This is a genomic window from Sphingomonas hankookensis (assembly GCF_022664465.1).
In the GTDB taxonomy this organism is placed as follows: Bacteria; Pseudomonadota; Alphaproteobacteria; order Sphingomonadales; family Sphingomonadaceae; genus Sphingomonas; species Sphingomonas hankookensis.
The window spans coordinates 455,453-511,081 of sequence record NZ_JAKREV010000002.1; the positions used below are offsets into that span (position 1 = coordinate 455,453).

At 67.2% G+C, this 55,629-nt stretch carries 56 protein-coding genes, 1 tRNA gene and 1 pseudogene (2 of these 58 only partly in view); 22 read left to right on the plus strand and 36 right to left on the minus strand.

Annotated elements, in window-relative coordinates; translation table 11 throughout:
- The 21 genes from ftsA to MF610_RS07630 all read right to left on the minus strand — a co-directional run.
- Window positions 1-101: the beginning of a cell division protein FtsA gene (gene ftsA / locus MF610_RS07530; protein ID WP_242194478.1), read on the minus strand. 1,159 nt of this gene lie to the left of the window's left edge; only the first 101 of its 1,260 coding nucleotides appear in the window; its start codon is at window positions 99-101; its stop codon lies beyond the left edge, outside the window.
- 17 nt (window positions 102-118) lie between these two features.
- Window positions 119-1,051 (minus strand): cell division protein FtsQ/DivIB, encoded by a 933-nt coding sequence (locus MF610_RS07535; RefSeq protein WP_242194480.1) that lies wholly within the window; start codon window positions 1,049-1,051, stop codon window positions 119-121.
- Window positions 1,048-1,971, minus strand: a complete 924-nt coding sequence (locus MF610_RS07540) for a D-alanine--D-alanine ligase (RefSeq protein WP_339328515.1) — start codon at window positions 1,969-1,971, stop codon at window positions 1,048-1,050. Before MF610_RS07540 ends, MF610_RS07535 begins: the two co-directional genes overlap by 4 nt.
- A 172-nt stretch (window positions 1,972-2,143) precedes the next feature.
- Window positions 2,144-3,061, minus strand: a complete 918-nt coding sequence (gene murB / locus MF610_RS07545; RefSeq protein WP_242194482.1) for a UDP-N-acetylmuramate dehydrogenase — start codon at window positions 3,059-3,061, stop codon at window positions 2,144-2,146.
- Window positions 3,022-3,216 carry a hypothetical protein gene (locus MF610_RS07550; RefSeq protein WP_242194484.1) on the minus strand — a complete coding sequence of 65 codons (195 nt, stop codon included), beginning with the start codon at window positions 3,214-3,216 and terminating at the stop codon, window positions 3,022-3,024. Before MF610_RS07550 ends, murB begins: the two co-directional genes overlap by 40 nt.
- Window positions 3,213-4,619, minus strand: coding sequence for a UDP-N-acetylmuramate--L-alanine ligase (gene murC, locus MF610_RS07555; RefSeq protein ID WP_242194486.1), 1,407 nt, complete (start codon window positions 4,617-4,619; stop codon window positions 3,213-3,215). The genes MF610_RS07550 and murC overlap by 4 nt, the downstream gene beginning before the upstream one ends.
- Entirely contained in the window at window positions 4,616-5,761 is a 1,146-nt protein-coding gene (gene murG, locus MF610_RS07560) for an undecaprenyldiphospho-muramoylpentapeptide beta-N-acetylglucosaminyltransferase (RefSeq protein ID WP_242194488.1), read from the minus strand. Before murG ends, murC begins: the two co-directional genes overlap by 4 nt.
- Window positions 5,758-6,990 (minus strand): FtsW/RodA/SpoVE family cell cycle protein, encoded by a 1,233-nt coding sequence (locus MF610_RS07565; RefSeq protein WP_242194491.1) that lies wholly within the window; start codon window positions 6,988-6,990, stop codon window positions 5,758-5,760. Before MF610_RS07565 ends, murG begins: the two co-directional genes overlap by 4 nt.
- Window positions 6,987-8,399 carry a UDP-N-acetylmuramoyl-L-alanine--D-glutamate ligase gene (gene murD / locus MF610_RS07570; RefSeq protein ID WP_380870966.1) on the minus strand — a complete coding sequence of 471 codons (1,413 nt, stop codon included), beginning with the start codon at window positions 8,397-8,399 and terminating at the stop codon, window positions 6,987-6,989. Before murD ends, MF610_RS07565 begins: the two co-directional genes overlap by 4 nt.
- Complete coding sequence (mraY, locus tag MF610_RS07575; RefSeq protein WP_242194494.1) at window positions 8,396-9,466, minus strand: phospho-N-acetylmuramoyl-pentapeptide-transferase; 1,071 nt, start codon at window positions 9,464-9,466, stop codon at window positions 8,396-8,398. Before mraY ends, murD begins: the two co-directional genes overlap by 4 nt.
- Complete coding sequence (locus MF610_RS07580; protein ID WP_242194497.1) at window positions 9,466-10,854, minus strand: UDP-N-acetylmuramoyl-tripeptide--D-alanyl-D-alanine ligase; 1,389 nt, start codon at window positions 10,852-10,854, stop codon at window positions 9,466-9,468. The genes mraY and MF610_RS07580 overlap by 1 nt, the downstream gene beginning before the upstream one ends.
- Entirely contained in the window at window positions 10,838-12,253 is a 1,416-nt protein-coding gene (locus MF610_RS07585; RefSeq protein ID WP_242194500.1) for a UDP-N-acetylmuramoyl-L-alanyl-D-glutamate--2,6-diaminopimelate ligase, read from the minus strand. The genes MF610_RS07580 and MF610_RS07585 overlap by 17 nt, the downstream gene beginning before the upstream one ends.
- A complete protein-coding gene (locus MF610_RS07590; RefSeq protein ID WP_242194504.1) occupies window positions 12,250-13,965 on the minus strand; it encodes a peptidoglycan D,D-transpeptidase FtsI family protein in 1,716 nt (571 codons plus the stop codon). Before MF610_RS07590 ends, MF610_RS07585 begins: the two co-directional genes overlap by 4 nt.
- Window positions 13,962-14,546: a hypothetical protein gene (locus tag MF610_RS07595; protein ID WP_242194506.1), complete on the minus strand. Its 585-nt coding sequence runs from the start codon at window positions 14,544-14,546 to the stop codon at window positions 13,962-13,964. Before MF610_RS07595 ends, MF610_RS07590 begins: the two co-directional genes overlap by 4 nt.
- On the minus strand, window positions 14,546-15,496 hold the full coding sequence (rsmH, locus tag MF610_RS07600) for a 16S rRNA (cytosine(1402)-N(4))-methyltransferase RsmH (RefSeq protein WP_242194508.1): 951 nt from the start codon (window positions 15,494-15,496) through the stop codon (window positions 14,546-14,548). Before rsmH ends, MF610_RS07595 begins: the two co-directional genes overlap by 1 nt.
- The gene (locus tag MF610_RS19150) at window positions 15,493-15,963 is read right to left on the minus strand and encodes a division/cell wall cluster transcriptional repressor MraZ (protein ID WP_242194510.1); all 471 of its coding nucleotides are present in this window, start codon (window positions 15,961-15,963) and stop codon (window positions 15,493-15,495) included. Before MF610_RS19150 ends, rsmH begins: the two co-directional genes overlap by 4 nt.
- A gap of 501 nt (window positions 15,964-16,464) precedes the next feature.
- Window positions 16,465-16,746: a hypothetical protein gene (locus tag MF610_RS07610; protein WP_242194513.1), complete on the minus strand. Its 282-nt coding sequence runs from the start codon at window positions 16,744-16,746 to the stop codon at window positions 16,465-16,467.
- A gap of 11 nt (window positions 16,747-16,757) precedes the next feature.
- The gene (locus MF610_RS07615) at window positions 16,758-17,750 is read right to left on the minus strand and encodes a cysteine synthase A (RefSeq protein ID WP_242194516.1); all 993 of its coding nucleotides are present in this window, start codon (window positions 17,748-17,750) and stop codon (window positions 16,758-16,760) included.
- A gap of 85 nt (window positions 17,751-17,835) precedes the next feature.
- Window positions 17,836-18,627 (minus strand): LysR family transcriptional regulator, encoded by a 792-nt coding sequence (locus MF610_RS07620; protein WP_242194519.1) that lies wholly within the window; start codon window positions 18,625-18,627, stop codon window positions 17,836-17,838.
- Window positions 18,624-19,022 carry a Co2+/Mg2+ efflux protein ApaG gene (apaG, locus tag MF610_RS07625; RefSeq protein WP_242194521.1) on the minus strand — a complete coding sequence of 133 codons (399 nt, stop codon included), beginning with the start codon at window positions 19,020-19,022 and terminating at the stop codon, window positions 18,624-18,626. Before apaG ends, MF610_RS07620 begins: the two co-directional genes overlap by 4 nt.
- Entirely contained in the window at window positions 19,019-20,227 is a 1,209-nt protein-coding gene (locus tag MF610_RS07630; RefSeq protein WP_242194523.1) for a trans-sulfuration enzyme family protein, read from the minus strand. Before MF610_RS07630 ends, apaG begins: the two co-directional genes overlap by 4 nt.
- A 118-nt stretch (window positions 20,228-20,345) precedes the next feature.
- Between MF610_RS07630 and MF610_RS07635 the strand changes: the two genes are divergently transcribed.
- The 3 genes from MF610_RS07635 to MF610_RS07645 all read left to right on the plus strand — a co-directional run bounded on the left by MF610_RS07635 (window position 20,346) and on the right by MF610_RS07645 (window position 23,162).
- Entirely contained in the window at window positions 20,346-21,206 is an 861-nt protein-coding gene (locus MF610_RS07635; protein WP_242194525.1) for a hypothetical protein, read from the plus strand.
- 51 nt (window positions 21,207-21,257) lie between these two features.
- Window positions 21,258-23,021, plus strand: a complete 1,764-nt coding sequence (recJ, locus tag MF610_RS07640; RefSeq protein ID WP_242194528.1) for a single-stranded-DNA-specific exonuclease RecJ — start codon at window positions 21,258-21,260, stop codon at window positions 23,019-23,021.
- 66 nt (window positions 23,022-23,087) lie between these two features.
- A tRNA-Glu gene (locus MF610_RS07645) sits at window positions 23,088-23,162 on the plus strand.
- Between the two features lie 108 nt (window positions 23,163-23,270).
- On the opposite strand, the gene MF610_RS07650 is transcribed toward MF610_RS07645, so the two are convergent.
- On the minus strand, window positions 23,271-23,666 hold the full coding sequence (locus MF610_RS07650) for a hypothetical protein (RefSeq protein ID WP_242194529.1): 396 nt from the start codon (window positions 23,664-23,666) through the stop codon (window positions 23,271-23,273).
- Here MF610_RS07650 and MF610_RS07655 point away from each other — a divergent pair.
- From MF610_RS07655 to MF610_RS07665, 3 genes are read left to right on the plus strand one after another with little or no spacing between them, the layout of a single operon-like run.
- Window positions 23,650-24,150 carry a hypothetical protein gene (locus MF610_RS07655; RefSeq protein WP_242194531.1) on the plus strand — a complete coding sequence of 167 codons (501 nt, stop codon included), beginning with the start codon at window positions 23,650-23,652 and terminating at the stop codon, window positions 24,148-24,150. The genes MF610_RS07650 and MF610_RS07655 overlap by 17 nt on opposite strands.
- 9 nt (window positions 24,151-24,159) lie before the next feature.
- Complete coding sequence (locus tag MF610_RS07660) at window positions 24,160-24,552, plus strand: site-specific integrase (RefSeq protein WP_242194533.1); 393 nt, start codon at window positions 24,160-24,162, stop codon at window positions 24,550-24,552.
- Entirely contained in the window at window positions 24,549-24,878 is a 330-nt protein-coding gene (locus MF610_RS07665; protein ID WP_242194535.1) for a site-specific integrase, read from the plus strand. The genes MF610_RS07660 and MF610_RS07665 overlap by 4 nt, the downstream gene beginning before the upstream one ends.
- 434 nt (window positions 24,879-25,312) lie before the next feature.
- Here the strand turns inward: MF610_RS07665 and MF610_RS07670 are convergent, their stop codons facing one another.
- Window positions 25,313-27,721: a TonB-dependent receptor domain-containing protein gene (locus MF610_RS07670; protein ID WP_242194537.1), complete on the minus strand. Its 2,409-nt coding sequence runs from the start codon at window positions 27,719-27,721 to the stop codon at window positions 25,313-25,315.
- Between the two features lie 445 nt (window positions 27,722-28,166).
- Here MF610_RS07670 and MF610_RS07675 point away from each other — a divergent pair.
- Window positions 28,167-28,271 (plus strand): annotated as a pseudogene (locus MF610_RS07675) (GNAT family N-acetyltransferase); the annotation flags it as partial.
- On the opposite strand, the gene MF610_RS07680 reads toward MF610_RS07675, so the two are convergent.
- Together MF610_RS07680 and MF610_RS07685 are read right to left on the minus strand one after the other, a co-directional pair.
- Window positions 28,225-28,569, minus strand: coding sequence for a hypothetical protein (locus MF610_RS07680; RefSeq protein ID WP_242194539.1), 345 nt, complete (start codon window positions 28,567-28,569; stop codon window positions 28,225-28,227). The pseudogene MF610_RS07675 and the gene MF610_RS07680 overlap by 47 nt on opposite strands.
- The gene (locus MF610_RS07685; protein ID WP_242194541.1) at window positions 28,566-28,736 is read right to left on the minus strand and encodes a helix-turn-helix domain-containing protein; all 171 of its coding nucleotides are present in this window, start codon (window positions 28,734-28,736) and stop codon (window positions 28,566-28,568) included. The genes MF610_RS07680 and MF610_RS07685 overlap by 4 nt, the downstream gene beginning before the upstream one ends.
- 268 nt (window positions 28,737-29,004) lie before the next feature.
- On the opposite strand from MF610_RS07685, the gene MF610_RS07690 reads away from it, so the two are divergent.
- The 6 genes from MF610_RS07690 to MF610_RS07715 all read left to right on the plus strand — a co-directional run bounded on the left by MF610_RS07690 (window position 29,005) and on the right by MF610_RS07715 (window position 32,042).
- Complete coding sequence (locus MF610_RS07690; RefSeq protein ID WP_242194543.1) at window positions 29,005-29,205, plus strand: carboxymuconolactone decarboxylase family protein; 201 nt, start codon at window positions 29,005-29,007, stop codon at window positions 29,203-29,205.
- Complete coding sequence (locus MF610_RS07695; RefSeq protein WP_242194546.1) at window positions 29,198-30,391, plus strand: alpha/beta fold hydrolase; 1,194 nt, start codon at window positions 29,198-29,200, stop codon at window positions 30,389-30,391. The genes MF610_RS07690 and MF610_RS07695 overlap by 8 nt, the downstream gene beginning before the upstream one ends.
- On the plus strand, window positions 30,388-30,861 hold the full coding sequence (locus tag MF610_RS07700) for a TonB-dependent receptor domain-containing protein (RefSeq protein ID WP_242194547.1): 474 nt from the start codon (window positions 30,388-30,390) through the stop codon (window positions 30,859-30,861). Before MF610_RS07695 ends, MF610_RS07700 begins: the two co-directional genes overlap by 4 nt.
- Before the next feature lie 244 nt (window positions 30,862-31,105).
- The gene (locus MF610_RS07705; protein WP_242194549.1) at window positions 31,106-31,348 is read left to right on the plus strand and encodes a hypothetical protein; all 243 of its coding nucleotides are present in this window, start codon (window positions 31,106-31,108) and stop codon (window positions 31,346-31,348) included.
- A complete protein-coding gene (locus MF610_RS07710) occupies window positions 31,345-31,800 on the plus strand; it encodes a class I SAM-dependent methyltransferase (protein ID WP_242194551.1) in 456 nt (151 codons plus the stop codon). The genes MF610_RS07705 and MF610_RS07710 overlap by 4 nt, the downstream gene beginning before the upstream one ends.
- Window positions 31,797-32,042 carry a hypothetical protein gene (locus tag MF610_RS07715; protein ID WP_242194553.1) on the plus strand — a complete coding sequence of 82 codons (246 nt, stop codon included), beginning with the start codon at window positions 31,797-31,799 and terminating at the stop codon, window positions 32,040-32,042. The genes MF610_RS07710 and MF610_RS07715 overlap by 4 nt, the downstream gene beginning before the upstream one ends.
- Here the strand turns inward: MF610_RS07715 and purU are convergent.
- Window positions 32,032-32,889 (minus strand): formyltetrahydrofolate deformylase, encoded by an 858-nt coding sequence (purU, locus tag MF610_RS07720; RefSeq protein WP_242194555.1) that lies wholly within the window; start codon window positions 32,887-32,889, stop codon window positions 32,032-32,034. The two genes, MF610_RS07715 and purU, sit on opposite strands and share 11 nt — an antisense overlap.
- A gap of 140 nt (window positions 32,890-33,029) precedes the next feature.
- Here purU and MF610_RS07725 point away from each other — a divergent pair, with 140 nt between their 5' ends.
- Complete coding sequence (locus MF610_RS07725) at window positions 33,030-35,123, plus strand: TonB-dependent siderophore receptor (protein WP_242194557.1); 2,094 nt, start codon at window positions 33,030-33,032, stop codon at window positions 35,121-35,123.
- Window positions 35,124-35,139: 16 nt separating this feature from the next.
- On the opposite strand, the gene MF610_RS07730 is transcribed toward MF610_RS07725, so the two are convergent.
- From MF610_RS07730 to MF610_RS07740, 3 genes are read right to left on the minus strand one after another with little or no spacing between them, the layout of a single operon-like run.
- Window positions 35,140-35,532, minus strand: a complete 393-nt coding sequence (locus MF610_RS07730; RefSeq protein ID WP_242194560.1) for a response regulator — start codon at window positions 35,530-35,532, stop codon at window positions 35,140-35,142.
- On the minus strand, window positions 35,525-38,962 hold the full coding sequence (locus tag MF610_RS07735; protein WP_339328516.1) for a CheR family methyltransferase: 3,438 nt from the start codon (window positions 38,960-38,962) through the stop codon (window positions 35,525-35,527). Before MF610_RS07735 ends, MF610_RS07730 begins: the two co-directional genes overlap by 8 nt.
- A gap of 4 nt (window positions 38,963-38,966) precedes the next feature.
- Window positions 38,967-39,524: a PAS domain-containing protein gene (locus tag MF610_RS07740; protein ID WP_242194562.1), complete on the minus strand. Its 558-nt coding sequence runs from the start codon at window positions 39,522-39,524 to the stop codon at window positions 38,967-38,969.
- A 348-nt stretch (window positions 39,525-39,872) separates the two neighbouring features.
- On the opposite strand from MF610_RS07740, the gene MF610_RS07745 reads away from it, so the two are divergent.
- The gene (locus MF610_RS07745; protein WP_242194564.1) at window positions 39,873-42,431 is read left to right on the plus strand and encodes a GAF domain-containing hybrid sensor histidine kinase/response regulator; all 2,559 of its coding nucleotides are present in this window, start codon (window positions 39,873-39,875) and stop codon (window positions 42,429-42,431) included.
- Here MF610_RS07745 and MF610_RS07750 read toward each other — a convergent pair.
- Complete coding sequence (locus MF610_RS07750) at window positions 42,406-42,810, minus strand: YbaN family protein (RefSeq protein WP_242194566.1); 405 nt, start codon at window positions 42,808-42,810, stop codon at window positions 42,406-42,408. The two genes, MF610_RS07745 and MF610_RS07750, sit on opposite strands and share 26 nt — an antisense overlap.
- Window positions 42,811-42,930: 120 nt before the next feature.
- Entirely contained in the window at window positions 42,931-43,782 is an 852-nt protein-coding gene (gene bla, locus MF610_RS07755; protein WP_242194568.1) for a subclass B3 metallo-beta-lactamase, read from the minus strand.
- Between the two features lie 101 nt (window positions 43,783-43,883).
- Here bla and MF610_RS07760 point away from each other — a divergent pair, with 101 nt between their 5' ends.
- Window positions 43,884-44,771 carry a LysR family transcriptional regulator gene (locus MF610_RS07760; RefSeq protein ID WP_242194569.1) on the plus strand — a complete coding sequence of 296 codons (888 nt, stop codon included), beginning with the start codon at window positions 43,884-43,886 and terminating at the stop codon, window positions 44,769-44,771.
- A gap of 339 nt (window positions 44,772-45,110) precedes the next feature.
- Window positions 45,111-45,704 (plus strand): cell wall hydrolase, encoded by a 594-nt coding sequence (locus tag MF610_RS07765; protein ID WP_242194571.1) that lies wholly within the window; start codon window positions 45,111-45,113, stop codon window positions 45,702-45,704.
- Window positions 45,705-45,927: 223 nt separating this feature from the next.
- Here MF610_RS07765 and MF610_RS07770 read toward each other — a convergent pair whose 3' ends face one another.
- Genes MF610_RS07770 through MF610_RS07785 form a run of 4 tightly spaced genes read right to left on the minus strand, consistent with a single transcriptional unit; the run spans window position 45,928 to window position 49,872 of the window.
- Window positions 45,928-46,275, minus strand: a complete 348-nt coding sequence (locus tag MF610_RS07770) for a hypothetical protein (RefSeq protein WP_242194573.1) — start codon at window positions 46,273-46,275, stop codon at window positions 45,928-45,930.
- A gap of 13 nt (window positions 46,276-46,288) precedes the next feature.
- On the minus strand, window positions 46,289-47,695 hold the full coding sequence (locus MF610_RS07775) for an MBOAT family O-acyltransferase (RefSeq protein WP_242194575.1): 1,407 nt from the start codon (window positions 47,693-47,695) through the stop codon (window positions 46,289-46,291).
- Entirely contained in the window at window positions 47,696-48,949 is a 1,254-nt protein-coding gene (locus MF610_RS07780) for a GDSL-type esterase/lipase family protein (protein ID WP_242194578.1), read from the minus strand.
- Window positions 48,949-49,872 (minus strand): SGNH/GDSL hydrolase family protein, encoded by a 924-nt coding sequence (locus tag MF610_RS07785; protein ID WP_242194580.1) that lies wholly within the window; start codon window positions 49,870-49,872, stop codon window positions 48,949-48,951. Before MF610_RS07785 ends, MF610_RS07780 begins: the two co-directional genes overlap by 1 nt.
- A gap of 475 nt (window positions 49,873-50,347) precedes the next feature.
- On the opposite strand from MF610_RS07785, the gene MF610_RS07790 reads away from it, so the two are divergent.
- Both MF610_RS07790 and MF610_RS07795 read left to right on the plus strand, forming a co-directional pair.
- Window positions 50,348-50,755 carry a TadE/TadG family type IV pilus assembly protein gene (locus MF610_RS07790; protein ID WP_242194582.1) on the plus strand — a complete coding sequence of 136 codons (408 nt, stop codon included), beginning with the start codon at window positions 50,348-50,350 and terminating at the stop codon, window positions 50,753-50,755.
- A 3-nt stretch (window positions 50,756-50,758) separates the two neighbouring features.
- On the plus strand, window positions 50,759-52,399 hold the full coding sequence (locus MF610_RS07795; RefSeq protein ID WP_242194584.1) for a pilus assembly protein TadG-related protein: 1,641 nt from the start codon (window positions 50,759-50,761) through the stop codon (window positions 52,397-52,399).
- Window positions 52,400-52,404: 5 nt separating this feature from the next.
- On the opposite strand, the gene MF610_RS07800 is transcribed toward MF610_RS07795, so the two are convergent.
- Window positions 52,405-53,316 (minus strand): PAS domain-containing protein, encoded by a 912-nt coding sequence (locus tag MF610_RS07800; RefSeq protein WP_242194586.1) that lies wholly within the window; start codon window positions 53,314-53,316, stop codon window positions 52,405-52,407.
- A 253-nt stretch (window positions 53,317-53,569) separates the two neighbouring features.
- On the opposite strand from MF610_RS07800, the gene MF610_RS07805 reads away from it, so the two are divergent.
- The 3 genes from MF610_RS07805 to MF610_RS07815 all read left to right on the plus strand — a co-directional run.
- A complete protein-coding gene (locus MF610_RS07805; protein ID WP_242194588.1) occupies window positions 53,570-54,751 on the plus strand; it encodes an SGNH/GDSL hydrolase family protein in 1,182 nt (393 codons plus the stop codon).
- A 60-nt stretch (window positions 54,752-54,811) separates the two neighbouring features.
- Window positions 54,812-55,504, plus strand: coding sequence for a glutathione binding-like protein (locus MF610_RS07810; protein ID WP_242194591.1), 693 nt, complete (start codon window positions 54,812-54,814; stop codon window positions 55,502-55,504).
- Between the two features lie 114 nt (window positions 55,505-55,618).
- Window positions 55,619-55,629: the 5' portion of an EF-hand domain-containing protein gene (locus MF610_RS07815; protein ID WP_242194593.1), read on the plus strand. 454 nt of this gene lie beyond the right edge of the window; only the first 11 of its 465 coding nucleotides appear in the window; it begins with the start codon at window positions 55,619-55,621; its stop codon lies off the right edge, out of view.

A 55,629-nucleotide genomic window follows, 5' to 3' on the forward strand; every position in this document is an offset into this window, starting at 1 on the left:
GTCAGTTCGCCGCCCTCACCCGCCTGCGCGATCAGCGCCGACACCTTCGACGTGCCGATGTCGAGTGCGGTGATGATCCCTTCCGGTGCCGTTTTCGCCATGGTCCCCTGCCCCCTGTTCAGTCGCCTTCGACCGGTTTCGCGGTCGACGCGGCATTGCCCTGCTCGCTGCCGTCATCACCGTTATCCGGTGTCGCATGTTTCATCCGCACGACCAGCTTGGTCGGATCGCGCAGGTCGAACCGGTCATAGCCCTTGCCGAGCAGGCCGAGCGTGCCGTCGAGCTGCGCGAACTTGACCAGCGCGCGCGCCGATTCCTTGTCGCCTTCGGGCAGGACCAGCCGTTCGCCGGTCTGGAACAGGATGTCCCAGCGGCGATTGCCGACCCAGATCGCGGCCTTCACCACGGGTTTGAGCGCGGGTGCGGCGGCCATCAGCTTGCGATAGGCCGGTTCCTGCGCATTGGCACCGTCGCCGATGACCAGCGGCAGGCGCGGCATCTTGTTGGGCTGCACGCCGTCCAAGAGCACGCCGCCTTCGTCGATCAGCATCAGCTGGCCCTTGTTCTGCCAGACGGCCGCGGGGTCGCGTTCGACCACGTCGACGACCAGCGTGTCGGGCAGCCGGCGCGAGACGCGGGCATCGGCGATCCAGCCATAGTCGAGCAGCTTCTGCCGCGTGGCGTCGAGATCGACCAGCGGCATGGCGCGCGAACGCTGGTCGAGCGCGACGGCATAGACCGAGGTCGCGTCCATCCGCTTCAGGCCGGTTACCTCGATCTGTTCGACGCGGAAGCCCGCCGCGCCGACCGCTTCGGCCGCCGCCACGCCGACCATGCCGAACAGCCCGAACCAGTTGGCGAGCGCGAGGACGATCGCCCCGGCACCGGCGGTCAGGCTCCACCCGACGATGCGGCGCGCGGTCGCAGCACCGCCGGGCAATGCCGCGACGGCTTGGTCAAGGACCGAGACGCGGACCGGACGCTTGGCCTGGACGCGACGCTTGGGTTTTACGGTGCGGGTCTGGACGACGCGCTTGCCGGTCTGGGTCATCGCATCGCCTCTTCCACGATCCAGCCGACGAGCTGCTCGTAGCTCATGCCGACATGGCGTGCCTGTTCGGGGACGAGGCTTAACGGAGTCATGCCGGGCTGGGTATTGGTTTCGAGGACGAACAGGCCGTCGATGCCGCGGTCGTCGTCCCAGCGGAAATCGGTGCGCGACGCGCCCTTGCAGCCGAGTACGCGGTGGGCGGTGACGGCATAGGCCATGCACGCCTGGGTAATGTCGTCGGGGATGTCGGCGGGGCAGACATGTTCGGTCAGGCCGTCGGTATATTTGCTGTCGTAATCGTAGAAGCCGCTCTTGGGCTTCAGTTCGGTCACGCCCAGCGCGCGGTCGCCCAGCACCGCGGTGGTCAGTTCGCGGCCGCGGATGAAGGGTTCGGCGAGGAGTTCGTCGAACTCCTGCCACGGACCCTTCGAGCCCTGCGCGATCGGGTTGCCATAGTTGCTGTCGTCGGTGACGATCGCGACGCCGACCGACGAACCTTCGCTGACCGGCTTCAACACATAGGGGCGCGGGAGCGGGTCACGCTCGTACAGTTCGGCGGTCTTGACGATGCGGCCACCGGGCATGGGGACGCCGGCGGGGACGAGCGCGTGCTTGGTCAGCACCTTGTCGATCGCGATGACCGAGGTGGCGAGGCCGCTATGCGTATAGCGCAGCCCCATCAGGTCCATCATCCCCTGCACCGTGCCGTCTTCGCCGGGCGTCCCGTGCAGCGCGTTGAAGACGAGGTCGGGCTTCGCTTCGGTCAGGCGCGCGGCGATGTTGCGGTCCATGTCGATGCGGGTGACTTTATGACCGAGCGATTCGAGGGCGGTCGCGACGCCGGCACCCGACATGAGCGAGACTTCGCGTTCCGACGACCAGCCGCCCATGAGGACGACGATGTGCAGGGGGTCGGTCACGCGTTCGGTTCCTTCGTTATCACATTATACCCGTTTGCTTCGAGCGCAGGGTCGAGCTTGCCGAGACCCGAAGTCGAGAAGGAGTTGCCCCAAACGACCGCGTTCTCGACGGACGCTTCTCGACTTCGCTCGAAGCTGCTCGAACCGAACGGGTTGGTTGGGGGAAGTTTGGTCACGCCACCCCTACCCGCTGGATTTCCCATTCGAGCGTCACGCCCGACTGCGCCAGCACCTTCGCCCGCACGTCCTCGCCCAGCGCCTCGATATCGGCGCTGGTGGCGTTGCCAGTGTTGAGCAGGAAGTTGCAGTGCTTTTCCGACACTTGCGCATCGCCGCGTATCAGCCCGCGACAGCCGGCGGCGTCGACCAGCGCCCACGCCTTGTGGCCATCGGGGTTCTTGAAGGTCGAGCCACCGGTCTTCGACCGCAATGGCTGCGAGGCTTCGCGCGCGGCGGCGATGCGGTCCATTTCGGCTTGGATCGCCCGAGGCTCGCCCTGTTCGCCGCGGAAGGTGGCAGACACCACGATCGCGCCGTCGGGCAGGTCGCTGTGACGGTAGCGATAGTTAAGGTCGGCGAGTGTCAGCGTCACCGGCGAACCGTCGCGCGTCACGACCTGCGCCTCGACCAGCACGTCCGCCACCTCGCGGCCATAGGCGCCGCCGTTCATCCGCACGAAGCCGCCGACCGTGCCGGGGATCGAGCGGAGGAACTCTACGCCGGCAATGCCTGCGTCGCGCGCGGTCGAGGACACGAGGATACCGCTCGCCCCGCCGCCGCAGGTAAGCGTCAGACCATCGGCTGTGACCTTGGCGAAGGGTTTGCCGAGGCGGACGACGACACCCGGCACACCGCCGTCGCGGACGATCAGGTTGGAGCCGAGGCCCAGCCCCATTACCGGGACCGCCGGATCGAGCGCACCGAGGAAGTCGCACAAATCGTCCGTGTCGGCCGGTTCGAACAGCAACTCGGCTGCGCCACCCGCCTTGAACCAGACGAGCGGGGCCAGCGGTGCGTTCGCGGTCAGTTTGCCACGGACCGGCGGCAGGGTCATTTCCCGCTGCCCCAGAAACGCGCCCACGCGGTCCATGCCTCTGCCTGCGCATCGGCGATCTGCTTGCCGACTTGCGTCATGTCGCGCGTTTCGGCGGTGTCGAGCAGCTTTTTCGCCGCGTCGAGCTGCGCCTGTTGCGCGCGCAGGATTTCGCGCTGCATCTCGATCGCGGTGGAGAACCAGTCGCTCATGCCAGCTTGCTCGCGATCGCGGTGGGCAGGCCGGCGGCAATCTTCGTGATGTCACCCGCGCCGAGGCAGACGATCAGGTCACTGTCCTGTCCTTCGGCGGCCAACGCGGTGGCCAGCGAGTCCTTGTCCGCCGCGACCTGTGCCGAGCGGTGGCCGCGCAGGCGGATGCCGTCGACCAGTGCCTCGGCGCTGACGCCTTCGACCGGGGTTTCGCCGGCGGCGTAGACGGGGAGGACATGGACCGCATCGGCGTCGTTGAACGCCTGGGCGAACTCGTCCATCAGCGCACCCAGTCGCGAATAGCGGTGCGGCTGGACGACGGCGATCACCCGGCCACCGGTCGCTTCGCGCGCGGCAGAGAGGACCGCACGGATTTCGACCGGGTGGTGGCCGTAATCGTCGATCACGGTCATGCCGGCGACTTCACCGACGCGAGTGAAGCGGCGCTTCACGCCGCCGAACTTGGCGAAGCCCTGTGCGATGGTCGCGTCGTCGAGGCCGAGTTCGACGGCGACGGCGATCGCCGCCAGCGCGTTCTGGACATTGTGGCGACCGGCCATGGGCAGGTGAATGCCCGTGATGGTGCGGGTCTGGCCGTCGCGGTCGCGGACCACGCAGTCGAAACGGTTGCCGTCGCGGCCCGCCGTCACCTCGACACCGCGCACATCGGCCTGCGCGGCAAAGCCATAGGTGACGATGCGGCGGTCGCGGATGCGCGGGATCAGCGCCTGCACTTCGGGGTGGTCGAGGCACAGCACCGCCGCGCCGTAGAAGGGCACATTCTCGATGAACTCGACATAGGCGTCTTTCGCCCGGTCGAAGCTGCCATAATGGTCGAGATGTTCGGGGTCGATATTCGTCACGACCGCGATCGTGCCGTCGAGGCGCAGGAAGCTGCCGTCGCTTTCGTCCGCCTCGACCACCATCCAGTCCGATGCGCCGAGCCGGGCGTTCGAGCCGTAGGAGTTGATGATGCCGCCGTTGATGACGGTCGGATCGACGCCGCCGGCATCGAGCAGCGCGGCGATCAGCGAGGTCGTGGTCGTCTTGCCATGCGTCCCCGCGACCGCGACAGTCGATTTCAGGCGCATCAGTTCGGCCAGCATCTCCGCGCGGCGGACCACAGGGATACGCTTGGCAAGCGCATGGTCCCGTTCGGGGTTGCCGGGCTTGATCGCGGTCGAGGTGACGACCACCGCCACGCCCTCCACATTCTCCGCCCTGTGGCCGATATGCACGTCGATGCCGCGCCCGCGCAGGCCGTCGACGACATAGCCCTCGGCCACGTCCGACCCTTGCACCTTATAGCCGAGATTGTGCATCACTTCGGCAATGCCCGACATGCCGATGCCGCCGATGCCGACGAAATGGATCGTGCCGATGTCGGTAGCGACGCCCTTCACGCAAATGCTTCCTTCTGTCGTTTGGCGGGAGTGATCTTGCCCACTTTCGCCTTGGGTGCGTCGATGCTCTCGACCAGGTCGGCGAGGTCACGGACCGCGAACGGCCGGCCGCTGCTGCGCGCGCGGGCTGCGGCGTTGGCGAGCGCAGCGGGATCGAGGCCGAGCTTCTGGATCTGTTTCGCGAGTTCAGGCGCGGTGAACTGCGCCTGCTGGATCGAACGCCCGCCGCCCGCGGCCACGATCTCACGACAATTCGCCGTCTGGTGGTCGTCGGTCGCGCCGGGCAGCGGCACGAGGATCGCGGGACGGCCGGCGGCGGTCAGCTCGGCAATGGTCGAGGCGCCGGCGCGGGCGATGACGACATGGCTCCATGCCAGCCGGTCGGGCAGGTCGGGGAGATAGGTCGCGATCTCCGCCGGGATGCCGTGTTCGGCATATTTGGCACGCACCGCGTCGATATCTTCGATCCGCGCCTGATGCGTCACCTGCATCCGGCGGCGAAAGGCTACGGGCAACAGCGCGAGACCGTCGGGCACGACTTGGCTGAGGATGCTCGCCCCCTGGCTGCCGCCGGTCACCAGCACGCGGAAGATGCCTTCCTCGTCGAGTGCGGGATAGGGGCGTTCGCGGAGCGCCAGCACGCTTTCGCGCACCGGGTTGCCGACCAGATGGGTCTTGGGGACGTGCTTGTCCTTCAACCGGTCGACGCGTTCGTAGCTGGTGGCGATGGCATGGACGCTGCCCGCGACCAGCCGGTTGACCCGACCCAGCACGGCATTCTGTTCGTGGATGATCGTCGGCACCTTCTGCGCGAAGGCTGCGAGCAGCGCGGGGAGCGCGGGATAGCCGCCGAAGCCGATTACGGCCGAGGGGCGGAAGGTCTTGTACAGCTCGATCGCCATCGACCGGCCGGCCAGCATCTGCCGCCCGGCCTTGACCCAGCCGAGCGGACCGCCGCTCAGGCGCCCGGCGGGCAGGACATGGGTCTGGATACCGTCGAACAGGTCGGGAAAGCGCACGCCGCGTTCGTCGCTGACCAATGCGACGCGGTGGCCACGCCGGGTCAGTTCGGTCGCCAGCGCCGCTGCCGGGACCATATGTCCCCCGGTGCCCCCGGCGGCGAGGACATAGTGCTTGCTCATTTCGCTCCGCTCCAGCGCTGTGGGCCGTAAGGTGAGCGGCTCAGATACGGGTTCCGGCGGGTGAAAGCGAGCAGCAGTCCCATGCCGATCGACAGCGCGATCATCGACGACCCGCCGTACGAGATGAAGGGCAGCGTCATCCCCTTCGACGGAGCGATGCCGACATTGACCGCCATGTTGATGAGCGCCTGTGCGCCGAACTGTACGGCTAGGCCGGCGGCGGCGAGCAGCTTGAACGCGTCCTCCTCGTCCAGCAGGCGGACGAACACGCGCACGACGATGGCGAGGAAAATGATGGCGATGATGGCGCAGGCGATCAGGCCGAATTCTTCGCCGACCACCGCAAAGATATAGTCGGTATGCGCTTCGGGGAGCTTGAACTTGACGCGCCCGCCGCCGGGGCCGGTGCCGACCACCCCGCCCGCCGTCAGCACGGCGTGCGCCATATCGACCTGATAGCTGTCGGTGGCGGCGCTTGCGGGATCGGGGAACAGGAAGCCATCGATACGGACGCGCGCGGTGCCGTAGAAGGTGTAGGCGGCGGCGATCAGCCCGACGCCCGCCGCGCCGAGCAGCGCCATGGTGCGCACCGGGATGCCCGCGATCACCAGCAGCGCCGCCCAGACGCCGCAGAAAATCACGGTCTGGCCGAAATCGGGCTGGAGCATCAGGCAGCCGGCGATAACCGCGGTCAGCGCGCCGGTGACCCACAGCATCGGCAGTTGCGGGTCCTTCGCGCGCAGCGACAACAGCCACGCCGTCGTGACGATGAACATGGGTTTGAGGAACTCGGACGGCTGGAACTGGCCGACGCCGAGGTTGATCCAGCGCCGCGCGCCGTTCGCCTCCACGCCGACGAACGGCGTGACCATCAGCGCGAGGACCAGCACCGCGGCGCCCAGCAGGCACAGCCGCCGCGCGAGCGTGACCGGCAGCATCGACACGACGATCATCACCGGAAAGGACAGCGCGATCCACCCCGCCTGTCGCCAGAAATACATCATCGGCGGCACGGTGACGTCGCCACCGGAATAGCGCACCGCCGAAGCGGGCGACGCCGCGGCGACCGCGACGAGGCCGATCGCGATCAACACCATCGCGATCAGCAGCAGGACGCGGTCGACTTCGCGAAACCACGCGCCGATCGGCGAGCGCGCGCTGCGCCCCTGCAACGTCTCGACCCGTTGCCGCAGCGCCCGGACGTCGCGTCCGCGTACCGTATCGGTCATTGCAATGCCCCCACCGCCGCCGCGAAGGCGCGTCCCCGCGCTTCGAAATCACTGAATTGGTCGAACGACGCGCACGCCGGCGACAAAAGTACGGTATCGCCCGGCTGCGCGACTGTCGCGGCCAATTTTACCGCCTCGTCCAATGTGTTGGCGATGGTTACCGGCAGGTCGGGCGCAAGGAGCTCGGCGAAGCGCTGTGCGGCGGTGCCGATGGTGTAGGCGTGGACGATATTGCCGAAACCGGGGCGGCAGGCGTCGAGGTCGTCGGACTTGGCGAGGCCGCCGACGATCCAGTGGATGCGGGCGAACGCATTGAGCGCCGGCGCGGTCGAATCCGGGTTCGTGGCCTTGCTGTCGTCGACATAGGCGACGCCGCCTACGTCCGCGACATGTGCCATCCGGTGCGGGAGCGCACGGTAACTTTGGAGACCAGCGCGGATGGTGTCGGCGGCGAGGCCGAGCGCTTCGCAGACGGCGATGGCGGTCAGCGCGTTCTGGGCATTGTGGGGGCCAGCGAGTGCGGGGCCATAGGCAGGTGCATCGGCGGGTACGCTGATGCGGGTGGCGCGCGGCAGCGTGTCGGCGATAGCGGCCGAGGTCGCGTCGCCGGTGCCGATGATCGCGGCATGGCCTGCCGACTGCATCGCGAACAGGCGCGCCTTTGACGCTGCATAGGCTTCGAAGCCGGCATAGCGGTCGAGATGGTCGGGGGTGATGTTGAGCAGCACGGCGACGTCGCAGTCGAGGCTGTAGGTCAAGTCGATCTGGTAGCTCGACAATTCGAGGACATAGACCCCGCCCTCCGGCAGCGGGTCCTGCGCGAGGATCGGCAGGCCGATATTGCCGCCCATCCTCGTGGGGATGCCGGCCTGGTCGAGGATGTGGTGGATCAGGGCGGTGGTGGTCGACTTGCCGTTGGTGCCGGTGATGCCGACGGCCTTGTGCGGCGGCAGGTCAGCGCGGGCCTGGGCGAAGAGTTCGATGTCGCCGATGATGGGGGTGTCGCCGGCGTGGGTGACGATCGGGTGGCGGTTGAGGGGCACGCCGGGCGACACGACGACGCCGTCGAAGCCGGTGAGGTCGATCGTCAGCGGGTCGGCAAACACCAAAGCCCTCTCCCCCATGGGGGAGTTCCGGGTCGGTTGTGCCCCCGGCACAACCTCAACAGCGCGGGGCGCTGTTGACCCGGAACTGGTTGGGAGAGGGGGTGTCGCGGGCGCTGTCGCAGAAGAAGGCCCCTCTCCCCGCGAGCGGGGAGAGGGAGAAAGGGCGTTGCGCTTTGCCGCATCGCCGTCCCACGCGACAACCTCCGCCCCACCGGTCAGCAGCGCTCGTACCGTCGCCGCGCCGGAGCGCGCCAGCCCCAGCACCGCGAACTTCTTGCCCACCCAGGCGGCAGCGACAATCACCGCAGCTTCAGCGTCGACAGGCCGGCCAGCGCCAGCACGAACGCCACGATCCAAAAGCGGATCACGACCGTCGCCTCGGCCCAGCCGAGCTGTTCGAAATGATGGTGGATCGGCGCCATGCGGAAGATGCGCTTGCCGGTGCGCTTGTACCAGAAAACCTGGATGATGACCGACAGCGCCTCGACGACGAACAGCCCGCCGATGATCGCCAGCACGATTTCATGATGCGACGACACCGCGATCGCACCCAGCGCGCCGCCGAGCGCCAGACTGCCGGTATCGCCCATGAACACCGCCGCCGGGGGAGCGTTGTACCACAGGAACGCCAGCCCCGCCCCGACAATCGCCCCGCAGAACAGCGCGAGGTCGCCCGCGCCCAGCACATGCGGAATGCCGAGATAGGCGGCGAACTTGGCATTGCCGACCATGTATACGATCAGCATCAGCGCGACCGAGGCGATAATGACCGGCATCGTCGCGAGGCCATCCAAGCCATCGGTCAGGTTCACCGCATTGCCGAACGCGACGATCGTAAAGGCGGCAAAGATCACGTAGAACGGCCCGAGGTCGATCGCGACGTTCGAGAAGAACGGGACATAGAGCATCGTGCCGGTCTGCTGGATGATGATCCAGCTGGCGATGCCGGCAATCAGGAATTCGAGCAACAAGCGGGTGCGGCCCGACACGCCCGCGGTGCTGGCCTTTCGCACCTTGTCATAATCGTCAAGGAAGCCGATCGCAGCGAACCCGAGCGTCACGAACAGGCACGCCCAGACGAACGGATTGGCAAGGTCCATCCACAGCAACACCGACGTGGCGAGCGAGGTGAGGATCATCAACCCGCCCATGGTCGGCGTGCCGCGCTTGGCGAGGTGGGTCTGTGGCCCATCGAGGCGGATCGGCTGCCCCTTGCCCTGGCGCACGCGCAGCCAGCCGATGAAGCGCGGGCCGATGATGAGCCCCAGGAACAGCGCCGTCGCCGTCGCCGCACCGGTGCGGAACGACAAATACCGGAACAGGTTCAGCACACCGGGAAAGCCGAGATATTCGGCGAGTTCGTACAACATCAGTCCTGGCCCCACAGGTCGGCGACGACCCGCGCCAGCCCCACCCCGTTCGATCCCTTTACGAGTACCGCGTCGCCCGGCGCGATAAGGTCGGACAGGACCTGTGCGGCGGCGGCGGCGTCGGGCACATGGACGGTTTCGATGCGGCCCTCAAGCGCCTTGGCGAGGGGAAGCATCCCCGCCCCCACCAGTACGGCGCGCGAAACGCCCGCTTCGTCGATGGGAACCGCCAGCGCGGCGTGATAGGCGTCCGACGACTCGCCCAGCTCGCGCATTTCGCCCAGCACCGCGATGCGGCGATCGGCGCGTTCGGCGGCAAGAACCTTCAGCGTGGCGCGCATCGATGCGGGGTTGGCGTTGTAGCTTTCGTCGATCAGCAGCGCGTCGCCGCCCGCCAGCGTCAGCCTGCGGCGAGCGCCACGACCGGCAAGGCCCGCAAGGTCGGCGAGCGCGAGGCCGGCAACGCCCAGATCGCCGCCGATCGCATCGACCGCCGCCATTACTGCCAGCGAATTGGCGACCCAATGTTCGCCCGGCGGGGCGAGCGTGTAGCTGACTTCACGCGTTCCCAGCCGCGCGGTGACGAAGCTGTCGCCGCCCGACAGGCGGACATGCTCGATCGCGCGCACATCGGCGCCTTCACGCAGGCCGAAGGTCACGATCTTCGCAGCGTGCGGCCGGGCAGCGGCGATCAGCGTGTCGCGGTGCGGGCTGTCATACGGCACGATGGCGATGCCACCCTCGACCAGCCCTTCGAAAATCTCGCCCTTGGCACGGGCGATCGCATCTTCGCCCGTGAAGAATTCGGTATGGGCGGGTGCGATCGTCGTGACGATCGCGACCTCGGGGTGAACGAGGCGGGTCAGTTGCGACAGTTCGCCCGCATGGTTCATGCCCATTTCGAACACCGCCGCCTCTGTCGACGCCGGCATCCTGGCGAGGCTGAGCGGCACGCCCGTATGGTTGTTGTAGCTCTTGACCGAGCGATGCGCGTTGCCGTGAGTGATCCGGTCGAGCGCGGCGAACAGCGCTTCCTTGGTCCCGGTCTTGCCGACCGATCCGGTCACGCCGATGATCCGCGACGCGGTCCGCGCGCGGGAAGCGGTGGCGAGCTGGTTCAGCGCGACCGTCGTGTCGTCGACCCGCACATGCGGGCCGTCGACCGGGCGCGACACGATCGCGCCCGCCGCCCCTTGCGCGAACACTTGGGCTACGAAGCGGTGCCCGTCGGTCGCCTCGCCCGACAGTGCGACGAACAGGTCGCCCGGTCCGACTTCGCGGCTGTCCAAGGCGACGCCGTTGGCGGTGAAATCGGTGGAGGCGGTGCCCCCGGTCGCGGCGGCGATGGCGGCGGCGGTCCAGAGCGGCCCGTCAGCCCGCACAGTCACGCGCCACCTGTACGTCGTCGAACGGCAGGATCATGTCGCCGACGATCTGGCCCTGCTCGTGCCCCTTGCCCGCGATCAGCACGATGTCGCCCGGTTGCGCCATGTCGCACGCGGCGCGGATCGCGGCACGGCGGTCGCCGATCTCGGTCGCGTTCGGCGCGCCGGCCATCACCTGCGCGCGAATCTGCGCGGCGTCCTCGGTGCGAGGATTGTCGTCGGTGACGATCGCCACGTCGGCGCGGGCGGCGACGACCTCGCCCATCGGCGCGCGCTTGCCATTGTCGCGGTCGCCGCCGGCGCCGAACACGACGATCAGCCGCCCGTCGGCATGGGGACGCAGCGCAGCGATGGCGGCCTCCAATGCATCGGGGGTGTGCGCGTAATCGACATAGACCGGCGCACCGTTCGGCAGGATCACCGCGCGTTCCAGCCGCCCGCGCACCGGCTGCAACCGCGCCAGTCCGGCGAGCGTCGCCGCGAGCGTGCCGCCGGTTGCCAGCACGAGGCCCGCAGCAGTGAGCGCGTTCGCCGCCTGATAGGCACCGATCAGCGGCAACTGTACCTTGTGCGTCGCGCCCTCGGCCTCGATGGTCAGCACCTGTCCGAGCAGGCTGGGGTCGCGGCCGACCAATCGCAGCGTCTCGCCATGTTCACCAACGGTGATCAGGCGATTGCCGCGGACCCGGGCGAGGTCCATCACCCGGTCGGCATGGGGATCGTCGATCCACACCACCGCGGTGCCGTCGTCGGCGAGCACTTCGGAAAACAGGCGCAGCTTGGCGGTCAGGTAGCTCGCCATGTCGCCATGATAGTCGAGGTGGTCGCGGCTGAGGTTGGTGAAGGCCGCCGCGCGGACCGGGAGCCCTTCGGTGCGATATTGCGACAGGCCGTGGCTCGACGCCTCGAACGCGACATGGGTCACGCCCTCGCGCGCCAGCCCCGCGACGTTCGACAGGAAGGTGACGATGTCGGGCGTGGTCAGGCCGGTCACGACGCGTTCGTCGGCGGTGGTAACGCCCAGCGTGCCGATCGACGCGGCGTGGTGGCCCTGCATCCGCCACAGTTGTCGCACCATTTCGACGGTGCTGGTCTTGCCGTTGGTGCCGGTCACCGCGACGCAGGTCGGCGGGAACGGCGCGAAGAAGGCGGCGGCGGCGCGGGCGAAGGCTTCGCGCGGGTCCTGCGCGGCGATGTGGACGGCGCCTTCGACCACCGCTTCGGGACGGGCGACGACGGCGACGGCGCCGGCGGCGATGGCGGCGGGAATGAAATCCTCGCCATTGACCCGCGCGCCTTCGAAGGCACCGAAGATCGTGCCCGGCGCGACCTTGCGATGATCGATCGCGAAGCCGGTCACCGTTTGCGGTTCGTCACCGCCCGTGATCGTTCCTAATTTCATTCGACGTTCGCCAGCTTCTTCGCATCACCCGGCGCGTGCCACAGCAGCCCGCGCAATCCGGCGATGTCGATATCGGCATTGGCGTCGGGAATCACCCCCAACAATGGACCGGTGCGCGAGATCACCCGGCTGACTACCGGTGCGGCGGTCCACGCGGCGCTGGTGAAGCCGAAGGTTTCCTTCGTCCCCTTCGGGCTGTCGAGCATCGCGATCACGACATAGCGCGGGCGATCCATCGGGAAGACCGCCGCGAAGGTCGAGACGTTGACCTTCTTCGAATAGCCACCGCCGGCGCCGACGGTTTCGGCAGTGCCGGTCTTGCCGCCGACGCGGAAGCCCGGTGCCTCCGCCTTGCGCCCGGTACCGTCGGTGACGACGAGGCGTAGCAGGCCGCGCATCTTGGCGCTGGTCGCTTCCGAAAACACGCGGCTGCCCGCCGGGGCCTGTCCGGGCTTGAGCTTGAGCATCGTCGCCGGACGCCAGATGCCGCCATTGACCAGCGCGGCATACGCGCTGGCAAGGTGCAGCGGCGTAACCGCGATACCGTGCCCGTAAGCGGTGGTCATCGTCGTCGTGCGGCCCCAGTAATGCGGCCAGATGGTGCGCGACTTTTCGAGCTGGATATCGGGCGCGGCGTCGAAATGGAGCGAACGGAACAGCTTTTCCATCCGCGACTGCCCCATTTCGTCGGCGATGCGCGCGGTGGCGATGTTCGACGAATGGACCAGCGTCTCGGGGATGTTCAGCCAGCGCTTCTGCGCATGGTCGTCGCGGATGCGGAAGCCGCCGACGGCCAGCGGCTGGGTCGCGTCATAGCGCTTGGACAGTGACGGCACGACGCCGGTATCGAGCGCGGCGGCCATGGTCAGCGGCTTGAACGCCGATCCCAGCTCGTACACGCCCTGCGTCACCGTGTTCATCTGTCCGGTGTTGGCGGTCACATGGTTGGGGTTGAACGTCGGCAACGAGGTCATCGCGATCACCTCACCGGTATCGCTGTCGAGCACGATGCCACCGGCACCGCGCGCCTGGAACACCGCCATCGCGTTGGCCAGTTCGCTCTCCAGTGCCGCCTGCACGCGCAGGTCGAGGCTGAGCGCGACCGGACGTCCGCGCTCGGCCGGATCGACCAGCCGGGCGTTCAGGAACTTCTCCATGCCGCGCACGCCGCGCCCGTCCATGTCGAGATAGCCGAGCGCATGTGCCGCCATCGCGCTCTGCGGATACAGCCGCTCGGGCTCGCGACCCAGCGCGATGCCCGGCTCACCCAGCGCGTTCACCGCCTGCACCAGTTCGGGCAGCGCGCGGCGGCGCAGATAGACGAAGCCGCGGTCGAGGTTCAGCTGCGTATAATAATAGGCCGCGTCGTGATCGGGCATCAGCGCGGCGAGTTGCTCCGCCAGCTGTTTCTTGTCTCCGATCACCTTGTCCGGACGGACCGCGATCGACCATGCGTCGATGGTGCGCGCGAGCGGCGCGCCGTTGCGATCGACCAGATCGCCGCGCAGCGGCACCAGCGCCGCCTCCGCCGCGATCGCCGAGCGTGGCTCGGCGGCGACCGCCAGCAGCATCAGCCGCGCGAGGATGACCGTGACGCCCGCCGCGAACAACAGCATCAGCACCATCAACCGGTAATGAGCGATGTTGACCAGCGTGTGGCGGCCGCCGTCGGCACGTTGCTGGTTGAGGGGGGGCGCCACGACGACGATCACGGCCGGGCGGCTTCCTTGCGCGCCGAACGCGCGAGGTCGGCCATCGTCGCGTCGCTCAGCAGCGTGCGGTCGAGCATCGCGACGGCCCGCGCCTTGGCCGGCACGACGGCAGCGGTGCGGACCGCGCCGACCGGCTTCACGACCGGCTTGGCCTTTTCGGCCTTGGCCGGCGCGACGACGGGAGCGGCGGTGATGGCAGTGGCGGCGAGCGTGGGTTCGGGGGTTGCGGCGGCCATTTCCATCGGGGCGGCCGGCACGACATAAGCGAGGGCGACGTTGCCGCCTTCGGTCCGGCCCGGCAGCGATGCCAGCTGGTGTTCGCCGCCGACATATTGTTCGGCGCGCGGTGCGGCGAGCGACAGGACGTCACCGTTCCAGCGTTCGAGCTGCGCCATGTTCGCGCGGGTGTCGAATTCGGTTTCCAGCGCGCGGATGTCCTTGCGCGCCTGCACGATCGAGCGCTCGACCGCCTCGACCCGGCCGCGTTCCGCCGCGCCCTGCGAGATGACGAGATAGAAGGCCGGCGCCATCACGCCGACCGCCACCAATTTACCGAGGGTCCCGAACCCGAACGTCCCCATTACATCGCACTCCCGTTCGAACTCCACGGCGCCGCAGCCGTGCGAAGCCCCACGCGCAACGTCGCCGAACGCGCGCGCGGATTGGCCGATATCTCTTCGTCACTGGGCCGCACCGCCTTGGCGATGTTGCCGAAGCTTGGCGCCGGCCCCTGCGCCACGACCGGGCGGTGGCGCGACCCGGCAGGCATCGCGCCGCCATGTTCGCGCAGGAACCGCTTCACGATCCGGTCTTCCAGACTGTGGAAGCTGACCACCGACAACCGCCCGCCGGTTCGCAGCACCCGCTCCGCCGCGTCGAGCCCGGCGGTCAGCTCGCCCAGCTCATCGTTCAGGTGGATGCGAATCGCCTGGAACGCGCGGGTCGCCGGGTCCTTCTTTTCGTGCGGACGATGGCCCAGCGCGCGGCGGACGACTGCGGCGAGTTCGCCGGTGCGTGCCAGCGGCCGTGCGCCGACGATGAAGTTCGCGACGCGGCGGTGGCGCGGTTCCTCGCCATAGCGGTCGAGCACGTCCGAAATCTCGGCCTCGTCGGCGGTGTTGAGCCATTCGGCGGCGGTCAGCCCCTCGCGGCTCATCCGCATGTCGAGCGGACCGTCATATTGGAAGGAAAAGCCGCGATCGGCCTGATCGAGCTGCATCGACGACACGCCGATATCCATGACGACGCCCTCGACCGCGTCAATGCCACGCGCCGCCAGTTCGCCCACCATCGCCGAAAACGGCGCACGAATCAGCGTCAACCGCTCCCCTGCCTCGGCGAGCAGCGGCGCGGCGGCGTCGTGCGCGGTCGGATCGCGATCGAACGCGACGACATTGGCCCCTGCGGCCAGCATCGCGCGCGTATAGCCGCCCGCGCCGAAGGTCGCGTCGACATGCGTCTCGCCCGGCTGGATCGCGAGCGCGGCGACCGCTTCGGCCATCAGCACCGGGATATGCGGCGCGGCGGTCATTGCAGCCCCTTCTCTTCCATCAGAAACTCGCACAGCTCGCGCGTATCGGCGTCGATCTCGATATCGGCGATCAGCGTGAACGGGTCCCAGATGTTGAAGGTATCGCCACGTCCGTGGAAGAACGCCCATTTGTCGATCTTCGCACGGCGGCGATAGAAGGTCGGCAAGACGAAGCGACCGGCGCTGTCGAACGGCGCGGTCTCCAGGTTGCCGAACGCCTTGCCCGCGACATTGTAATCGGTGTCGGCATCCTCGTCGCTGCCCTGCGGCCGGCGCGAATAGAGCAGCTTCGGCCACGCGGCATCGAACGCGCTGAGGCAGACGTGCTTGCCGTGGCGCTTGAGCAGCAGTTCGCGGGAATCGGCGTTCTTCTCCAGCACCGAGCGCAGCTTGGCAGGCACTGCGACGCGACCCTTCGCGTCGACCGCCTGTAGCCCGTAGCTCAGGTAGAGTTCCCTCTCCGACACCTTGCCCCTGTTCCGTCACGCAGGAGAAGCGCCGCCGCCGGCAAATACGCGCCGGGCGGTGTGTTTCGACGATCCCAGGACCTGCCCCCTGTGACGTCCAAGACGTACCAAAACACAACATGGGTCACAATGGGAGAAGTTGGGTGAGAGTGGGAAAAAGCACCACCGGATAGTCAATTTATGGGATGTACGTTGTTTGTTCGCCAGCGTTCGGCGTCGGAATTTTGGTATGGGGATGGGATGGCCCGCCACCGGGGTGGGTGCGGGCGGGTGGAGGGGGTTTTCCGGGGGTTCGGTCCGGCGAATCTGTGCCGGGAACGGAGCTGTTCGGTAGGCTGCTGCAAGCTCGGCCCTGCCCACCACAAACGTCACCCCAGCGCAGGCTGGGGTCTCTCGCGGCAAGCAGAACGCGCTAGAAACGGGAAGACCCCAGCCTGCGTTGGGGTGACGCTCGCGGCTATAGGGCCACTCGAAAGTTTCCGGCTATCGGAACAACGGCGCTCAGCGCGCTTCGGGCACTACCGCATTGGCGCCCGGCGCGGCGCCGGGGGAAATGCCGAGTTCGGCCAGCGGCTCGTCGGGATTACCCGCTGCCGCAAGATTCGCCAGCGCGACATTGGCCTGTTCCTCGACGGTCGCGACATCCTCGCCGATCGGCGGTTCGTCGATCGCCGAGCGGAACAGCGCGCTCGCCAGCACGATCAGCAGCACGACCAGCACCAGTCCGGTCGCGCCGACGCGCAGGCGTTGCAGAAGCTGGGATTGGTCGGAACGCGGCACCATCTGCGGCGGTGTTACGACGAACTGTCCCCGCTGTCGACCGCCAACCCCTTCGCCGCCAGCCATGCCGGATCGTAGAGCGTCGAGAGGTAGCGGAAACCCGTGTCGCACAGGATCGTCGCGACGCGGCTGCCCGGCCCCCGCTGCCGCGCGAGCAGCACCGCGCCCGCGACGTTGATGCCCGACGACAGGCCGAGGCATAGCCCCTCCTCCGCCAGCAGCCGCCGGACCCAGACCATGCCTTCCGCGTCCGACACGCGGAACTGGGTGTCGATCGGCGCCCCGTCGAGATTGGCGGTAATCCGTCCCTGCCCGATCCCCTCCGCGACCGACGTGCCTTCGGAGCGCAACTCGCCATGGGCATAATAGTCGTACAGCGCCGCGCCATGCGGATCGGTCAACGCGATCGTTACCGATTCGTCCTTTTCCTTCAGGCCCAGCCCGACGCCGGCGAGCGTCCCGCCGGTGCCGGCGGCGCAGGTGAAGCCGTCGATCCGCCCCTCCATCTGCGCCCAGATCTCCGGCGCGGTGCCGACGATATGCGCACGGCGGTTGGCGATATTGTCGAACTGGTTCGCCCAGATCGCGTTGGGCGTTTCCTCGGCGATCCGCCGGCTGGTGTGGACGAAATGCCCGGGGTTCGAATAGGGTGCGGCGGGGACAAGTACCAACTCGGCGCCGAGCGCGCGCAGCGTGTCCATCTTCTCGCGGCTCTGCGTCTCGGGCATGACGATGATCGTCTTGTAGCCCTTGGCATTGGCGACCAGCGCCAGGCCGATGCCGGTATTGCCCGCCGTCCCCTCGACGATCGTGCCGCCGGGCTGGATCAGGCCCCGTGCCTCGGCATCCTCGACGATGAACAGTGCCGCGCGGTCCTTCACGCTGGCGCCGGGGTTGGCGAATTCGCACTTCGCGAAAATCTCCGCGCCGGCAGCCTCGCTCGGCCCCTTCAGGCGGACGAGCGGGGTGTTGCCGATCAGGGCGAGCGTGTCGGGAGCAGTATGCATCACTTCCAGATGGCGCGGTACGCCCGCCGGGGCAAGCGCGGCGGCAGGTAGAATGCATTGGCGGGCGGCAATGGTGGCTTTGGCCCTACCCCACCAGCGCGTCCACCAATGCCTTTACCTTCGCCTGTCGCCATTGCGGCAAGGGTGCCACCAGCCAATAGCCGAGCCGCCCGGACTTGGGCTCGCCGACCACCGCGACGCGGCCGGCGGTAATGTCGTCGCGGGCCAGTAGCTCAGGCACGGTAGCGCGACCAAGACCGGCCGCCGCGGCATCGATTGCGAGGCCGGCATCGGCGACGCGGACCAGCGCGCTGGCGTCCTCGGGCGAGCAGCCGGGCCAGCCGATGCGGGTGTCGGTGCCGCCACCGGCGCGTTCGATCGTGACCATGCCGTCCGATTCGAGCGCCTCGCCCTCATGCGCGCCGGGCCCCTCGCCCCAGCGGATCGCCAGGTCGAGATTGGCTTCGGTGAAGTCGAGCGCATCGTCCGTCGCGACCAGCGCGAAGCGGAGTTCGGGATCGGCGGCGGCGATGCGCGACAGGCGCGGCAGCAGCCATTTTTGCGTCAGGTCGCGCGGTGCGGCGATGGTCAGCGACTTGGACGACTGCCCCGCCTGCATCGCGCGAACCGCCTCCTCGAACTGCAGGAAACCGCCGCGTAGCGCGACCAACCCCGCCTCGCCCTCCGGCGTCAGTTCGAGGCCGCGGGTCGTGCGGCGGAACAGGACGACGCCCAGCGTATCCTCCAGCGCGCGAACCTGCTGGCCCACGGCGGCCGGGGTCACCGCCAGTTCGTCGGCGGCACGGGTGAACGACAGATGCCGGGCGGCGGCGTCGAGCACGCGCAGCCCGTTCAGCGGCAGGTGCGTCCGCTTCATGCGCCCACCGCCGGCGCCAGCAGCGCGAAGCGCGGGATCGCCACGTCGAACGTGTCGCCGTCATCGGCCAGCATGTGATAGCTACCCTGCATCGCGCCGGTCGGCGTCGAGAGCGGGCAACCCGACACATAGTCGAAGCTGCCGTCCGGTTCGATCACGGGCAGTTCGCCGATCACGCCTTCACCCTCCACGCTATGCCGTTCGCCGCGGCCATCGGTGATGATCCAGTGGCGGGTGAGCAGTTGCACCGTCCGGTCCGACCCGTTCTCGATCCGGATATGATAGGCCCAGAACCAGCGCCCCTGCTGCGGTTGCGACTGTTCGGGCAGATAGGTCGCCGACACCCGCACCACGATGCCATCGGTCGTCGCCTCGTGCGGGAACAGCGCCTTCATAGGGCGACCGCGCGCAAGGCCTGATCGAGGTCGGCGATCAGGTCCTCGGGATCCTCCAGACCGACATTGATGCGGATCATGCCTTCGGAAATCCCCATCTCGATCCGCTTTTCCTCGGCCACGCCCGAATGGGTGGTCGAGGCGGGATGCGTCATCAGCGAGCGCGAATCGCCGATGTTGTTCGAGATATCGATAAGTTGCAGCGCATCGAGCAGCCCGTGCGCCTGGGCACGCCCGCCGTCCAGTTCGAACGAGAAGATCGGCCCGGCCATCTTCATCTGCCGCATCGCCAGCGCGTGCTGCGGGTGGCTGGGCAGGCCCGGCGCATTGATCCGCGGCACGCGCGCTTCGAGGAAGCTCGCGACCTTCAGCGCGTTTTCCGACTGGCGCATCACGCGCAGGTCGAGCGTCTCCAGCCCTTTAAGCACCACCCAGGCGTTGAACGCGCTGAGCGTCGGCCCGGTGTTGCGGGTGAAGGGCAGCAGCACGTCGTCGATGAACGCCTTGCGGCCGCACACCGCACCGGCCAGCACGCGGCCCTGCCCTTCCATCAGCTTGGTGGCGCTATAGGCAACGACGTCGGCGCCGAAGTCCATCGGCCGTTGCAGCGCCGGGCTGGCAAAGGCGTTGTCGACCACCGTGACGATGCCACGCTCGCGTGCCGCGGCGCAGATCGCGGTCAGGTCGGCGACGTCCATCGTCGGGTTGGCCGGCGTTTCGAAGAACCAGACCTTGGTATTGGGACGGCTGGCATCGATGAACGCCTGCGTATCGCGGGCATCCACGACGTCGGTCTCGATCCCGAATTTCGGCAGCAGCGTGTCGGTCAGCCAGCGGCACGACCCGAACGCGGCACGCCCGCCGACCAGATGGTCGCCCGCCGACAGCTGACACAGCAGCGCCGCCGTCATCGCCGCCATGCCGGTCGCCATGGTGCGACAGCCCTCCGCCCCCTCGAGCAGGGCGATGCGTTCCTCCAGCATCTCGACCGTCGGGTTCTGCAAGCGCGAATAGGTCATACCGACCTGATCGCCCGCGAACCGTGCCGCGGCGTCGCCGGCACAGTCATAGGCATATCCCGAGGTGAGGAACAACGCCTCCGACGTTTCGCCATATTCGCTGCGCGCAGTGCCGCCGCGCACGGCCTGCGTTGCGGGACGCCAGGTGGCGGTGATGCTGCGGTCTTGTCCGGTCTTGCGCTTCATGGGCACGGTCTTTGCGCGTTCGGAAGACAAATTTCCAGTGCGGGTTGGCCCGATCGGGCTTTGCATATGACCGACGTTCATGGTTAGTCGTCGCCATCGGGCGGGAAAGAGGCGGCAGATGCGATACGCGGTTCGGACGACATGGCTGTTCGCCGCACTCTTTGCCGGCACGGCCGGCGCGCAGACGCCGCCGCCCGAGCCGCCCGCGACATCGGAGATCGTCGTCACCGGTCGCGTGGCGCTGACCCGCGACGAAGCGCGCACCTTCACCAACAGCATCTCGGTACCGATCGACCGGCAGCTCGCGCGGCTGGGCGTGACGGCCTGCCCCCGTGCCATCGGCTTTCCCCCGGCGATCGCCGCCGAGATCGAGGCGCGCATCCGCGCCGTCGCCTCTGCGATCGAGCTGCCGGTCGGCAAGGCGGACTGTCGCGGCAACATCGCCATCATCGGTGTCGACGATGGTGCCGGCCTCGTCCGCGCGCTCGAAAAGACGCAGAGCCCATTGGTCTACGGCCTGCCAAGCGCCTTGCTCGGCCGTTTGCGTACGATGCAGGCGCCGGCGCGGGCATGGTCGCTGGTGGAATTGCAGAACGAGGACGGCATACCCGGCCTGACGCCGATCGGGGCATGGTGGGCCAATCTCGAGGTCCGGCGTGCCTCCTATCTCGCCCCGCCGACGCAACAGGCGATCCAGTTCTCGGTCGTGGTGCTCGAATGGCCGGCGCTGCCCGGCAAGACCACGACGCAGATCGCAGACTATGTCGCGATGCGCACCTTTGCGCGGACCAGGCCGGCAAGCGGCACGGGCAAGGTCGGCACGATCCTGTCGCTGTTCGAACCGGACGCCACCCCGCCGCCGTCGATGACCGCCACCGACCTCGCCTATCTGCGCGCCCTCTATGCCCGGTCGGCGCCGCAATATGCCCGCCAGCAGGTGCGCGAGATCGCCGCCAGCCTCGAAAAGGCGAGCCAGTAAGGCTTCCCAACCCGCTGGACCCGTGCCGGCCGCGCGCCTAACAGGGCGGACATGCGTTCCGTACTCAATGTGCATCGCTCGATCCTGGGACAGCCATGGCGCTGGCGCGGGCTGGAGGGCGATGTGTGCGACGAGGGGTTCGTCGCCGACGACCTCGTCACCCGTATCCTGCTGGCGCGCGGCTGCCCGCGCGAGGGGCTGGTCGCGCACAAAGCGCCCAGCATCCGCGAATTCATGCCCGATCCGTCGATCTTCCGCGACATGGACCGCGCCGCCGACCGCCTCGCCGACGCAGTGGTGGCGGGGGAAAAGGTCGCTATCTTCGGCGATTACGACGTCGATGGCGCGACGTCCTCGGCATTGCTCGTCCGGCTGCTGCGCGACCTCGGCCTGACCGCCCGCCCCTATATTCCCGATCGCCAGCGCGAGGGGTACGGGCCCAACGCCACGGCAATGCTGCAACTGGCGAGCGAGGGCGCGACGCTGATCGTGACGGTCGATTGCGGGGCGCAGGCGTTCGATGCGCTGGCCGCCACCCGCGACGCCGGGGTCGATGTGCTGGTGGTCGACCATCATCAATGCACGACGCAGCTGCCGCCCGCGCTGGCGATCGTGAACCCCAACCGGCTGGACGAAGGCGACGGCGCGGCGCACGGCCATCTGGCGGCGGTCGGCGTCGCGTTCCTGCTGGCGGCGGCGCTGGTGCGGACGCTGCGCGCGCGCGGCTTCTTTGCCGGGCGAACCGAACCGCGGCTGCTCGACCTGCTCGATCTGGTGGCACTCGGCACGGTTGCCGACGTCGCACAGTTGCGCGGGCTGAACCGGGCATTCGTGGCGCAAGGGCTGAAGGTCATGGCCCGGCGGCAGAATATCGGCATCGCCGCGCTGATGGAGGCTTCGCGGCTGACGCGGGCGCCCACCGCCACCGATCTGGGCTTCGCGCTGGGTCCCCGGATCAATGCCGGCGGACGGGTCGGCAAGTCGGACCTGGGCGTACGCCTGCTGACGACGCAGGACCCGGAGGAAGCACGCACGCTGGCGGTCGAACTCGACCGGCTGAACGAGGAACGGCGCCTGATCGAGGGCGATGTGCAGGCGTCGGCCGACCTGTCGGCGCGGGCGCAGGAGGCGCGGGGCTGCGTCGTCGTGTCCGGGCGTGGCTGGCATCCCGGCGTTATCGGCATCGTCGCCGGGCGGCTGAAGGAAAAGCTCGGCCGGCCGGTGCTGGTCATCGCGGTCGACGATCACGGCGTGGGCAAGGGATCGGGCCGCTCGATCCCCGGCGTCGACATGGGCGCCGCGATCCTCGCCGCCAAAGAACTGGGGCTGGTCAGCGCAGGCGGCGGCCATGCCGCGGCGGCCGGCGTCACCGTGACGGAGGACGCGATCCCCGCGCTCGCCGACTTCCTGCACGACCGCATGGCGCAAGCGGTCGAGCGTACGCGCGAGGACCGCGCGCTGCTGGTCGACGCCATCCTGGCGCCCGGCGGCGTAAGCCCGATGCTGATCGAGGCGCTGGAGGCCGGCGGCCCGTACGGCATGGGCTGGCCCGCGCCGCGCGTGGCAGCGGGACCGGTGCGGATCGTGAAGGCCGATATCGTCGGCAACGGCCATGTCCGCGCGATCGTGACCGGCGACGACGGCCGCCGCTTCAAGGGCGTGGCGTTCCGGCAGGCCGAAACCGATCTCGGGATGGCGCTGCTCGGCGCCCCGCCGCACCGCAAATTATGGCTGGCGGGGCGCGCAAAGCTTGACGACTGGGGCAGCCGCCCCGCCGCCGAACTGCATATCGACGACATGGCGTGGGCCGACTGACGAAAAAACGCAAAACGCTGTTGACCGATCGGCAACCCTCCCCTAACAGCCCGTCCACGCCTTCACGGCCCCTTCGTCTAGCGGTTAGGACGCGGCCCTTTCACGGCTGAAACACGGGTTCGATTCCCGTAGGGGTCACCAGCGCCCGCCAGAATGGTGGATTTGCGCGGTTTAGGCGGTCTTCATGGGCGCTTTATCCATCCTTGTGTACAAAGGATGGGTACAAAGTGATCCGTATGGCCAGTCCCTTCAAAGATCCTCGCACCGGTATTTTCTGCTTCCGACGGATCGTCTCCGCCGCGCGGCGACCCGTTCTTCGATGGCGCGTCGAGCGAGTATAAGCGCACCCTTGATACCCGCGACCCCGACGAAGCCCGTCAGCGCTACCACCCACATGCCGTAATCTATGAGCAGAAGCTTGCCGCGGCCCGCCGCGCCTTGGCCAGCCGGCAATTCCGCTCGGCACGGATGATGGTCGATGATTTTCTCGACGGACAGTCGAACTTGCAACTCCGCCGCGTGGCGCAGAAGCTCGGCGCGCTCGAGCTCGGGGCATTCGGATATGCCAAGGGCCTGACCGACCATGCGCCCGGTGCCCGCTACGACTTTGGCGTGCCGCCGGACCTTGATGATCTGCGCGATCACGCAAGTCGAACCCGCAGCGGTGGCCTCCGCCAACGCCCTCGGCTGGCCGCTGGCACCCGAACTCTATGAGGCAATTGGTCGGGTTTACCTCGACAGGCTCTGCGACGCCTGCGCCCTCAGCATCGATCCCGCACGGAGCCGTATCCTACCACCCTCGGTCCTTGTTACGGGCGCTGCGGCGGTGGTACCCGCGCTCTCCCCACCTTCGAACGAACCTCAACTGCCGACGCCGCCAGCCAAGACGGTGCCGACCATTACCCAGGTCTATGAAGCCTGGGCAAAGTGCGAGCCGCGCGAGGCCAAACTCATCGACGAGTGGCGAACCGCCGTAAATCGCTTCGCCCAGCTTCATGACGACCCGCCCGTCGACAAGATCACGGCATCGATGGTACGCGCCTATCGCCGCACCTGTGCCGGACTTCCAAGCCGGGCAAAGAAAGAGGTTGCCGCTCTACCCTTGCTGGAACAGGTCGAACTCGCATAGGCCGAAGGATTGCCTACGCTAGCGGCCGCGACCGTCAACAAGGCTTTGTCGGCCATAGGGGTGACTCTCGAACACGCGGTCGAGGAGATGGAGGTCATCGACGGCAACGTCGCCAAGATCGTGAAGGCCATGCCCAAGAAGTCGGTGGAGGACGCACGCCTTCCCTTCGAGCCGGAGGATATGACCAGGATTTTCACTGCGCGCCGGCCGGAACGCGGCGGGGTGGCGCCCCGAACGCTGTTCTGGATTCTGATGCTCGCGCCATTCACCGGTTGCCGGCTCGACGAACTGGGTAAACGACGGCCGGGAACATCAAGACCGACGATGGCGTCCCCTACATTGCCATCGAACCCGATCGTCTGCGCGTCCGAGAGGAGCAAGAGGGGCCGGCCAAGCGGATGAAGACCGCCAGCGCCAAGCGGGACATCCCGTTGCATTCGACGCTGCTTGAAGCGAGCTTCCTCGACATGGCGAATGCGCGCCGCGCGGAATGGCTGTTTCCCGAACTGGAAGCCAATGCCTATGGCAGCCGGACGCAGCGCCTATCGCGGGTGCTGAACGATTTCCTCGATGCAATCGGCCTGTCCGATCCGGAGCTGGTGTTCTACTCGTTTCGCCACACCGGGAAGCGCGCCGTGCGCCGCAAGGTTTTGAGAGAAATCGTCGATTTGCTCTTCGCCATGCAGATGGATCCGTCAGCACGCTGTATGGGCGCGGCGCCGAAATGACGGTACTCCGCGATGCCGTAGAGAAGATCCAATACCCTTCGGTCGATTGGCAACCGGTGATCGCAACGGGCCGAACAATGACATGAAAACCAGCGCGGGGAGTTAAACTCTACCTCGCTGCATGATATGTGCCCCGCCTGATTGACTACCATGAGCGGCGGCTCCCGACCATATATCGCCGTTTGCCTTCATCTCGGCGAATGGCTGATCCTATCAGAAGCGGACATTCCCATTTCGCCACCCCAATGGGAACGCCCCGGTCGTCTCGCTGGCGGTTCCCAATCGGGAGTGGCCTTTCCGACCATCCGCCATCTTGGCTTCGGTCTGGAGCGCGGCTGAACGTGGGGGGGCATTCGACCGTCGGACGGTGCCTTGTTCATATGGCCGATCGGGCAGCACGCGCGGCGATCGCCGCGCGTGCTGCAATGGCCGGATCAGAAGCCGACGCGCACCGTCGCCGACACCGTGCGCCCGTTCAGGGTGCGGACCGACGCGGCGCCGTCGGCCGGCAGCACCGTGCTGGCGACATCCATCAGTGCCACCGTGTTCAACAGGTTGTTGGCGTTGAGCGACAGCAGGACATTCTGCCCGACATCGATCTGGACGAAGGCATTCGTCGTGACGAAGCCCGGCATCTTCAACCGGTTCAGGTTCTGGCTATAGCTGTCGGTGGCCCCGATGAAGACCGCCCCGATGTTGAAGCGTTCCAGCGTGACCTGCGGCGTGGCCTGGAAGATCAGATCCGGCTGATGCCGCGGCTGCTGGCCGACAAACGCCGGATTCTTGTCCTGCGAAATCTCGGCCTTGGTATAGGTCGCGCCGGCGGACAGGCTGAACGGACCGTGGCGCACGGCACCCTCGAATTCGAGGCCCTTGGCACTGTATTCGCGCTGGATCAGCCCGCCGGTATTCGTGTCGAGGTTGGTGTCCTCCGCTCGGGCCCAGAAGCCGGTGAGATTGAGCGTGATGTTGTCGCGGCGGAACTTCACTCCCCCTTCAGCTTGGCGAACGACGTCGACCAGCGCGCCGGGGATGATCGCCTTGCCGGTCGTGCTGTTCAGCAGCGGCGAGAACAGGATCCGGTCGGCATTCGCACGCGCACCACGGCTATAGCGGGCGAACAGCGCCAGCGATTCGGCGACGCGGAAGTTGATGCCACCGGAATAGGACAGATACCCATAGTCGTAATTGACGGTCCCCGGGGCGTTCAGCGGCGTGATCGCGACCCTCTGCTCGGCGGGCGATATATTCCCGTCGCGATCGAGGTCGAAGGTCGTGGTGCCGACCCGGCCGCCCCTAAGGCCCGCGCCGAACACCTGGCCACGCGCGCCACCGAAGTCGTAGCGCACGCTCGCGCCGACCGACACCTTGCCGAGGTGATAGTTCAGCGATGCGAAGGGCGCGTTGACGCGGTAATCGACGTCGACCGTCTGGCGCAGCACGCCGGGGTTCGAGAACAGGTCATAGGCGCGGAAGCCGTTCGTGCTCAACTGGGTGCCGTTGGCCCGCGTCAGATTGAGCAGAGCAGCCTGTCCGCCGCCCAACGCCTCCATCAGCACCGTCGAATAGGTCGTGTCCGCATCGATGGTCTGTCGCGCGGCATAGAAGCCGGCGGTGGTCGTCAGGTCGCCCGATCCCAGCGGCCAGACGCGGCTCGCGCGGATATCGTTGGTGATGTTGTCGAGGGCGCGATTGTTCTTGTCGATCACCGGCACGAACATCACGATGCCGTTGCCGTTGATGGTGTTCACATTCACCCGCGCCCCGGCGTTCGGACCGTTGGCGTAGCTCAGCGAGCCACCCGACCCCGCGAACTGCAGGATCGAGATGAAGGCCGGCATGTTGAACGAGCCGAACGGCGCGACCAGGCCACCCGAGATCCGGGCGTAGCGGAACCGTTCGGTTACCGTCCAGCCGGCAAGGTCGAGCCGCGTTTCGAGGCCGAACGAATCCATCTTCGACCGATGGCCGTCGCGCAGGTCGGTCGCCTCGGGGTTGTTGTTGCGGTCGAGCTTCAGGTTGCTGAGGAAGTAGCGTGACGCCAGCGTGTCCTTCAGCGGGTCGAAACCGGGCAGCGCGCTGTAGGTGGGCTTGTCGTTCGTCCCGGTCACCCGCATCGGCACCACGTCGTAATAGGGCGACCGGTCGTCGAGATGCTTGAGATACAGGCGGATATAGCCGTTGCTCAGTTCCTTCGTGACGTTCAGCTTGATCTGCCCGCCCTTCTGCGCGTCATAGCCGGTGCGACGCGGTCCTTCGCCCTGGCGGTAGAAGCCGCCGACATGGAAGCGCACCGTGTCGGTCAGCTTCGCGCCATAGTCGAAATCGGCCCGATATTGCTCGTAGTCGATGCCTGTGGTCAGCGCGATCGCGCCGCCTTCGACATCACCCGTCTTCGAGATGAAGTTGATGATGCCGCCCGGCGAATTGGAGGCGAAGGTAGAGGCGGAACCGCCGCGGATTACCTCAAGCTGCGCCAAGTTCAGGTCGGCGCGCAGATAGGCATCGGCGCTGGTGCCCAGGATGTCACCGAATTCGAGGATGGGCAGCCCGTCTTCCTGAAGCTGCACGAACTTGCCGCCCGAGGTCGAGATCGGCAGCCCGCGGATCGTGAAGTTCGCGATCGCCTCGCCGGCCGCCGCCTCGGATCGCAGTCCGGGCACGGCGCGCAGCAGCTCGCCGATCGAACGCGGGGCGAGCTTCTGGATATCGGCCTCGCGCAGGATGCTGGTCGACGTCGCGCTGTCCAGACGATCGCGCCCCTTGGCGACGCCGGTGCTGACGCTGTCATTGTCCTTCACCGGCGACGCGGCCTGCGCGGCCGGAGCGACGTCTTCGGCCATGGCGGGCGCGCACAGCGCAAGATGCGAAGCAGCAACAAGAAGAGTGAGACGAAGCATTTTTGTCCTTTGATTGCAGGCGCGTGAAACAGGTTCCGTTAAGCGGACGATCGCATTAGTCCCGAAGACTTAAACTTGACTAAACGTCGGGTAAGAGATGTTTGTTAGCAACGACGGGGCATCGTCATTCAACGGAACGAAGTTGAAAAAACGCATTTATTATAGGATGTTGCCGGACATCTTTGGCCGAGCGATGGCAGGTCTTCCGGGTACTCCGATCGACGGGCCTGCCGGGCGACAATCCAGTTACACCATCGCGCTTACACGTTCGTCGATCAGCCAGGGAGCCGGCGACGCTGACGGATGCGACCGAGCTGTTCCGGGATGTTCCAGAGGAAAAGAGTTCGGTGGATCAGACCGTTATGGGCTGGCGCGCCAGAATGGACTTATGGCGGTGGTCGCCATTCTACGCGACTACCCAAGCAATGGTGTTTGGTATCTCGGCTTCACGATCGTTGATGCAGCCGCCAGAGGAAAAGACATCGGCCGGTCGATCTATGACACGATCGAGCGATGGGCGGCGGATCGCGGGGCGCAGGAAATACGCCTTCACCTCGTGCGATGCCGATGGTGTCGATGCCGGTCACAACGTCCAGCATCAGGGCGGGGTAGCGATCCAGAATTGGGCGCAGCGCCGGCAGGACGAGGTTGGTGGTCAACGTCTCCGGCGCGGCCATTCGTACCACGCCCGCCACGTCGCCGCCTCTGGCAGCGGCATTGTCGCCAAGGCGACGCATCGCCTCTTCGACCTTGCCCGCGTCGCCGAGCATCGCCCGGCCATCGTCGGTCAATCGAATCCGCTGGGATGACGAACGAACAACGGAACGCCCAACGACGTTTCCAACGCGGCGACGCGACGGCCGGCGGTTTGCGGGCTGATGCCAAGGTCGCACGTGGCGCTGCTGAGCCCGCCGCCTCGCGCGACGGCCAGAAAGCGTCGAAGATCGCCCCAGTCCATGGCTCCTCCATATCTGGAAAATCGATCTCCAGCATCATCCATTCCTGATCAACGGCCTCGGCGTCTACCTGCGCATAGAGGAGACGCGACATGACAGAGGATCGATATGCGCGCAGCACCGCGCGACTGGCGGAAATCGATGGTGCGGCCGGCGATGCGGTGATCGCGGGTCCGGCCGATCTGCCCCCGGACCTTGGACGCTACATCATCGAGTTCGGGTTCGGCGACGTCTACAGCCGGCCGGGGGCTGGATTTGCGGACGCGCGAGTTGGCGACCGTCGCCGCCCTGACGGTCATGGGGAATGCCCGGCCTCAGCTGGAGGTACATCTGGGTGCGGCGCTCAACGTCGGTGCGACCACGGCCGAGATCGTCGAGGTGATCATCCAGACGAGCCTGTACGCCGGCTTTCCCGCCTCGCTCAACGCCATTGCGGCGCTGCGGACGGTGCTCGGAGCGCGTCATGACTGAGCCGCGCTCGATCGTGGAGCGGTATCTCGCAGCGTTCGGAGCGGGAGATGTCGAAGCGGCGATGGCATTGATCCAGCCGCAAGCGATCTGGCAAGTCGACGGCGATCCGGTCGTCGGGACGGTGGGTATTTTCCGCGGGCGCGATGCGGTTCGCGCATGGCAGACGCGGTTCCCGTCCTGCTTCCGCCCGATCGACTTTTCCGTCGATCGGCTGATTGCCGCGGGAGAAGACGTGATGGTGCTGGGCCACTTCCGCCACCGGGTCGTATCGACCGGCGCGATCGTCGACAGCGACTATGCCATTCGGTTCACCGTGCGCGATGGCCTGATCTCGCGCTACCAGATTTTCGAGGATTCGCTTCTCATCGCCGGGGCCCATGGAAGCGACAGCGTCGCGCGGCGCGCATCGATCAATGGCACGATCTACGGATGGGACGACACCGGAGCGGGGGCACCGGTGCTGTTCCTTCACGGCCTGTTCCTCGACCGCCATTTCTGGTCGCATCAGACCACCACGCTCGCCGACCGCCGACGGTGCATCGCGTTCGACATGCCGGGGCACGGCGCGAGCGGTTGGCGCGACGGCCTCGACCTGGACGGCATTGCCGAGGATATCGCGCTGTGGATCAAGGAGCATTGCCGGCAACCGGTGACGATCGTCGGACACAGCCAGGGCGGCATGATCGCCCTGCGGGTCGCGGCACGTCACCGATCGCTGGTCGACAGACTGGTACTGGTGAACACGTCCGCCCGTGCCGAAAATCCCGATCGGCTCGACGGCTGGCGGCACCGCCGATCGTCGCTGCGACAATCCGAAGCCGAACGTGGCGAGGTCATGCGCGGCATCCAGCAGCTGACGACGGCCAGGTACTGGATCGAAAGCCATCCGGAGGAGGTTGCGGCCGAACACGCGGCCATGATGCGACACGATCCTGCGCTGCTGGTAAAAGCCATCGATGCGGCAGCGATCGCTCGACCGGACATTACCGGGCTGCTCGGCAGCATCGATGTGCCGGTCGATATTCTGTCCGGGGTGCTGGATCAGGCCACGCCCCCTGCCCTGGGCGAGGAAATCGCCAGAGGCGTTGCGGATGGGCGCCATGTCACCGTACCCTATGCGGCCCACCATTTGCCGGTCGAGGTGCCGGAATGGGTGACGCAGGTCGTCGCCGGCAGGCCCGGATGACTTGCCCGGTAGCCCACGGTGCCCGCGCCTATGGTGCGGAACTGGAAGGTGGCTATCGCCAAGGGCCGATCAGCCTCACCGCCAGCAGCACGCTGGTCGACGCCCAGATCACCTCTGCGCAGGACCCCGTGCTGGTCGGCAACACGCCGCGCCATCAGCTTGCGTTGATCTACCAGCTGACGCCGCGATATGATGCCGAACGCTTCTCGATCGGTGCCAACGTCGTCGGCTTTACCGGTAGCTATGCGCAGGATATCAACCAGCTGTACCTGCCCGCCTATACGACGGTCGGCCTGTTTGCCGAAGTACGCCCGGTGGACCGTCTGGTCCTGAGCGTGAACGCCTCCAACCTGTTCAACACGATGGCGATCACCGAAACGCTGCAAGGGTCGCTGCCCGCCAGCAACATCGCGCTGGCGCGCACGCTGTACGGCCGCATGGTCTTGGCATCGGTGCGGTTGTTCTACTGACGATGGACGCAGAACGTCTCGGGGTGCGGGGGAAACCCGCTCCCCGAGCGATCCGGTTCGACGAGTGCCAGCGGCATGGTCCGACACGTCCGTGCCGCTGCCTGGCGAGCACTCCCGGCCCGCGACCGCGCATTATGTCGGCGCTATGCCCTTTCCGGAAATCGCTCTCGAAAGACTATGGGAAGGGGCGTAGCTGGACGAGACGGGTGCTGGACGCCCGGTCATGCAAGGCTTTGCGACACCCATGTCGTATCAACCCCACCCGGAGCCCGACGAACGGGCGACCGCCATTTTCGTAGGACAGGACATTGCCGGCCACTGGCTGGTGCAGGACAGCGAAGGCATGCTGGAGGGCCGCTTCGTGTCGCGCGGTGCGGCGATGCAGTTCGCGGCGGCCGAATGCCAGACCTATCACGCGCTGCTGCGCTGCATGAGTGAACCGCTGGTGCCGCTGGTATCGTTCGAACCGTTGGAGGCCGTTCGATGAGCGCCACGCTACAACTACGCTTCGTCAGGCCGCCGTCCGTTGCGGCCCCTGCCCCGCCGCCACGCCGTTCGCCGCGATCCGACGCCCGCTGGCCGCGGATCGCCGCGACGCTGGACGGGCTGCGGCTGCGGCACCGGCGCGCGGTGCGCATCGTCGATGCCGATTGCGGGTGCGGCACGCTGCTGATCGAAGCCGCGCGCTATGCCCGATCGATCGGCTTCACCGCGATCGAGGTGCGCGGGATCGACGGCGCACCGGCACTGATCGGCCGGGCGAAGGCGGCGGCGCTGCGCCATGCCGACCCGGCGATCGGCTATCGCTTCGACTGCGCCGACATGGGCGAAGCGCTGCGCGAGGAGGCTGCGTTCCCGGCCGACATCCTGCTGTGCCATGCCGCCTTGGCGGGCGCCGGAGACGTAGTGATCGCCGACCCGACGGAGCGCGCGAAATGACCCGGCGGGACTGGCGATGGCGCGCGGGCGGCGCATTGCTGACCGGCGGGGCGTCGGCGCTGTGCCTGACGCTCGACGGGTCGGCGCTGGCGGTCGCGCTGCTGCCCCCCGCCCTGCTCGGCGTACCGTTGATGGTCCATGGCCGGCGGGTCGGACAGGCGGTGCGGGCACAGCTGCGCGGGCATGCCGGAACCGCGATGGCGATCCACGCCGCCCGGCAGCGCGCACGCTTCAGTCGGTAAACACCACCGTCTTCGCCCCGTTCAGCAGCACCCGGTCGGCCAGATGGTGGCGCACCGCGCGCGCCAGCACCCGCCGTTCGATGTCGCGTCCTTTGCGCACCAGCGTCTCGGGGCTGTCGGCATGGGTCACATGCTCGACGTCCTGCGCGATGATCGGTCCTTCGTCGAGGTCGGCGGTGACATAGTGCGCGGTGGCGCCGATCATCTTCACGCCCCGGGCATGCGCCTGGTGATAGGGTTTGGCGCCCTTGAACCCGGGCAGGAAGCTGTGGTGGATGTTGATGCACCGCCCCGACAGGAACGCCGCCAGATCGTCCGACAGGATCTGCATATAGCGCGCCAGCACTACCAGTTCGGCGCCGCTGTCGGTCACCACCGCCTTGATCGCCGCTTCCTGCGCCGCCTTTGTCGCGGGCGTGATCGGCAGATGATGGAACGGCACGCTGCCCAGGTCGATGCCGTCGAACGTCGCGCGCGGATGGTTGGACACGATGCCGACGACGTCCATCGCCAGCTCGCCGATCCGCGAGCGATAGAGCAGGTCGGCGAGGCAATGGTCGAACTTCGACACCAGCAGCAACACCTTCCGCGCGCGATCGGTCGGCCGGATCGCCCAGGTAATGCCGTCGCGCGTCGCCAGATCGGCGAAGCGATCATTCAGGCGGGGCGCCTGCGTATCGGGCAGCGTGAAGACGATCCGCATGAAGAACCGCCCCGTCTCGGCATCGTCGAACTGCGCCGCCTCGCGGATATTGCCGCCATGATCGAACAACAGCCCGGTGACCCGCGCGACGATCCCCGGCTGGTCGGGACAGGACAGCGTCAGGACGTGGAGACGGTCGGACATGGCGCGGCTTTCGCAAGGGAACACCGCCCGTCAACCATGGCCGCAGACGATGCGCAAGGGCCACGTGGTACGGCCTCTCGCCGATTGACAGCGTCGGAAAAGCCCAGCAAGGCAACGTTACAACATAACAGGAATCGATCGTGTTCAAACTTGTCCGGGCGGCGGTACTGCTGTCGCCGCTGCCCTTCCATGTCCTGCCCGCCTTCGCCCAGGCGCCGGCCCCCGCTCCCGCCGCCCCGCAAACCGACGATACCGCCGAGATCGTCGTGCTCGGCAATCGTCGTACCGGCGAGGATGCGACGATCTCGTCCGATCACGCGACCCACAGCCTGTCGCAGTCGAGCCGCTCGATCGAGCGCGACCTGTTGACCGCCGCCGGCGCCTATCGCCTGTCCGATGCGCTCGAACTGGTCAGCGGGATCAGCAACCAGAATAATCGCGGCGGGGTGATGGACAATTTCGCCATTCGCGGATTCCTCGGCACGCCCGATGGCGGCGCCGAATATTATGTCGACGGCTTCCTCGCCAATCGCGGCATGGGTCCGCCGCGCGATCCGGCGACGACCGAGCGGATCGAGGTGTTGAAGGGACCGGCCGGCGCGCTGTTCGGCGATATCGATCCCGCGGGCCGAGTGAACATCGTCAGCAAGACGCCCGGCTTCACGCCATCGGCCTATGCGACCTTCACCTACGGATCGTTCGATACGCGCCGGGTGGAGGTCGATGCGACCGGCCCGATCGGTTCGACGCTGGCTGCGCGGATCGTCGTCGCCGCCGAGGATACGGACGGCTGGCGCGACTTCGTGGCACTGGAGCGGCAGGTGGTGGCGCCCTCGCTCACCTGGCGTCCATCGGATGCGGTACGGCTGACCTATATCGGCGAGATCACGCGGTTCGACACGCTGTTCGACCGCGGCATCCCCGCGATCCGCGGCGACGCCAACGCCGTGGACCGGTCGGCCTATTTTGGCGAACCGAACGACGGCCTCACCCGGTTCCGTAACCAGCGGCACCAGCTGACGGGGCTGTTCGACCTCGGCAACGACTGGATCGTCAATGGCGGCGTGGCGTGGCGGACGGGGACGCTGAAGGGTCTGTCGTCCGACCAGTCGCGGCTGGTAAACGAGCGCACCTTGTGGCGCCAGCGCCGCTCGCGCGATTTCGAGGTCGACGACTGGTCGGCACGCGTCGAGCTGTCCGGCCGGATCGGGAACCATCGCCCGAGCTTCGGCATGAAGGGCTATGTCCTCGATTATGCCGAACGCTGGATGCGGCGCAATCCGGGCAACCCGGCGACCGGGGGCAATCCCTACGCGATCGACGTGTTCGATCCCGTCTATGGACAGACGCCGCCGACGCTGCTGCCCTTCACCAACAATCGCGAGAAGCGCTGGGTCGGCACGCTGTACGCACAGGATATGTGGCAGGCGACCGATCGCCTGACGCTGTCGGGCGGCGTCCGCTTCGACGCCTATCGCCAGCGTATCCTGAACAACAATACCGGCCGGATCGGGCGCACCGTCGACCAGCCGCTCCACTTCCGCGTCGGCGCTAAATATCAGGCGACCGACGCGATCGCAGTCCACGCGAACTGGGGCGAGAACTTCGTCCTCAATTCGGGGACGGACCGCTTCGGTCAGGGCTTCGCGCCGGAAAGCGGCAAGGGGTATGAAGTCGGGATCGCCGGGCGCTGGCCGGGGATCGACGTCGCGGCGACGTGGTTCGACATCCGTAAACAGGGGATTTTGACCAACGATCCGGTCGATTCCAACTTCCTGGCACCCGTCGGCAGCCTCCAAAGCCGGGGCATCGAGTTCGATGCGTCGGTGCGCATCGCGCGGCACTGGCAGCTGGTGGGCAATTATGCGTGGTCACGGGCACGGGTCGATGACGCCGCCTTCCCCACCGATCGCGCGCTCAACGTCCCCGACCATAGCGGCACGCTGTTCGCGCTCGGCCGCTTCCTCGACGAGGCGGGCCGCGGCGTGTCGGTCAGCGCGGGCGTGAGCTATGTCGGCGACCGTGCCGGATCGATCGAGCGCGATTTCGTCGTGCTGCCAGCCTATGTGAAGGCGAAGGCCGCAGTCGAATACGCGCTGTCGCCGCGCCTGACGCTACGCGCCGAGGCCGACAACCTGTTCGACGAACGCTATGCGCAAAGCTCGTATAGCCGGGTATGGATCTTCCCCGGCCAGCCCCGCACGGTGCGCGTCTCGGTCCGGATCGCCTCCTGACCCGGGCGGCGCAGCGTCAGCCGACCGCGCGCTCTTCCGTATCCTCGCCGTTCGGCGCAGCGCTGCGCCGGATGGCTTCGGACAGCGCCGCCGGGGCGCTCGGCTTGGGACAGACGGTCGCCTGCGGATAGCGTTGCCGTAGGTCCTCGTCGTCGGCATGGCCCGAATGGAAGATCAGCGGCACGCCCGCAGCGTGCAACTGATCGGCGGCGGCGAAGACGGTCCCGTCGGCCAGCCGCACATCGAGCACCGCGGCGGCGAACGCGGCACCGTGCCGCGCGACTGCGGCCTGCGCCTCGACCAGCGTCATGCACGGCCCCTCGACCTCGAAGCCAGCCGCCTCGATCGTCGCCTGTACGTCCAGTGCGATGAACAGCTCGTCCTCGACGAGCAGAACCGGGTTAGTCATGCAGGATGACGCTGGCCGGCAGCTGGACGTCGAGGCGGAATTGCCCGTCGGTATCCGTGCTGGTCAGGTTCCCGCGCAGTTGCCGTACGCTGGTTTCCACCAGCACCGATCCGAAGCCACGCTTGCCCGGTTCCCGGTCACGCATCGCGCCCGCATCCTCGGTCCATGTCAATACGATCCCGTCGTCCCCGACCTGCCACCGCACCTGCAGGCTCCGTTCACCACCGCTGCCCAGCGCCCCGTATTTCATCGAATTGGTTGCCCATTCGTGCAGAATGAGCGCCAGGGGGGAAAGGCAGCTTCGATCGAGTGCAACGACCGGACCGTCGATTTCGATCCGCGCATGGTCGCGATACGGCGCCAGCGTGGTCGCGACGATATCGTCCAGCCCCACCGCATGCGGCCGTCCCGCCGGCGACGCCAGCGAATGCGCCGATCCCAGCGCGGCGATCCGGTGGCGCAGGTCATCGGCGAAACTGCGCACATCGTCATGGCTGCGCGCGGCGATGGTCATCATGCCCGCGATCACCGCGAACAGGTTCTTCACGCGGTGGTTCATCTCGCGCAGCATCAGTTCGCGCGTTTCGGCCAGCGCATATTCGGGGGTGACGTCGATCGACACGCCGACCAGCCGCTGCGGCGCCGATCCGGCGATCGCGCGACCGAACCCCTTGATCCAGCGGACTTCGCCATCGCTGCGATGCAGGCGGAACGTCGCCTCGAAATCACCGCTGCGCTCGTTCGCGCGGCGCAGCGACGCCTCGACCTTCGGCAGGTCGTCTGGGTCGATCCGGTTCAGCAGCATGTCGATGCTCGCTTTCGTATCGGCGCCGATCTCGAACAGCTGCCGTTCGACCGGATCAAGCATCACTTCGCCATTTTCGGGGCAATATTCCCATACGCCGATGCCCGCGGCCTTGATGGCGAGATCCAGCCGCTCACGCTCCGCCGCCAGTTGCCGCTCCAGCACCAGCGCATCGGTGATTTCGTTCAGCACCAGCGTCGTGCCGTCCACGCCGCCGCTCTGCGTGCGATAGGGCAGCACGCGGAGTGAGTAGACATGCTGCCCGTCGACGCTGTGCACCCGGCGCTGGGTCGGCGGCGCACCATTCGCGACCGCACGGGCATCGTCGAGATGCGTCGCATCGCGCAACCGGCTGGCGACATCGGTCAACGGGCGGCCACGATCGGCGGGTTTCAACGGGAAGATGCGCGTCGCGGCATCGGTATAGCTGCGCACCTTCAAATCGGCATCGAGCACGACGACGGCGAGTTCGGTCGATTCGAAGAAGTTGCGCAGGTCGGAATTGGCGACCGTCAGCTGGTCGACCTTGCTCTTCAACTCGTCGTTGACGGTCGACAGTTCCTCGTTCGTCGACTGAAGCTCCTCGTTCATCGACATCATTTCTTCGTTGGAGCTTTTCAGCTCCTCGTTCGCCGTCTCCAGTTCCTCGATCGCCGAGCGCAGCCGGTGGCGCGTCAGGCGCAGTTCGTCCTCCAGCGATTCCAGATGATCGTCGCTGGGTTCGAGGTCCTGCAACTCACTCGGGTCGGACGGCACGAACGGACCGGTATCGCGGAACACGAACAGCAGCGTACCGTCGCCCAGCGGATCGCAGATCACCTCGACCGGCTGCGTGCCGTAATCGGTTTCGACCGCGACATCGCGCGCCACCACCCGGCGGCGTTCGTCACGCGCCTGTCGCAGCAACGGGCCGATGACGTTGCGCAGGCCTGGCCGCGCGAGGTTCACCGCGCTGCTGCCACCGGTGCGCGTCACCGGGAATTCGAAATAGCGGCTGAGCTTGCCGTACGCGGAAATGATCCCGCCATCCTGATCGACGATCAGGCTGGGCGGGGCATAGCGCTCGACCATCCGCCGGGTCGCCAGCGCCTCGCTGCCGAGCGAGGTCGTGTCGCCGCGGTTGTCGCGCTCGCGCCGGGAAACCGGCTGGCGCTGGCTGCCGGGCAGGTCGATCGGATAGTTGGGCGCGCCGGGGCCGCGTTCGAACAGCCGGGCCTGCTGGTCGACGGCCAAGAACAGATGCTCGAACCGCCCAACGCTTTCCGACGGCCCCAGGAACAGGAACCCGCCGGGCCGCAGCGCATAATGGAACAGCGGCAGCACCGCCTGCTGCAACCGGTCGTCGAAATAGATCAGCAGGTTGCGGCACGACACTAGGTCGATCCGCGAAAACGGCGGGTCCTTGACCAGGCTGTGGCTGGAAAAGCGGATCATGTCGCGGATCGGCGCGGAGATAGTGAATCTTTCGGCGTGCGGCACGGTATAGCGTTCGCGCAGATGTGGCGGAACGTCGGCCATCGCCGCAGCGGGATAGCTGCCCTCGCGCGCGATCGACAGCATCTGTTCGTCGATGTCGGTCGCAAAGATCTGCACCGCCAGCGGCGATCCCGCCTTGCGCGCCGCATCGGCGAACAGCATCGCGATGGTGTACGCTTCCTCGCCGCTCGAACAGCCCGGCACCCAGATGCGGATATCCTCGTCGGAGGCGCGATCGGCCATCAGCGGTTCGATCACGCGCGTGCGCAGCACCTCGAACGCATCGGCGTCGCGGAAGAAACGGGTGACGTTGATCAGCAGGTCGCGGAACAGCGCCTCGCATTCCTTCGCATCGCTGCGGATACGCGCCAGATAGGCACGCCCGGTATCGATCCCCAGCACATGCATCCGCCGCTCCACCCGGCGGACCAATGTCGAGCGCTTATAGCCCGAAAAGTCGTGGCCGATGGCGTTGCGCAGCACCCGGCACATCTCGTCGACATGGTCGGCGACGACGTTCGCCTCAGGCTCCACGGGATCGCTGCCGCGCCGTTGGAAGAACGCCTGCAGGCAATGCAGGATTTCGCCGGGCGGCTTGACGAAATCGGTCATGCCGGTGCCGACCGCCGACAGCGGCATCCCGTCGTAGCGCGCGCTTTCAGGCTGCTGCGCCACGCACACCCCGCCATTTTCCTTGATCGCGCGCAGGCCCGTCGTTCCATCGGCGCCGGTGCCCGACAGGATTACGCACGCCGCGTTCGATTGCTGGTCGCCGGCCAGCGAGACGAAGAAATCGTCGATCGGCCGGCGCAGCCCGCGCGGCTGCTCGAAATCGGTCAGTTCCAGCACCCCGCCCCGGATCGCAAGGCCGCGGCCGGGCGGAATGATATAGACGGTGTCCGGCACGATCCGCTCGCCGCCCGCGCTCTGCAACACCTCCAGCACGGTGTTGCGGTCGAGCAGCTGCGCCAGCATGCTCTCGTGATTGGGGTCGAGGTGCTGGACCACGACGAACGCGAGGCCCGTCGGCAGCGTGGCAGGCGCCAGCATCTCGCGCAGCGCCTCCAGCCCGCCGGCCGAGGCACCGATGCCGACGATCGGCAACCCGCCGATCGCGGCGTCCTGCGCATCGTCGGACCGCGGCTTCACGACGTCATGCACCGGGCGCGGACTCGAGATCGGCAAGCATCATCTTCGCCTGTGCCACGATCGCGGCACTGTTGGCGATAGTCAGGAGCGTACCCTCCACCACGATCCCGGCATCGCCGGCGATCGGGACGAGCCGGCCGATCGTCGACGTCAGCTGCTCCTCATACTCCGCGAGCAGGTCGGGCTGCGACCGGCTGACGTCGAACTGCGATGCGAAGAAATAGCGCGTCTGCCCGTCGATCGACTGCAGCCGCGACATATAGAGCAGGTTGACGAACGGCGTCCCGTCCTTGCGAAAATTGACGATCGGCGTCCGCACGTTGGGCTGGTTGGGCCGTTCGAGAAATTCGCGCAGCCGGGCGCGCGGTTCGACGTTCGGCGCGTCACGCTGCAACATCCGGCAATTTCGACCAATCACGTCGTCCGGGGTATAGCCGGTCAACGTGCAGAACGGCGCATTCACCAGGACGAGGTGATTGTCGCCTTCCGCCGCCGCCATGGCCAAAGCCACGCGCGATTTCTCGAAATAGTCGACAAGCGGCGTAGGCAGTTCCCGGGACACGTATTTTCCGATCCAGTTGAGTACCGTTCGATTAGCCGTAAAGCGCGGTAGAGAACAGTCTGGGCACGCACCCGTTGCGAGACATTCGACAACGCACCGCTCGTCCAAGCGCATCTGCCTGTCCGAATGAATGGAAACTTAAAGGTTCTGTTGTTGCCAGATGGATACGGGCTGCCCATCCGACGCAACCTGTTGCAGGATGCAGTGATTCCGGCCGCGCGCAAACCATGGTCGCAGTGCGAAGGGACGATTTCCCTCGAAATGCAATTTGCGTTAGTACGCGGTGTCGATGCCCCGGGACACCGATCCCGCCCGGCAAGGTGTTTTCTGCAGGATCGTTCCGCCCCGATGTCCGACCTTCGTATCGTCGATACGCTCCGTCCCGCCCCGGCGCATGAATTTCTGCTGGGTGGCGGGGAGTGCGCGGCGCTAATCGCCGCCCTTGACTGGTCCGCCACGCCGCTGGGGCCTATCGCGCAATGGCCGCAGAGCCTGCGCACCGCCACTGCGCTGCTGCTGCGCTCGCCGGTGCCGATCGTGATGTTGTGGGGGGTCGAGGGCGTGATGTTGTACAACGACGCCTATTCGCTGTTCGCGGGTGGGCGACATCCGCATCTGCTCGGATCGAACGTGCGCGAGGGCTGGCCCGAGGTCGCCGATTTCAACGACCATGTGATGCGGGTCGGGCTGGCCGGCGGTACGCTGCGCTATAGCGACCAGGAACTGACGCTGCATCGCTACGGCCGCCCCGAACAGGTGTGGATGGACCTCGATTATTCGCCGGTCCTCGACGAACGGGGCGAACCGGCGGGGGTGATCTGCATCCTGGCCGAGACGACCGAGCGGGTGGCGAACGCCCGGCGTACCCAGTTCCTGCTGTCGCTGTCCGACGCGCTGCGCCCGCTCGCCACGCGTGACGCGATCATGATGGCCGCCGCCGAACGGCTGGGCGAGTGGATGGGCGCCAGCCGCGTCTTCTATGCCGAGATCGGCGGCGGGATGATGACCGTCGATTTCGACCATTGCCGCGGCGTACCTTCGCTGAAGGGCGTCCATTCGCTCGAGGCGTTCGGCCCCGGCCTCCTTTCCGCCTATCGATCGGGCGCGCCGGTCGTAACGCACGATGTGGCGGGCGACGCACGGTTGAACGACGAAGCGCGCGCCGGGTTGGCCGACCGCCGGGTCGGTGCGTTCATCGACGTGCTGCTGTTCGACGAAAGCGAATGGGTCGGAGTGCTTGCCGTCCAGTCGGCAACCGCCCGCGCATGGACCGCGGCTGAGGAACGCCTGGTACAGGAGGTCGGCGAACGCGTGAAGAGCGCGGTCGAACGCGCCCGTGCCGAGGAAGAGCTCCTCCGCATGAACGAAACGCTGGAGGAACAGATTGCGGTCCGCTCCGCCGAACGCGACCGGTTGTGGAACCTGTCGCAGGACATGCTGGCGCGCGCCGATTATTCGGGCATGATGTCGGCGGTCAGCCCGGCATGGTCGCGGGTGCTGGGCTGGAGCGAGGTCGAGCTGCTGCGACGCGGCTATGCCAGCTTCATGCACCCCGATGACGTGCCGCACACGATGCGGGCGATCGCGCAGATGGCGCAGACCCGTCGCCCGACCCGTTTCGAAAACCGCATCGCCACGCTCGACGACGAATGGAAGCATATCGAATGGACCGTCGCGCCCGAGGCCGACGGCGTCAACTTCGTTGCGGTCGGCCGCGACCTGAGCGAAACCAAGGCCCGCGAGGCCGATCTGGAGATCGCACGCGAGGCGCTGCGCCAGAGTCAGAAGATGGAAGCGATGGGCAGCCTGACCGGCGGCGTCGCGCATGATTTCAACAATCTGCTGACCCCGATCATCGGCTCGCTCGACCTGCTGGTGCGAAAGGGCATCGGCACCGATCGCGAACAGCGGCTGATCGCGGGCGCGCTGCAATCGGCCGAACGCGCCAAGATGCTGGTGCAGCGGCTGCTCGCCTTTGCCCGGCGGCAGCCGCTGCAACCGACCGCGGTCGATGTCGCGCGGGTGATCGACAGCATGACCGGGCTGATCGAATCGACACTGGGCCCGACCATCGCGGTTCGGGTCGAACTGGACGATCTGGCCCCGGCGCGCGCCGATCTCAACCAGCTGGAAATGGCGCTGCTGAACCTCGCGGTGAATGCGCGCGACGCGATGCCCGATGGCGGCACGCTGACCATCGCCGCGTCGCACCGCAGCGTCTTCGCGAACGACCCGACCGGCCTCGCGCCCGGCCAATATGTCCGGCTGAGCGTCGGCGACACCGGGTGCGGCATGGACGAGGATACGCTGCGCCGCGCAATCGAACCGTTCTTTTCGACCAAGGGCGTGGGCAAGGGCACCGGCCTTGGCCTGTCGATGGTGCATGGCCTGACCGCGCAGCTGGGCGGCGGGCTGACGATCGACAGCGCGGCCGGCGCCGGTACCACCATCTGCCTGTGGTTGCCGGTCAGCGCCGCCGCACCGGTCGACGAGGATCGCCCGATCGAATTCGCCGCGATCCCGGCACAGCTCGGCACCGCGCTGCTGATTGATGACGAAGATCTGGTGCGGATGAGCACCGCGCACATGCTCGCCGACCTCAGCTATCATGTGGTCGAGGCGGCATCGGCCGAAGAGGCGCTGCGGCTGATCGAGGGCGGGCTGGTCCCCGACGTCCTCGTCACCGACCATCTGATGCCGGGGATGAGCGGTGCCGATCTCGCGCGGCTGCTGCGCGTCAGCCACCCGACGCTGCCGGTGTTGATCGTCTCGGGCTATGCCGACGAAGCCGGGATCGACGCCGATATCCCGCGCCTGACAAAGCCGTTCCGCCATGCCGAGCTGGAAATCAGCCTCGCCGCGCTGGTGCCGGTTGTCACGATCATCGCATCGGGGCCGGACGCGTGACGATATAGGCGGCACACGCCGCCATCGCCGCCGCGACGACCAGCGCCAGCGCCACCCCCGGCCGCGCCGCCCATAGAAAGATGCCATAGCCCAGCGCGATACCGCCGCACGCCATGGCCTTGGGCCCGCGCCCGATCGCCCCGTCGCGCCGCCATGCGACCAGCGTCGGGCCGAAGCGCGGATGGTCGAGCAGCCAGCGCTCCAGCCGCGGCGACCCGCGCGCGAAACTTCCGGCCGCGAGGATCAGGAAGATCGTCGTCGGCATCACCGGCAACAGCGCGCCGATGAAGCCGAGCAGAACGAAGAACCAGCCGAGCGCGATCCATCCCCAGCGGAGGAAGCGGCCGCGTTGCGGGCTGGGCGAAACGGGCGGCGACATCGCCATCACCTTACCGCCTTCATCGCCCAACCGATACCGACTTCGCGACCGCGTCGCGTTATCGCGACCATGGTGCCGCAGCCCTTGCGGTGTCCGATCCCATGCCGACGGCAGCGGCGGCTACTTTCCCTTGCGTTGCGTCGCCAGATCCTCGTCGAACGCGTCGCGATAGTCCGCGACGAGCTTGGGCAGCAGCGTACGGTCGACAAAAGCATCGCGCTGCCCCGCCTGCCGCTGCGCGCCGCGTTCGACGACGTCCGCCGCCTCGGGATGGCTGGTCAGTACGATATCGGCCGACATCGCCGCCAGCTTGGCGAAGGTCGCGCGGAAGTCGCCGACGATGCCGGGATAGGCGCGATTGCCGACCAGCCGGTTACCCGCGACGCTGATGCTGCACGGGAACAGGACCCGGCGCGCCACGCCGCGATCGGGCGCGGTCATGCTCCAGCTGGTGCAACCCGGCGTATGACCCGGCGTCAGATGCGCGGTGAGCGCGACATTGCCCAGCCGCACGACCTCGCCATCGCGCACCACCCGGTCGACCTTGATCGGGGGATAGCGGCGCGCGGTATAATCGGTATCGCCACGGCTGGTACCGTGTTCCAGTGCCCAGCGATCGCCGGCACTCGCCAGAAAGCGGGCGCCGGTGTCGCGCTTGATCCGCGCCACCGCGCCGACATGATCGTCATGCGCGTGGTTGCTGACGATCAGCTTGACCCGCGACAACGGCACGCCGACGCGGCGGATATTGCGTTCGATCAGCGCGGCGTTGCGGTCCTGCGTCCCGTCGAGCAGGATCGCCCCGTCCGACGACACGATCAGATACGCCGACAGTCCCTGCGTCCCGACATAATAGACATTGTCGGTGATCGCGAACGGTTCGGTGGGCGTGCTCCATGCCGCCGGATCGGCGGCGACCGCCGGTGCGGCCAGCACCGCGATCCATCCCAGCAACATCGTCCGATAGCGCATGTCCGTCCCTCTCATTGCTCGTCGACGACAGGATTGACGCGGATGGCCGGCGCGGACAAAGGATCATCTCTCGGTCCGATCCTTAGGAAATCTGGGCATCGATGACGCGTACCCCGGTTCCGTTGAATGCCCTTCGCGCGTTCGAGGCGTCGGCGCGCCATTTGTCGTTCACCCGCGCCGCCGACGAACTGTGCGTCACGCAGGCCGCGGTCAGCCACCAGATCAAGGCGCTGGAAGCGCGGCTGGGCGTCGCGCTGTTCCGCCGCTCCAGTCGCGGACTGCATCTGACCGACGAAGGGCTGGCGCTGGCGCCGACGCTGATCGACTCGTTCGGCGCGATCGACCGGCTGTTCGACAGGTTCGCCGGCGGCGGGGTGCAGGACGTGCTGACGGTCAGCGCGGTCGGCACCTTCGTGGTCGGCGCGCTCCTCGAACGCCTGCCCGCCTTCCGCGCCGCCTGCCCCGGCATCGACCTGCGGCTGTTGACCAACAACAACAAAATCGACCTGGCCGCCGAAAGCCTAGATTACGCCATCCGCTTCGGTGACGGCGCTTGGCATGGCGTCGAGGCCGCGGCGATATGTCCGGCGCCGTTGACGCCGCTATGCTCGCCCGCGCTGGCGCGCGGACTGCATGCGCCGGCCGATCTGTTGCGGATGCCGCTGCTACGCTCCTATCGCCCGCAGGATTGGCCGAGCTGGTTCGCAGCGGCAGGGGTGGAGGCGGCGGCGCTGCACGGGCCGCTGTTCGACTCCTCGCTGGTGATGGTGCAGGCGGCGATGCTGGGCGAAGGGGTCGCGCTGGCACCGCCCGCGATGTTCGCGCGCGAGATCGACAGCGGGCGACTGGTGCGCCCGTTCCGCCTGACCGCGGGAACCGACGGCTATTGGCTCACCCGGCTGAAATCGCGGGTTCCCGGGCCGGCGATGCAGGCGTTTCGACACTGGTTGTCGGAGAGTTTCGCCAAGTATCGCGAGCCGTCCGACTAGTCGTTGCGGACGATCCCGAAACATCGATTCTATCGGCGATTCGCGACAAGCCCGCGACAAAAACATGGTTTCCGCGCATTTACGGACGATCTTTTTATTGTTTCGGGCGTGGATTGATCGGATGCCACGAACGGTTCGTCGCCGATGAACGGCCGCCAAGTTGACACTTTGCCGCGCCGGCCCGAAGGGACGTCGCAGATTTTCAACCGGTCCGATGACCCGCCCATTCAAGAAGCGGGGATTGGACGGTGAGACGTGGGGGATCCCGACGGCCGCTACTTTTTGTCCGCGTTTTCGCGGCCGATGGCGGGCACCCTTGCGCACAATCAGTGAGTGGGAATGAACAAGCGTTGGTCCGTATTGGTGTTGTGGAGCCTGACGGCGGCAAGTGGCGTAGCGAGCGCCCATGTCGCGATGAACACGGACCCCGAACTCCCGGTCGTACAGCCCGCACCAGTCGCCCCCACGCCTGTTCCTGCCCCCGTTACCTTTGCCGCACCTGCTCCGGTGGTGCAGCAGCTCCCGACCGAAGCCGCCGACGTCGTCACCGACGAAGCCGCTGACGAACTGGCCGATCTCGACAAGACCGAAGTCGAATGCGTCGCCAAGGTCGTCGTCCACGAAGCCGGCAACCAGCCGCACAAGGGCCAGCTGGCCGTCGCGCAGGTTATCCGCGCCCGCATGAAGAGCGGCCGCTTCGCCAAGAGCGCCTGCGGTGTCGTCAAGCAGCGCGGCCAGTTCTTCAACGTCGACGCCTACAACCCGCCGCGCGACAACGGCCGCTGGAGCACCGCGGTCGACATCGCCAAGCGTACGCTGAGCGGCAAGGGCGAAGACGTCGCCCCCGGCGCGCTGTTCTTCCACTCGGCCGGTGCCTCGTTCCCGAAGCGCACCCGCGTCGCGCAGATCGCCGACCACACCTTCTACCGCTGATCCGCTCCTGCTCCGGCAGGAACCCCGCAACGCCCGCGCCGAGCCAGCCTCGCGCGGGCGTTGCTGTTTGTGGCGCTATCCCATCCGTTTGGTTCGAGCAGCTTCGAGCTTGTCGAGAAGCGTCCGTCGAGAACGCAGTTGTTAGGGGCGTCCCCTTCTCGACTACGGTTCTCGACAGGCTCGAACCTGCGCTCGAGGCAAACGGGGCGAGCGGAAGTAGAAACTACCGCGCGCTGCCATCCTCGCCCGGCTGCTCGCTCCCGAACCGCATGGCCTGCGCCTGCTCCCACCGCGCCCGTACCGCTGCCCGAGGCGCATCGAGCCCCAGCCGCGCAGTCGTCGCCGCCCACGCCGCGATCGGTGCGCGCAACGGCTCGGTATAGGGTGAAGGCGGCAGCTCATCGAACCACGCCGCGATCGCATGCGCGTTGAAAACCCCAAGGAACAGCGTCGCCACCGCGATCACCGTCGTCATCCACCGCCACGGTGCGACACCATCGACCGGATCGGCGGGCACCAGCACCGGCGACCCGACTTCGGCGATCTCGCCCTGCTCCGCTCCTGTCGTCATGCGCGCCCTCCGCTCAGAACTGGTAGTAGATGAACGGCGCGACCCCTTCGGGCCGCATCGCGTCGACGATCAGGATCAGCACGCCCAGCGACAGCCCGATGACCGGCGCAGCATGATGCCGAACCCGCGCGGCGGTCGCCTGCAGGATGCCGACCGGCACCGCATGGATCGCCAGCCCCAGCGCGACCAGCGCCAGCGACAGTGGCGTGACCAGCGTGTTGCGCCAGTCCCCGGCAAACAGCTGCCCGAGATAGGCGAACGCCTCCCCTTCGCCCTGCGCGCGGAAGAAGATCCAGCCGAGCACGACGATGTGGAAGGTGAGCAGGATGCCCATACAGCGCGGCGCGCGCGGCAGGCCCGCCGGGCGATGCCGCGACCAGAAGCGCTCGATCGCCAGCCAGCCACCGTGGAGCGCGCCCCAGATCACGAAGCTCCAGCTGGCGCCATGCCAAAGCCCGCCCAGCAGCATCGTCAGGAACAGGTTCAGGTACGTCCGCACCGGCCCTTTCCGACTGCCGCCCAGCGGAATGTAGAGATAGTCGCGCAGCCAGCTCGACAGGCTGATATGCCAGCGCCGCCAGAAATCCTGGAGCGAGGCGGCGCGGTACGGCTGATCGAAATTGCGCGGGAAGGTGTAGCCGAGCAGCGCCGCCAGCCCGATCGCCATGTCGGAATAGGCGGAAAAGTCGCAATAGATCTGCACTGCATAGCCATAGGCGCCGAACAGCAGGTCGAAGCTCGACCGGCTCGTCGGGTCGAAGAACGCCGGATCGACCAGCGCGCCGGCCAATTGCGACGCGATCACCGCCTTCTTGAACAGCCCCCACAGGATCAGCAGCAGCGCCGCCGCCACCACGCCCCGGTCGATCCTCGGCACGCGGCGGAACTGCGGCAACAGGTCGGCACCGCGCACGATCGGTCCGGCGACCAGATGCGGGAAGAACGACATCAGCAGCGTCAGGTCGAGCAGGCTCGCCGCCGGCACCCGCCGCCGATGCACGTCGACGAGGTACGAGATCGCCTGAAAGGTGAAGAACGACACCCCGACCGGCAACACCACCTGCAACAGCGGCAGGTCGCGCCCGAATCCCAGCGGCGTCAGCAGCGCAGCCAGTTGCTCGAGGAAGAAGCCGGCATATTTGAAATAGCCGAGCACGCCCAGATTGGCGGCCACGCCGAGCGTGACCAGCATCCGCCCGCGGCGGCCGTCGTCGCTGCGCACGATCGCCTGCGCCAGCGCCCAGTTGACGAACGCCGACACGAACAGCAACGCGACGAACCGCGCGTCCCATGCGCCGTAGAAGAACCAGCTGGCCAGCAGCAGCGCGATCTTGCGCCATTCGTTCGACCGGCCGAGCGACCAGGTCACGCAATAGACGACGAGAAAGAACAGCCCGAAGCTGAGCGTGGGGAACAGCATTTACCGGTCCGGGGTCGGGGTGGCGGGCGTACCCCTGCGCACCAGTTGCGTCATTGCCGCGTCGAGATCGGCCTGCAGCAGTCGCGCGATCTCGGCGCCGCCGCGGCTGGTGAAATGGACGTGATCGCCGCGCATCAGCGGGGTCGTTCCTTGCGTCCAGCCATCGGCGACGCAGCGCCCGCCCATGCGCTGTGCCCAGTCCCAATAGGCGATGCCGAACGCCTTGGCCTGTCGCCGCTGGATCGCCTGCACCGATGCCAGCGCGGCGGTCGGGCGCCACGCACCCGATGCGGGACAAGGCATGCTGGTACCGCTTTCGCCGCTCTGGAGCCCGGGTTGCTTCGTCGCGCTGTCGGGCGCGCCGATCAGCAGCATCGGCACACCCGGTGCCAGCCGCCGCAGCCGCGTCAGGTCGGAGCGCAGCGTCGTCTCGTACACGCTGGCGGAGAAACCGGGGCGGAATGCCTCGTTGGTGCCGAACGCGACGACGATCAGGTCGGGGCGATAGGCGGCGAGTTCGGTCGCGACCACCCGGTCGTCGGTCCGCCCGAAATGCGTGAATTGCGCGCCGACGGTGCCGAGGTTCGACAGGATCACCCCGCCGCCCAGCCGCCGTTCGGTGTTCCACGACGTGATCGTCACCGGCCCACCGACGACGGTGGCCGACGCGATCGTCGCCTCTTCGCCGCCATCCAACGTGCGGCACCGGCTGCCCGGCTCGACACCGGCCAGCGGCCATTCGACCACCGCCGCGCCGAGGCTCAGTTGCAGCGTCCCCTGCCCCGGCCCGCTGAGCGCGCAGACGGTCAGCCGGTCGAAATTGCGGCCATTGTCGGCGCTCAGCGTCACCGTGGCACCCGCCTGTGCGCTGGTCAGGCTGTACCCGCTCAAGCCCAGTCGTACGTTGCTGCCGGAATTATACGCTGCACCGAAGATGCCGTTGATGTTCCAGCCCATCGACTGTCCCGCCGTGATGTCGCGGGTCAGATAGGCGGCATAGGGGCGGCCGGGGGGCAGTGCGCCGCGTCCGGCGCGGCCATAGCGTGCCTGCAACGCCGCGCGCCAGCTGCCGGTGATCTGATCGCCGGCGGTGTGGCTGTCGCCGATCTGGAGGATGCGGACCGGCTCGGGGGCGCTGCGCGCAGTCGACAGTTTTTCGAGGAACGGGCGCAGCCGTTCGGCATCGCACAACCCGCCGATGCAGGACTGCCCGGCCGCCGCCTGCGCCAGCGCGATCGCGAACAGCGCGGACATCAGCGCGCCCCCCCGGTCGGCGCCGGGACCGGCGCCGGCCGCCCTGATTCACGTCGGGCACGGTCGGCGTAGCGGCGGAGGTCGGTCGCGACGCTGTTGGTCAGGCGTTGGTATCCTACGCCGATCATGTGCAGGCCGTCGCCGGTCCGCATCAGCACCGGCTTGCCGGTCTTCAGGTCGGGCAGATAGGCGTTGTACTTACCCTCCGCATCCAGTGTCAGCGGGCGGGAATCGAGGAACGGCACGCCCAGCCGGCGCATATGCTGTTCGTAGAAGGCGTCCATCGCCTGCATGTCGGCGTCGAGCTGCGGATCGCGCATCACCGGCAGACCGACCCAATAGACGACTGCCCCGGTCGAGCGCAGCGCCTTCACATAATTGTCGATCCGGTCGCCGATCACCTGTTTCCACCCGTCGCTCATCAGCGGATGGAGATGACCGTCGGCGAACACCGCCTGCGCATCGTTGGCGCCGAAGCTGATGACGACCGCATCGACCGGCTGGGCGGCCAGCTGTTCGCGCGCGCGCTTTTCGAGGTCGAGCACGCGGTAGCGGGTGAAGCCGGTTGCCTCCTTGGCGAATTTCAGCACTTCGAACCCGTCGTCCTTGGGCAGCTGGCGATACAGCGCGTCCCAGACGCCGTTGCCGAAACTGTCGCCGAACACGCCGACGCGCAGCACGCCGTCGCGGCGGACGCGCGCCAGCACCTGCGGATCGATCGGGCCATCGACGGTACGCGCCGCGACCGCAGGCGTGGTGACGGGCGTTTCGGTCCCGGTCGAGGAGGCGCCCGGCGCGACCGGCGGCACCGGCGAGGTCACGGGCGCGGGTGCGGTCGCATCGGGCAGCGCGATGCGGCCGTCACCGACGAACGACAGGCCGACGACGAAGCCGGCAATGAGGCCGAGGACCAGTACCGCCATCCGGTCCCCCAGCCATAGCAGCCTGGATTCCGTCGCTCGATTGACAGCCGTCACGTGTCGATACCCGTATATCTGGAACGACCCGCCCCGCTGCGGGTCCGTCGTGCGGGTAGCTGTTCGCACGATCGGCGGCAAGCGGTCGGCCACCCGCACACGCCGTGGCGCACCGTCGATGTGACGGACCGTGTGGCGGGTGCCTGTCCGTATCGGAAAACCCGCAATATTGTGCGGGTTTAGGGCGTAGCAACATACTGCATTCGCTGCATTTTCTGCGAAATACACGCCGTGTTTCGACAACCGCCCGGTCAGCATGCCGACGCTATTGTCGTGTCAGGAGGATGGACGCATGATCGACACGATCATTTGCCGCAAGGCACGGACGCAGCGGTTTCGCAGGGGAGCCGGCAGCAGGCGCGGCAAGGTCCGCGGCACGTATACCATGCTGCAAACATTACATAATTTCCGCAAACCCCCGATGAACCGGAAGCTGGCCGCCGACCGTCGCGGCACCGCCATCATCGAACTGGCGCTGACGCTGCCGATCCTGGCCGTCTTCCTGTTCGGTATCGTCAGCGGCGGCAGCTGGCTGGCCATGTCGCACGTCGTGCAGGAAAGCGCGAACGAGGGTGCGCGCGCCGCGCTGGCCGGCATCACTGCGCCCGAACGTGCCGCACTGGCCAGCAGCGCTGCGCGCACCACGCTGGCGCGCAGCTATGGCATCAGCGAGAGCGATATCGCGCTTCGGGTGGATGACGATGGCCGCAAGCTGACGGTCAACGTGTCGTATGACGGGTCGGCCAATCCGTTGCTGAAACTGCCGATCATGCCCGCTGCGACCACGACGATCCGACGGCAGGCCAGCGTCGTGTTGCAGGGGTTCTGAACGATGCTGCATCCTGCGATCCGCACGCTGATCCGGCGACGCGAAGGCAATGTGGCGATGATCGTCGCCGGCGGGTTGGCGATGCTGACCGGTACGGCGGTGCTGGGGGTCGACACCGCGACGCTCTATCTCGAAAAACGGCGGCTGCAGGGGACCGCGGACGCCGCGGCGCTGGCGGCGGCGGCCGATCTGGATAATGCGACCGTGCGCGCGCAGGCGGCGGTGTCGCTGTCGCCGGACAACAACACGCGGCTGGTGACGCTGACCCCCGGCCGATACGACCGCAATGCGCAGCTGTCGGTCGACACGCGCTTCTCCCCCAACGCCGTGTCCGGCAATGCCGCGCGGGTCGCGCTGGAAAGCACGATCAAGCCGATCTTCGCCCAGGTATTCGGACGGCAGACGGTGACGCTGAGCGCCAAGGCGACCGCCGCGCGCATTGACCTGGCCGGTTTTTCGATCGGAACGCGCGCGGCATCGGTGCAGGGCGGATTGCCCGGCGCGTTGCTGTCGCAACTGGCGGGCAGCGACCTGTCGCTGTCGGTGATGGACTATAACGCGCTGGTGTCGGGGCAGGTCGATCTGCTGAAGACCGCCGAGTTGCTGCGCACCGGAGTCGGGGTACAGGCATCGACGTTCGACGAGGTACTGGCCGGCGACGTCACGCTGCCGCGCCTCGTCACCGCGATGGCGGGGTCGACGAGCAACAGCGCGACCGCACAGGTGCTGCGCACCCTCGCCACCCGCCTGTCCACCCGCAGCGTGCAGCTGAACAAGATCATCGACCTGGGGCCGCTGGGCAGCCGCAGCGTCGCCGACCCGACACGACCGGTGCAGGTGGACGCCTATGCGTTGCTGCGCGAAGTCCTGCAGATCAACAGCGGCACGCGGCAGGTGCAGAGCGAGATCGATCTGGGCGTGCCCGGCATCGGCGCTACTAAATTGTATCTGCAAGTCGGCGAACGCGCGGCGCACAGCCCGTGGCTGTCGATCGGTGAGGCGGGACAGACCGTCGTGCGCACTGCACAGACCCGCATGTGGATCGACATCACCCTGCTGAACGTGCCGCTGAACCTCGCATCAGTGCGCGTGCCGATCTATGTCGAGCTGGCGGAGGCGGAAGCGCGGCTGGCGGGGATCGCGTGTCGCGGCGGCCCGGCCAATGCCAGCGTCGCGCTGGACGTCACCCCGTCGATCGGGCGCGCGGCGATCGCCGATCTCGACCCCACCGCGCTCGGCAATTTCCAGCAGGCGATGGCGCTGCGTCCGGCAAAAATGGTGACGCTGCCGCTCGCGTCGTTGACCGGCTATGCCAATGTGCAGCTGGGCGGGGTGAGTGCGCAGCGCGTCAATTTCTCGGCGGCGGATATCGATGCGAACACGGTCAAGACCGTGTCGACCAACGACATTGCCGCCGGCCTGGCCAGCAGCGTTCTGCGCAGCATCGACATCCGTGCCAACGTGCTGGGCATCGGCCTGTCGGCCGGGTTGCTGACGTCGACGCTCGGCAACACGCTCAGCGCCGCCGCCCCCGCACTCGACCTGGTCGTCAATCAGGTGACGGCGCTGGCCGGGGTGCATCTGGGGCAGGCGGACGTGCGCGTCGACGGCGTTCGGTGCGGGACGCCGATATTGGTGATCTGACGGTGTTATCGCCGGGTGAGCAGGACGATCGCGCCTTCGTTGCCATAGACGCTGCGCAGTTCGGCGATGGTAAGGCGCACCTCCACCGCGGCGCCGTCGTTCGACAACACCGCGCTGTCGATCGTCCGAGCGCCGCCACCGCTCAACACCTGATCGAGCGTTTCGCGGAACAGGACGCGATGGGCGATCGGCACGAGATCGGCCATCGCGACATGGTGCAACCGATCCTCCGACAAGCGGACCATGTCGCAGAAGGTCGGTTCGACCCGGTCGATATGGCCGCGGGTATTCACGCAGACATAGCCGATCCCGTCATGCAACCCGATCGCCTCGCGCAGCGATTCGCGCGCATCGGCCAGCCGGTGCCGCTTCATATCTTCGGTAATGTCGTGGAACAGGATCGTAACGTAACGGGCAAAGGGGTGGATATCGACCCGCACCCAGGTATCGGGGCGGAACAACGACGGAATTTCTGCCGAATAGGGTTCCTTGCTGGCGACCGCGCGCTGGACATAGGTTTCGATCAGCGATCCGTGCAGGGTCGGCACCGCCGCAAAGATCTTGTGCCCGACCAGTTCGTTCTCGCTACGCTCCAGCTGGGCATGGGCCACCGGGTTCGCGGCCAGAACTCGAAGCTCATAGTCGATGAGCAGCACGCCTACGGTCAGACATTCCGCAAGATCGTGCAGGCTGGGCGTCAGTCCGGCACTGCTGCGCTGGCCCCCGTTCGCGTCCTGCAGCTCAGTATAGTGGCGCACCGTCGTCAGGACATGGGTGGCGCGTCCATGATGCGTGACGAAGATCGCCTGGTCGTCCTGCATCTGGCGCAGTTGTCCGAACCTGCGCGCGAAGTCGGCAGACGATACGGTGGGGTGCTGTGGCTCGTTCCGTCCTGCGTCGACTTCGTGGTTGCCCATGTTGTTCACTCCCCGTGTTGTGCGCCGCCTGTGCTTTCCTTCTATGCCGACGTAACGCCGCCAACCTCATTCTAAAGGATGACAACCCGCACGATAACGGAACGGTTTCGTACGTTTCAACAGGAACGTATTGATTTCCGCAAGTTATACACTTGCTGGCATCCGCAGCCCCCGATAGCGTCTTATTCCGGCAACTAGGGGTAGGACCGGGATGCGTGCAGGCTCGATCGTTTCTGTCACGGCGTTGTCCGTCATGGCGACCCAAGTTGCTGCCGAACCCTGGGTCGCGGGATGGACGACGTCTCCGGTCCGATCGGCGCCCGAGCAGCAACTGACGGAAAATCAGGCGCGCGACACCACGATGCGGCAGGTCGTGCGGGTGACGATCGGCGGGCGCGCGATACGGGTGCGGTTCTCCAACCGGTTCGGGACCACGCCGCTGCGCATCGCGGGCGCGCATGTCGCGCTGGCGACGGGACCCGCAGACGCGGCGATCCGGCCGGGCACCGACCGGCCGCTGACCTTTGCCGGCCGCGCCGATGTGGAGGTTCCGTCCGGCGCGGATTTCTGGTCCGATTCGGTGCAGATTGTGGTGCCGGCGTTGCAGGACGTGGCGATCAGCACCCGCTTCGCCGCCCTGCCGCAGCAGCAGACCGGCCATGCCGGCGCACGGACGCGCAGCTGGATCGCGCCGGGGGATCGCTTGGGCGACGTCCGGTTCGCCGATGCGGCACCGATCGAACGCTGGTTCCAGATCGCAGCGGTCGAGGTCGATGCCGCGCCGAAGGCCCGGGCGATCGTGGCGCTGGGAGATTCGATCACCGACGGCTATGGCGTGAAAGACGGGTTGCATCAGCGCTGGACCGACGGGCTGGCGCGCCGGTTGTCGGCGAACCGGGCGACGCGCGACGTCGCGGTGCTGAACCACGGGATCGGCGGCAACTGCCTGCTGGTGGAATGCAGCGGCCCGAACGCGCTGGCGCGGTTCGACAGCGACGTGGCGAGCCAGCCGGGCGCGAAGTACCTGATCGTGCTGGAGGGGATCAACGATCTGGGCAGCATCGGTCGCGAGCGGGCCGTGACCGCCGCGGAACATCCGGCGCATGTCGCGCGGATGATCGCAGGCTACCGCCAAATCGTCGCGCGGGCACGCGCGCTGGGGATGAAGGTGATCGGAGGCACGGTGATGCCGTTCGTCGGCAACGACTATTACCACCCCGATGCCGCCGCCGAAGCGGCGCGGCAGGCGGTGAACGCATGGATACGCACGTCCGGCCATTTCGACGCGGTGATCGATTTCGACCGGGTGGTACGCGACCCGGCGCGGCCCGACCGGCTGCTGCCCGCATATGATTCGGGCGATCACCTCCATCCGTCGATGGCGGGGTATCGGGCGATGGCCGATGCCGTGCCGCTGGCGCTGTTCGCGCGCTAGCGGCTTGGCGCCGGGGGCCGGCGCACCCATGTGGCGGGTTCACGCCGATGGAGCCTTCCCATGATCGATCTGCACTACTGGCCAACGCCCAATGGCCACAAGATCACGCTGTTCCTCGAAGAGGCCGGCCTGCCCTACACCATCCATCCGGTGAATATCGGCGCGGGTGAGCAATTCCGGCCCGAATTCCTGGCGATCGCGCCGAACAACCGGATGCCGGCGATCGTCGACCATGATCCGGTCGGTGGCGGCGCACCGCTGTCGATCTTCGAATCCGGGGCGATCCTGCTGTATCTGGCGGAGAAGACCGGGCGCTTCCTGCCCGCCGACCTGCCCGGGCGCTACGATGCGATCCAGTGGCTGATGTGGCAGATGGGTGGGCTGGGTCCGATGGCTGGGCAGAACCATCATTTCAACAACTATGCGCCCGAGAAGATTCCGTATGCGCAGGACCGCTATCTCCGCGAAACCGCGCGGTTGTACGGGGTGCTCGACAAGCGGCTGGCCGACCGGGCGTTCGTCGCGGGCGACTATTCGATCGCCGACATGGCGGCCTATCCCTGGATCGTGCCGCACGAGGCGCAGGGGCAGAAGCTGGAGGATTTCCCGAACGTAAAGCGCTGGTTTGACGACATCGCCGCGCGCCCGGCGACGATCGCGGCCTATGCCAAGGGCAAGGCGGTGAGCGACGGCAGCCAGGCAATGACCGAGGAACAACGCCGCGTGCTGTTCGGGACGCCGGCCAAGGAATGATCTGCGACAAATAGCGACAAAGACGGCGGCCGCGCGACAAAGGCTGGCGACAATTGGCGGCGACAAGGGCGCATCCTCAACCGGGGGTGCGCCCCTGTCCCGAAAGGTACGTCCATGCGTTCGTT

What these genes read in the sequence shown, in the direction of transcription:
- MF610_RS07535 (WP_242194480.1), bottom strand. Translation starts at nt 1,051, where the DNA reads ATGACCCAGACCGGCAAGCGCGTCGTCCAGACCCGCACCGTAAAACCC.
- murB (WP_242194482.1), bottom strand. Translation starts at nt 3,061, where the DNA reads ATGGACCGCGTGGGCGCGTTTCTGGGGCAGCGGGAAATGACCCTGCCG.
- MF610_RS07550 (WP_242194484.1), bottom strand. Translation starts at nt 3,216, where the DNA reads ATGAGCGACTGGTTCTCCACCGCGATCGAGATGCAGCGCGAAATCCTG.
- murG (WP_242194488.1), bottom strand. Translation starts at nt 5,761, where the DNA reads ATGAGCAAGCACTATGTCCTCGCCGCCGGGGGCACCGGGGGACATATG.
- MF610_RS07565 (WP_242194491.1), bottom strand. Translation starts at nt 6,990, where the DNA reads ATGACCGATACGGTACGCGGACGCGACGTCCGGGCGCTGCGGCAACGG.
- mraY (WP_242194494.1), bottom strand. Translation starts at nt 9,466, where the DNA reads ATGTTGTACGAACTCGCCGAATATCTCGGCTTTCCCGGTGTGCTGAAC.
- MF610_RS07585 (WP_242194500.1), bottom strand. Translation starts at nt 12,253, where the DNA reads ATGAAATTAGGAACGATCACGGGCGGTGACGAACCGCAAACGGTGACC.
- MF610_RS07595 (WP_242194506.1), bottom strand. Translation starts at nt 14,546, where the DNA reads ATGGGGACGTTCGGGTTCGGGACCCTCGGTAAATTGGTGGCGGTCGGC.
- rsmH (WP_242194508.1), bottom strand. Translation starts at nt 15,496, where the DNA reads ATGACCGCCGCGCCGCATATCCCGGTGCTGATGGCCGAAGCGGTCGCC.
- MF610_RS07610 (WP_242194513.1), bottom strand. Translation starts at nt 16,746, where the DNA reads ATGGTGCCGCGTTCCGACCAATCCCAGCTTCTGCAACGCCTGCGCGTC.
- MF610_RS07615 (WP_242194516.1), bottom strand. Translation starts at nt 17,750, where the DNA reads ATGCATACTGCTCCCGACACGCTCGCCCTGATCGGCAACACCCCGCTC.
- MF610_RS07620 (WP_242194519.1), bottom strand. Translation starts at nt 18,627, where the DNA reads ATGAAGCGGACGCACCTGCCGCTGAACGGGCTGCGCGTGCTCGACGCC.
- apaG (WP_242194521.1), bottom strand. Translation starts at nt 19,022, where the DNA reads ATGAAGGCGCTGTTCCCGCACGAGGCGACGACCGATGGCATCGTGGTG.
- MF610_RS07630 (WP_242194523.1), bottom strand. Translation starts at nt 20,227, where the DNA reads ATGAAGCGCAAGACCGGACAAGACCGCAGCATCACCGCCACCTGGCGT.
- MF610_RS07635 (WP_242194525.1), top strand. Translation starts at nt 20,346, where the DNA reads ATGCGATACGCGGTTCGGACGACATGGCTGTTCGCCGCACTCTTTGCC.
- recJ (WP_242194528.1), top strand. Translation starts at nt 21,258, where the DNA reads ATGCGTTCCGTACTCAATGTGCATCGCTCGATCCTGGGACAGCCATGG.
- MF610_RS07655 (WP_242194531.1), top strand. Translation starts at nt 23,650, where the DNA reads ATGATCTGCGCGATCACGCAAGTCGAACCCGCAGCGGTGGCCTCCGCC.
- MF610_RS07665 (WP_242194535.1), top strand. Translation starts at nt 24,549, where the DNA reads ATGAAGACCGCCAGCGCCAAGCGGGACATCCCGTTGCATTCGACGCTG.
- MF610_RS07670 (WP_242194537.1), bottom strand. Translation starts at nt 27,721, where the DNA reads ATGGCCGAAGACGTCGCTCCGGCCGCGCAGGCCGCGTCGCCGGTGAAG.
- MF610_RS07685 (WP_242194541.1), bottom strand. Translation starts at nt 28,736, where the DNA reads ATGGACTGGGGCGATCTTCGACGCTTTCTGGCCGTCGCGCGAGGCGGC.
- MF610_RS07695 (WP_242194546.1), top strand. Translation starts at nt 29,198, where the DNA reads ATGACTGAGCCGCGCTCGATCGTGGAGCGGTATCTCGCAGCGTTCGGA.
- MF610_RS07700 (WP_242194547.1), top strand. Translation starts at nt 30,388, where the DNA reads ATGACTTGCCCGGTAGCCCACGGTGCCCGCGCCTATGGTGCGGAACTG.
- MF610_RS07705 (WP_242194549.1), top strand. Translation starts at nt 31,106, where the DNA reads ATGTCGTATCAACCCCACCCGGAGCCCGACGAACGGGCGACCGCCATT.
- MF610_RS07710 (WP_242194551.1), top strand. Translation starts at nt 31,345, where the DNA reads ATGAGCGCCACGCTACAACTACGCTTCGTCAGGCCGCCGTCCGTTGCG.
- MF610_RS07715 (WP_242194553.1), top strand. Translation starts at nt 31,797, where the DNA reads ATGACCCGGCGGGACTGGCGATGGCGCGCGGGCGGCGCATTGCTGACC.
- purU (WP_242194555.1), bottom strand. Translation starts at nt 32,889, where the DNA reads ATGTCCGACCGTCTCCACGTCCTGACGCTGTCCTGTCCCGACCAGCCG.
- MF610_RS07730 (WP_242194560.1), bottom strand. Translation starts at nt 35,532, where the DNA reads ATGACTAACCCGGTTCTGCTCGTCGAGGACGAGCTGTTCATCGCACTG.
- MF610_RS07745 (WP_242194564.1), top strand. Translation starts at nt 39,873, where the DNA reads ATGTCCGACCTTCGTATCGTCGATACGCTCCGTCCCGCCCCGGCGCAT.
- MF610_RS07750 (WP_242194566.1), bottom strand. Translation starts at nt 42,810, where the DNA reads ATGTCGCCGCCCGTTTCGCCCAGCCCGCAACGCGGCCGCTTCCTCCGC.
- bla (WP_242194568.1), bottom strand. Translation starts at nt 43,782, where the DNA reads ATGCGCTATCGGACGATGTTGCTGGGATGGATCGCGGTGCTGGCCGCA.
- MF610_RS07760 (WP_242194569.1), top strand. Translation starts at nt 43,884, where the DNA reads ATGACGCGTACCCCGGTTCCGTTGAATGCCCTTCGCGCGTTCGAGGCG.
- MF610_RS07765 (WP_242194571.1), top strand. Translation starts at nt 45,111, where the DNA reads ATGAACAAGCGTTGGTCCGTATTGGTGTTGTGGAGCCTGACGGCGGCA.
- MF610_RS07770 (WP_242194573.1), bottom strand. Translation starts at nt 46,275, where the DNA reads ATGACGACAGGAGCGGAGCAGGGCGAGATCGCCGAAGTCGGGTCGCCG.
- MF610_RS07775 (WP_242194575.1), bottom strand. Translation starts at nt 47,695, where the DNA reads ATGCTGTTCCCCACGCTCAGCTTCGGGCTGTTCTTTCTCGTCGTCTAT.
- MF610_RS07780 (WP_242194578.1), bottom strand. Translation starts at nt 48,949, where the DNA reads ATGTCCGCGCTGTTCGCGATCGCGCTGGCGCAGGCGGCGGCCGGGCAG.
- MF610_RS07785 (WP_242194580.1), bottom strand. Translation starts at nt 49,872, where the DNA reads ATGGCGGTACTGGTCCTCGGCCTCATTGCCGGCTTCGTCGTCGGCCTG.
- MF610_RS07790 (WP_242194582.1), top strand. Translation starts at nt 50,348, where the DNA reads ATGAACCGGAAGCTGGCCGCCGACCGTCGCGGCACCGCCATCATCGAA.
- MF610_RS07795 (WP_242194584.1), top strand. Translation starts at nt 50,759, where the DNA reads ATGCTGCATCCTGCGATCCGCACGCTGATCCGGCGACGCGAAGGCAAT.
- MF610_RS07800 (WP_242194586.1), bottom strand. Translation starts at nt 53,316, where the DNA reads ATGGGCAACCACGAAGTCGACGCAGGACGGAACGAGCCACAGCACCCC.
- MF610_RS07805 (WP_242194588.1), top strand. Translation starts at nt 53,570, where the DNA reads ATGGCGACCCAAGTTGCTGCCGAACCCTGGGTCGCGGGATGGACGACG.
- MF610_RS07810 (WP_242194591.1), top strand. Translation starts at nt 54,812, where the DNA reads ATGATCGATCTGCACTACTGGCCAACGCCCAATGGCCACAAGATCACG.